Consider the following 57,671-nt stretch of genomic DNA (forward strand, 5'->3'; position numbering starts at 1 on the left):
CGTCAGGCCAGAGATTTACCGCCAGCTTCCTTCAGATTCGCAGTCACCCACGACACCCTTGCTTTTGGTTAACGCTTCCCACTATCAAGGCGCGTTCGGGACTCTCACCCTATAGCTTGCGCCCGTGCCGGGCGCACACAAAAAAAGCCACCGCTTACGCGATGGCTGCAGAATATATATTGAACTTTTGCAAAAGTAGTGCTTACAAGGCGGCTACATCTTCTTTAGCCAGGGTGTGCTTGTTGGTTGTTTTATCGGCTTTGTTTACTGCTACCAGGTTGGTTTGGTTTACGCTTGCGCTTTGGTCGTGGGTTAAGTTGTAATCAGTTACGTTACCGGTAAGGTCGGCTTTGGCGCGGTCGTTCACGGTGATGTTTGCTTTAAAGGCATCCAGGCTCAACTTTGCAGAAGCGTTGTTGTACAGATTAACGTCCAGATCGATCTTAGACAGGTTACCGAATGATTTTACTTCGGCGTTATCGTAAGCAGAGATGGTGCGCAGGTCGGCAGCGGTTACCCAAACTACCAGTGTTTTTGCGTTGTATGATGCAATGCGCAATACGCCGTTATCGTTTTGTACCAGGGCGCTTTCGGCATAGTAACGGTTGTAAACTTTCACCTGGTCGGCGCTGCCGTCTGATACGAATAGTTGCACGTTACCGCGTATTTCTATTTTGTTTATCTGGCTAACATTTGTTAAAACGGTGGCTACTTCTTCGTTGTTGTTGGTAGCGGCGAAGGTTGTTGTTGCGGTACCTAAGGCTAAAGTGACGATGGTTGCTATGGTTAAAAATTTCGCTTTCATAATTCCTAATATTTTGATAGTGAGTGCTTTTATGTTTTTTCGTTTTATTAAATACACCCATATGACGCACCCATTCAGGAAACGTTACAGCAAAATATGGCCAAATAGACGTACGGGGCAATTACATCGGTGAACGGTGGAAAAGGGTCGGCGAAAAAGATGCAGATGTGCAGATGTGCAGATGTGCAGATGTGCAGATGTGCAGATGTGCAGATGTGCAGATGTGCAGATGTGCAGATAAAGGAAAATGAGGATATGATTAGATTGTTTTGCTTTTAGAAAAAAATCCGAATGAAAATTGACGGATTTATCCTAAAGCCTATCCGCTATCCTGCTCGCAGCATTTTGCAGTTCGGTCATTGATACCTTTGAGGTGAGCTTGTTTATTTTTAAGCGTAGCAACGCATTACCCTTCCGTACGATGATGAGGGCGAAGTTGCTGCCGTCGGTATGCAGCCAGGCTTCATCGCCAACGCCTGATAGTTTCTTAACGCCAACCATGCCGCTGTTGCTTGCCAGCATATCTGCATATAATTTTTGTGCCTTGGCTACATAGGCATGCCTTTCTAACGAATAGTATAGGTAACATGGTCTGCTTCCGGGTACAACTTCCGGCCCGCCAATGTAGGTGCATTGGTATTGGGTTACGCCGTTTTTAATTGGAGTTGTACGCCCGGTAAGTTTAGTGGTTTGTCCGAGGATTTTTTGGGCATCTACTACGGATAACAGATAATGGGCAACGGTATCGACCTGATTAGGTATTGCAGCTTTCACATTGGAGAGGTAGCCCGCCCAAATGATAGTTAATAGAAGTAAAACACCCGCTACCTTCTTCATGATGATTTACTCAGGTTTACAAGCCGAGGGAAATTTTTGGCAATTAAAGATATAAGGTAAACGGCAGAAATGATAAATAAATATATTGCGCTATTCCTTTGTGCATCAAATTTATTCAAAAACACCTGTTTTTAATAAAATAAGTAACTCGTCCGTTGGGCAATCCCATTTATTTTTCATACTTTACCCATCTACTATGGCCTTACCTATCCGTAATAAAAAACTGCTTCGTGTGCTTGTGGTGTTCACAATGACCTTATGCGTTGTAGCATGTAAAAAAAACAAACCAAAACCTGCAGACGACGGGCCGAAACAGCCCTACACAGCAATCACCTCGCTCAGTACCTATAGCGGCCCTTACAATACCACTGTGGTGATAACAGGCCGGGGGTTTGACGATGTAACGAATAACAACAAGGTTTTTTTTAATGGTAAGCCTGCAACTATAAGTGCATCAAGCAATACCAGCATCACGGTAACGGTGCCACTAGCTGCCGGCACCGGCAAAGTAACCTTATCGGTAGATGGCACAACTGTTACCGGGCCCGTTTTTACCTATGAATTTCACATGATGGTTACCACCTATTTTGGGTACAATGCATATGGCATTTATAACTTCGGGCCTACGGCTAAATTATGGTCCTTGGAAGCAAGGGATATTATTGCCGATGCCGAAGGCAATTTACTTGTTACCGAGCCGGGTTACAACGTGATTGAAAGAATTGACACGCTGGGTAATATAACGGCTTTTGCGGGGGTTCACGGCTCGACAGCGCTGTCTTGGGATGGCATTGGCAATAAAGCTTTCCTGGCTGGGCCGAACCGTATTGCGGCCGATATTAACGGTAATTTTTATTTTACAGAAAATAGCACCAACCGCGGTGTGCGGAAATTAACCACAAACGCCGAAGTAACCACGCTTATGGCAACTTATGAGGGGAAGTTATGGCCGCTAAGCTTTTTTGTGGGCAACCCCAGCGGTATTGCTATTGATAAAGAAAACAACCTGTATGTATCCGACGGCTTTTACGCGATAAAAAAAATATCCCCTGCGGGTGAGGTAACAAACTTTGCGGGGGTGGATGCAGGCTTTGCCGATGGCCCTGCCAACGTGGCCAAATTTAAATATCCGGATGAATTAGTTTTAGATAGCAAGGGCAACCTATATGTGGCCGACCGCGATAACTTCCGCATTCGTAAAATTACCAAAGATGGTATGGTTAGCACTTTTGCGGGCAATGATCAACGGATTGCAAAGGATGGCACGGGTGTGGCGGCTGGCTTTATGTCTCCCCAGGGGCTTTACATAGATGCTGCTGATAATATCTACGTGGCCGATGCCGGGAGTCACCAAATTCGTAAGATAACGCCAGCGGGTGTGGTTTCTACCATTGCGGGCACGGGTAAAGAGGGTATCAAAGATGGCTTGGCAGAACAAGCCACTTTTATAGCACCGGTAGGTATAACAATGGATAAGGCCGGAAATTTGTATGTTACAGACCAGGGCAGCTTATTGGTTCGTAAAATAGGCATGCAATAAGCCTGCTCCGTCATTACAAATAATACTTCTCCCCGTCCGTTTTTATTTTCCCGGCATCCAGCAGCAGCCGCAGGGTTTCTATCTTTTCTTTTTCGGTGCCGCGCTTAAGGCCGGTTATCAGTTGACCGATATTGTGGGCTTCTACGCTTAATAGCTCAACTATTTCGTTGGTGATGTTCTCGAATATCTCCGACGCATTCTTTTGCCGCTTTTCGGTTAGGCAAACATCGCATACGCCGCATTTGGCCGCGTTGTTTTCGTCGAAATAGGCCAACAGCATTTGGCTGCGGCAGCGTTTGTGCTCGGCGTAGGCAAATACGGCCTCCATCTTTTTGCGGTAGGTGGCCTTGCGGGCCTCTATATCTGCCTTGTTGATAAATACATTATCGTTGTGTTGCCGTGGCATTAGCCAGGTTATCTGCGGTTTATCTGTTTGTGGCAGGTAGCTCAATAACTGGTAGCCGCCCAACTGGTTCAACCCCTCTACAACCTGCTGCACGCTCATGCCTGTGCGGCGCGCAAGATCAAATTCTTTCAGCCGCACGTAATTCTCGAAGGAACCGCCATACGAGCGCAGCAGCGTTTTGATGAATGGGTCCCAGCCGGGGTTCTGTATCTGGAAGTTGTAAAGTTCTTCGTTAGTCACCTCGAACCTGAAACGCGAGGGCAGGAAAACGCTCTCGGTAAAAGCTACATATTCGTTTTGCTCCAGAAACTTCAGCGCGTTAAGTGTTTTGATGGCATCGAGCTTATAGGTGCTGCAAAAATCGGCCAGATCCAAGTCGAAGCTCATGCCCTCGCCCGTTTCGTAAGCTATCTGACAGTAATTTGCCAGATAATGATAGGTTTGCTTGATTTCTGCAACGGAGGGAAAACTCTGCAGGAATACTTTCTCGCGACGCAGCCTGTCTATGCCATCGTAAAGCAATACCCCGTAGGCCTTTTGCTCATCGCGACCGGCGCGGCCGGCCTCCTGGTAGTAGGCTTCCAGGCTATCGGGTGCCTCCAGATGTACCACGAAACGCACATCAGACTTGTCTATCCCCATACCGAAAGCATTGGTGGCTACGATGATGCGGGTTCGGTTGTTTTTCCAGGCCTCTTGTTTTTCGCTGCGCTCATCGGCGCTGAGGCCGCCGTGGTAATAATCGGCCTTATAGTTGTGTTCGTTCAGGAATTTGGCCACATCGGCAGTGCCCTTGCGTGTACGCACGTAAACAATGCCGCTGCCTTTTACACCGCCAACAACATCCATCAAGGCGCGGCTTTTATTTTCGGCATGGCGCACCACATAGCTGATGTTTTTACGGGCGAAGCTCTGCTGGTAAAGCATGCTGCCTGGCTTAAATAAAAGCTTCTCTTGTATATCTACGCGCACATCGGCCGTGGCTGTTGCCGTAAGGGCCAGCACAGGTACATTGGGGTGCAGTTCGCGCAGTTCCGCAATGTGCAGGTATGGCGGGCGGAAATCATAACCCCATTGCGATATACAATGCGCCTCATCCACCGCAAAAAGGTTTACCTTCATGTACTTGATGCGCTCGCGCACCAGTTCAGATAATAGACGCTCGGGCGAGAGGTACAGAAATTTTGTATAGCCGTAGATGCAGTTATCCAGCGCGATATCCACCTCGCGGCGGCTCATGCCCGATACGATGGAAACCGCGTCGATGCCCTTTTCCCTCAGGTTCTCCACCTGGTCTTTCATCAGTGCGATAAGTGGCGATACCACAATGCATATGCCGTCTTTAGCCAAAGCCGGTATCTGGAAACATACGGATTTGCCGCCGCCCGTAGGCAGCAAGGCCAGCGTATCGTGCCCCTGCAATACCGACGTGATGATTTCCTCCTGCATCGGCCGGAAGTTATCGTGCCCCCAATATTGCTTAAGCAGTTCGCGTGTGGTCATTTGGCTGGTTATTAGTGCTAGTTAATAGAGTGATATGGCTGCCCACATAATAAACCAGTAAACTGCCGCGAAGACAATAAGAAGAACAGTCGTCCTAAATAAAATTCCGAGCCAATTTTTTATCATCTCCTACGCTTGAACAAGTTAAAACATTCGTTTTTTATAGAAAAAGCCCGGCAAATGGCGGGCTTTTGTTGTATTTATTGCTTTGCTCAGTCTGATAGAAACATAATCAGCCGTCAAGCAGAACTTGTTTCGGTACCCCATCATGTCGGTAACCACTTTGCTAAGCCGCTTTGCATGCTCGCGAACCTTGCAAGTGGGGTGCCGAAACAAGTTCGGCATGACGTGGTTGGGGATTTACACCATAGCGATGGGTTTGAAACCCATCGCTATGTATTAAGGTGCTTATCGTTCGTTAATATCGGTATATTCCCTATCCGTAGCGCCAACGTATATCTGGCGCGGGCGGCCAATAGGTTCCTTGTTGGCTTTCATCTCTTTCCACTGGGCTATCCATCCCGGCAGGCGCCCAAGGGCAAACAGCACGGTAAACATGTCCGTTGGGAAGCCTAAGGCGGTGTAGATAATGCCCGAGTAAAAATCTACGTTAGGGTAAAGTTTGCGCTCTACAAAGTATGGGTCGCTAAGGGCAACTTCTTCCAGTTTTTTGGCAATTTCCAGGGTTTCGTCCTGTATGTGCAGCTTTTCTAATATATCGTCGCAGGCCTTTTTGATGATTTTTGCCCTCGGGTCGAAGTTTTTGTAAACGCGGTGGCCAAAGCCCATCAAACGGAAAGGGTCGTTTTTATCTTTGGCTTTCTTTATCCACTTATCGGTATCGCCGCCGTCTTCTTTTATCTTCTGCAGCATCTCTATCACGGCCTGGTTTGCGCCGCCGTGCAGCGGCCCCCAAAGGGCAGAAATCCCTGCAGAAATAGAAGCATACAGGTTAGCGTCCGAAGAACCTACGATGCGCACGGTTGAAGCCGAACAATTCTGCTCATGATCTGCATGCAGTATCAGCAGCTTGTTCATGGCGCTTACCACCACAGGGTCTATCACCACATCCTCGGTACGTTGTCCAAAGGTCATGTACAAAAAGTTGGTAACGTAATCCAGCTTATTCTGCGGATACATCATGGGGTGGCCCAACGATTTTTTGTATATCCACGATACGATGGTGCTCATCTTGGCAATCAGCTTGATAATTTCCAGGTTCACCTCCTCGGCAGTAAGGCCCGGCTTAAGCGATGCCGGGTTGAAAGCCGCCAAAGCGCCAATCAACGACGATAACTGCCCCATAGGGTGCGAGCCGGAAGGGAAGCCATCGAAAAACTTCTTCATATCCTCGTGCACCAGGGTGTGGCGGCTAATCTCGCGCCCAAAACTTTCCAGCTGCCCGGCAGTTGGCAACTCTCCGTATATCAGCAGGTACGCAACCTCTATAAAGGTCGATTTTTCGGCCAGCTCCTCTATAGGGTAACCGCGGTATTTAAGTATGCCTACCTCGCCATCTAAAAAGGTAATGGCGCTTTTGGTAGCACCAGTATTTTTATACCCTATATCTAAAGTAACGTAGCCGCTTAAGTCGCGCAGTTTAGAAATATCTATCGCCTTTTCGCCCTCGGTGCCCTCAATTACAGGCAGTTCGTATGTTTTATCACCAATTTTTAGTTGTGCGGTATCAGACATGGAAAATATAGTATTTGCAACAAATGTAAGTAAATATGCGTATAAACAGGCTTCAAGATACAATTTACTAATTGTAAAATTCTTATGCCGGTACATGCATTTTTGCCGTATATTAGTTTGCTGATGTTAAAAAAACACCCCGTGCATGGCGTTTAAGGAAAAAACCCTGCTGAAGATAGATAACGACCATACGGTTTACCGCCTGCTTCTGCTGGGTTTGTTTATAGCAGGCCCATCGCTTCACTATTTGTGTTATTACAACTCTTACGACCCTATCTGGCTGCGCGCTATAAACTGCCTTTTTTGCGCCGTAGCGCTAAGCCTGTCGTTCGGCAGGTATAAAACGGCATACAAGTACTCGGTTTACGCAACCATCATCGCGTACCTTGCCATCAACAACGGCATCTTGCTGGGCAAAAACGGTTTTGAGCATGTGTACCTGTTCAGTTCCATCACCATATTTATCTCGCTTACCTTTTTTTGCAGCAAACGTTGGGAGTTTGTTACCATCAGCGTATTGAACCTGGCAGTTATCCTCTGCGCCTATTACACGGCGCCAAAGCTGTTTATCTCGGGCACCATACTCATCATATTGCTGGTGATATTCACGCTGATAGCCTATGTATCGTTCTTTGTGATGGGAAGCTACCAACAGCAGTTCAGGAAAGCCATAAACGATGTATTGCAACTGAACGAAAGCCTGGTAGCTAATGATCGCACACTACGCGAAAGCCGCCAGCAACTGCACGCGCTCATCAGCTCGATGAACGATACCATCTTCGAACTCGACGAAAACATCATCTGCCTCAACGTATGGTTCGGGCCGCAAAGCCCGTCTTACCTTACCCCGGAGCAGTTCCTCAACAAGCATTTGTTAGAGGGAATGGACCCAACCCAAGCTATCCCCTTTGCCAGGGCATATGATCATGTAATGAAATACCGCGAGCCTTACACTTTGGAGTTCGCCTCGCTATTTGGGCAACCCAAATGGTTCATGGCCAAGGCCGCGCCTGTGTTCGATATCAACGGCAATTATTTGCACCGCATATCGGTATCAGTTACGGATATTACCGAGCAAAAGAAACGTGCAGATGCTTTACAGGAGAGCGAATATTTGCTTCAGCAAGCACAAAGCATAGCCAAAACCGGCAACTGGTGGTTTGATGCCTTAACGCAAGAAGATTACTGGTCGGATAATTTATTTAAGATACTGGAACTTGATTCGATACTACAAGGCGTTGATAAATTCCAGTATTACATGAGCCTGGTGCATCCGGATGACTTGAAGAATACCGCAGCGTACTTCGAAAACATTACCACTATTACCAACCTCAACCACGAGCATAAACTGGTAACGCCTAAAGGGAATGTTAAATATATAAAGATATTGCGCGGCGATTTGCACACCGATGAAACCGGCAAGTTAAGCCGTATTGTTGGCATAATACAGGATATAACAGAGGCCCGGCTTGCCGAAAAAGCGGTGAAAGTAAGCCAGGCCGAGTTGCAGGAAGCGCAAACCATAGCCAAAATAGGCAACTGGAAATTTTATAATGCTACCAAAAAACTTACCTGGAGCGAAGAAGTAAGCGCCATATATGAACTGGATGAACACGAAGCATCGTTAACACACGCGGGCAGGGCATTAATAAAATATATACACCCCGACGATGTATATATTGTAAGAAACCTGTTTAAGGCCGCATCTGATGTAGCAGTAGAGTATCGCATTATAACGCCTAAGGGCAAATTAAAACATATCAGCGTTATTACCGGTAAACTGAAGTACCGCGAGGACGGCAGCCTGCGCAAGATAGTAGGCACCCTACAGGATATTACCCAGCGCAAGCAGGCCGAAATAGAACACAAAAGCACCGAAAATAAATTCCGCCAGGTGCTGGAAACCATTAACCTGGCCGCGCTTTCGCTGGATGAGAAAGGGAATGTAATATTCTGCAACAAGCACCTGGCCAACCTGCTTGGCTACCAGCAGGACGAGATACTGGGCATGAACTGGATGAATAATTTTATCCCCGAGGACCTGCGCGAGATGATGACGGGCTGGTTTATCACCAATACCGTAAAGGTGCATTACGTAAACCCGGTTATCTGCCGCAACGGCGAGCTGCGTACCGTCAGCTGGCAAAACACCATCAGCTACGATAACGAAGGCAACCTTAAAGGCACCACCAGCATAGGCGAAGATATTACCAGGCAGCAAATAGCCCGGCAGGAATTAATCACCGCCAAAGAACAGGCCGAGCGCGCCTCGCGCTTCAAATCGGAGTTCCTGTCCATCATGAGCCATGAGATACGCACGCCCATGAACGCGGTGATAGGCACTACCAACCTGCTGCTTGCCGAAGATCCAAGGCCCGAACAACTGGAGTACCTCAATACGCTTAAATTCAGCGGAGAGAACCTGCTGGCTATTATCAACGACATACTTGATTATAATAAGATAGAGGCCGGCAAACTGGTGCTCAATAACTCGCCATTCAACATTCATCACCTGGCGCAAAATATCAAGCAATCGTTCTACGCCCGGGCGGTGGAGAAAAACCTGGAAATAGAACTCATTGCCGACCAAAGCATCCCCGCATACCTCATAGGCGATCAAAACAGGCTTAGCCAGGTACTCATAAACCTGGTGAACAACGCCGTTAAGTTTACCAAACAAGGCAAGGTGGGCATTGTACTGCAGAAAGAGCGGGCCACAGATGGCGAAATACTCATTACCTTTAAGGTTACCGATACGGGCATTGGCATAGCTGCCGAGAACTTCGGGATAATATTCGATCCATTTATACAGGAAGAACAGGTTATCAATGCCGATTATGGCGGCACCGGCCTGGGGCTGGCGATAACCAAAAGGCTGGTGGAGCTTTACAAAAGCAGCATACACGTTACGAGCGAACTGGGCAAGGGCACCCAGTTTATTTTTTCGGTATGGTTCCAACTGGCAGAGGAGGCGCCGGCGCTGCCGGAAAAACCTGTCGCTACCCTATTGCCGCCCAATCTTTACGGCATGAATATTTTGGTGGTAGATGATAATAAGATGAATATTATGATAGCCGCCAAATTCCTCAAAAAATGGCAGGCTAATGTGGACGACGCCGCCAACGGGCTGATAGCCGTGAAAATGGCCGGCGAAAAGGCTTACGACTTAATCATTATGGACCTGCAGATGCCCGTGATGGATGGCTTCGAGGCTTCGGCCATCATCAAAGAACAACAACCCTTGCTGCCTATCATCGCCTTTACTGCAGATGCTATGCCCGAAACGCATACCAAAGCTTTTGAACATGGCATGAGAGATTTCCTCACCAAGCCTTTCGTGCCCGAGGTGCTTTTCGAGAAGGTATCCAGGCATTGTAAGCCTGTACTAACTCAGAATATTTAACCGGCTTTAGGCGGCCCTACGTTTGCCATGTACGATGCCAGAACTTTCCTGGCGAAACAGATTGCAGCCGCTATAATAAACGACATGGATAATCCGAAGGCTGCATGCTTCTGGAAAATGAAGATTTCCGGATAAGATGTACCGTTGTACACCACCGGCCCGGTAAATAGGCCGAACAGGCAGGGCCTTCCCAATACAAAAGCGGCGATAAGTTCTGATAGCAGGTACATCATTAAGCAATAGGCAGCGATATGCCTCAGCTTACTTCTGATAAAGTAATAGAATAGGAGAGAAAAGGTCAGCAACCCGAGGGCCATAAACACCGAGAACAGCAGGAACATGCCCATAGTTTCGCTGCCGTCCTGTATCCGCGGCAAAAAGCCGAAATCGAATACGAGCGCAAAACTTAGCACATAAGTAAAGTAGTCTGAAGCAGCAGGCGGCAGTAGTTTAAAATACTTGACCATTGCCCGCCTGATGCTAATTAGTTGGTACGTATAGCCTCAACAGGATCCATCCGGGATGCAAACCAGGCCGGTATAATGCCCGCAATGATGCCGATGATTACCGAGATACTTAAGCCTCTGATGATATTGGTTGCGTCTAAAACAATTTGGAGCCCCGAGGCTGCCTTAGCCCCCACGGTGCCCAGGTACACAAGCCCCAGCCCGATAAGCCCCCCCATCAGGCAAAGTACCACCGATTCGATGAGGAACTGCAGCAGGATAAAATAATTTTTGGCACCCAATGATTTCTGTATGCCGATGATATTGGTACGTTCTTTTACCGATACGAACATGATGTTGGCAATACCGAAACCGCCAACCAATACGCTGAAGCCGCCTATGATGGCGCCCGCGACGTTCACGAAGCCGAAAACGCTATCCAACTGGTTGGAGATGACGCTTGATTTGTTGAGGGCGAAGTTATCTTCATCGCCGGGGCGAATGCTGCGGATAGAGCGCATCAGCCCGCGTACTTCGCTTTCTACTTCATCTTCGGAAAGGTTGTCGTGCCCTCGGATTACTAACGAAGGCGAGTATTTTTCGTCCTCTATATCGATAACGTTTTTGGCGAAATTCAATGGCACAATCAATTGCTTATCGGTAGAAATACCCAGCATATCATCGCCCTGCTTGCTAAAAACACCTATAATGGTAACCTTGCGGCCCATTATCTTCATTTGCTTGCCCACAGCATCGCCGGAGGGGAACAGGTTGTCGGCTATATCATAACCAATGATGGCCACTGGCGAGCCCGTGCGCGATTCAATATCTGTAAAATATCGCCCATCCTGAAAATCGAAGCTAATTACCTTATCGTGCTCATGCGATACCGCGCCTATCTGTGCGCCATCTACCGTGTTGCTGCCATATTTTACGGTACGGTTAGCAATGCTTATCTCATAGGTAATAGCCTTGGCAGTTTGGCTGCGGCGGCGCATCTGCTCAAAATCGCGCAGCTTAGGCACGGGGCGTTGCATATACTTCCACCAGGGGAAGTTATCCTCGCCCACCCAGGGCCACTTCTCAACGTAAATACTATTGTTGCCCAGCTTATTTACGCTTGCCTGCAAATTGTTGCGCAGCGTATCAACCGCAGAGCGTACCGCGATGATGGTAAATATACCAATGGTTACGCCCAACAGGGAAAGCAGCGTGCGTAGCTTGTTTTGCCTAAGCGCATCGTATGCAAACAGGAAACTCTCGCGGATAAGTTTTAATATGATCATATCGGTATCGTTATCGTAACAGGCAAAGCGCCCCGTGCTTTTATAGCTGTGCAGGGCGATATGGGGTTTAGACTGCGGCTGCGGCTTTAAGTTACAGCGTTCGCCATAAAAGTATTTTTCTAATAATCAAAACGAAATGTTATAAAAATCGGTTAAACTAACAAAAAATCCGTACATTTGCGCCCTGAAAATTCATATATAAAGCATGAAATTATCCCAGTTTAAATTCAATTTACCCGAGTCACTTATCGCTCATTCGCCATCAGACATACGCGATCAATCGCGCTTAATGGTGCTCCACCGCGATTCGGGCAAAATTGAGCATAAAATATTTAAGGATATATTGGATTATTTTGATGACAAGGATGTAATGATCCTGAACAACACCAAAGTATTCCCTGCGCGCATGTATGGCAATAAAGAAAAAACCGGTGCCACCATCGAAGTTTTCCTGCTGCGCGAACTCAATAAAGAACTACGCCTTTGGGATGTTTTGGTTGACCCGGCCCGTAAGATACGCGTAGGCAACAAGTTATACTTTGGCGACGACGACCTGCTGATAGCCGAGGTTGTGGATAACACCACTTCGCGCGGCCGCACCATCCGCTTCTTGTTCGACGGTACCGACGAGGAATTCCGCCGCAACGTAGAGATACTGGGCGAAACACCGCTGCCAAAATATATCAAACGCAAAGCCACTGCCGACGATAAAGAACGCTACCAAACCATATTTGCCAAGCATGAAGGAGCAGTTGCTGCCCCTACCGCCGGCCTGCACTTTAGCCGCGAGCTGATGAAACGCCTGGAACTAAAAGGCGTTGAATTTGCCGAGGTTACCCTGCACGTGGGTTTAGGCACCTTCCGCCCGGTTGAGGTGGAGGACCTTACCAAGCACAAGATGGATTCTGAACAGTTTATCATCGAAGCAAAACAGGCTGACATCGTAAACAAAGGTATCGAGCGCAAGAGCCGTATCTGCGCCGTCGGTACCACTTCTATGCGCACTATCGAGTCGGCTGTATCGGCCAACAAAACGCTTAAAGCCGCAAACGATTGGACCAGCAAGTTCATCTTCCCGCCATACGAATTCAGCATAGCCAACAGCATGATAACCAATTTCCACACGCCCGAATCGACTTTATTGATGATGGTGAGTGCATTTGGCGGTTACGAGCACGTAATGAACGCCTACGAAATTGCCGTGAAAGAGAAATACCGCTTTTACAGCTACGGCGACGCGATGCTGATAATTTAAGATTAGATTTGAGATGTGAGATTTGAGACTAGCTCAATTTCATCAAGATACAAATGAGATATAAGCGAAAGTTTATATCTCATTTTTGTTTTATAGCTTTGCAGTACTAATAGCCCGGCATGCTGTCTCATATCTCATATCTCACATCTCATATCTAAAAAAGCATGCCCGGTCTCACATCTCATATCTCAAATCTAAAATCTAAAACCTACGCCGTCATCGTGGCCGGCGGTTCGGGTACGCGGATGCAGTCGGCCTTGCCTAAGCAGTTCATCGGGCTGAATGGCAAACCTGTTTTGATGCATACGCTGGAGGCTTTTGCGGCCAGCCCACTGCAACCGCAGCTGATTGTGGTACTGCATGCGAGCTATCATGCCCTGTGGAAAGAGCTGTGCGCTGTGCATAACTTTGTTATAAAACATGCATTAATTGCGGGCGGCGAAACGCGCTTCCATTCCGTAAAGAATGCCATTGACCAAATTATCGATAAAAATGTGCTAATTGCTGTACACGATGCCGTGAGGCCCCTCATAAGCCCTGCGGTGATAGATGAGGCATACAACTGCGCCGAGGCCCATGGCAGCGCCGTAGTAGCCGTTAAAAGCCGCGATTCGGTAAGGCAGTTAAAGGGCGACTCCTCGCAAAGCTTAAACCGCGAGGGCATATACCTGGTACAAACTCCACAAACCTTTCAATCAGAAATATTAAGAGAAGCTTATCAACAACCTTTCGACCCTAAATTCACCGATGATGCATCGGTAGTGGAACAGCTGGGCATTAAAATACAGCTAATTGAAGGCAATTACAGCAATATCAAGATAACCTTCCCCGATGATATTGCCATTGCCGAGGCCCTTATAAACAAAAAACCATCGGCCCAATGAGCCGATGGTTAATTATTTTGCTTGCGCGCGGATTTATCAGGCTCTCCTGATAACGCCAAGTAGTAAAGCGATAATAGCAATTACCAATAATACGTGAATAATATTGCCGCCAAATGGGCTTACGAATGCGCCGAATAACCAAATAACGACCAGGATAACTGCAATAATGTACAATAGGCTTCTCATGTTGTTGTGTTTTTATATGTTAATACTTCAGTAGATTGTACGTAGCTTAATACCAAAATCATTCCAAAAAGCGATGAATAAAAAAGAACGCTGTGTTGCAGCGTTCTTTTTTATGTGTAAGCATTCCACCGGGTTTTAGGCCGGCGCAACATTGCTTAAGCCCTCCTTATCACCCCCAAAAGCAATGCTATGATTGCAATAACCAATAAAACATGGATGATATTACCCTGACCGCCGTAGAAATATCCGAAAACCCACCCTATAACCAGGATAACTGCTATGATGTACAATAAACCTCTCATGACGTTGTGTTTTTAATATTTAAGTATATATGTATGTAAATACCGTTATGCCAAAACCGTTCCAGAAAGGAGTAAAACAAAAATAGCCCCCGCAAAATGCAGAGGCTATTGATACAATATCTTAGTTGTTCTATTTGGGTTGCCTTGCAATAGCAGCTAATTCCGCCATAAAAGTTTCGGCATCTTTTTTATTTCGGATTGCCATGCTCAAGCTGTCTGCGGTATTAGGCTGCGATGAAGCAATTGTAATTTGCTTGCCTCGCGATGCCTCCGCAATTTTTTTTAATTCTTTAAGTTGGTTTTCAATCCGTTGATTCATTTACAAATATAATAATTAACGACTTAAATTTAGTTGAAACATATAATAACGATATAAATCATCCCGTCGTCGATTATAATCAAATCGCTCTGGTCGTGGTTTAAAAAGCGGCGCGCCGTCCTTATTTCGCTCTATATCCATCTGATTGCGTAGCAATTTAACATACCAATCTACGCCGATACTAATAAAGAATTCGCTCAATCGCTGCTTGTTAGTTACAAACATACTGTGGTATAAATTCGCTCTTAAATCATCCGAACCATCTAAACCGATAATCAACTCGGGATACTCCTTCAAAAAAGCTAAGGAAAAAAATATCACAGTTGAAAACACTTTATTACTATCGATATGCTTCAATCTTATCCTGTCATTAATTTCATTTCGCTCATTCACCGACCCCATTGCAAGATTATAGACAGAAATTAAAAATTCATCCGGATAAGGTCTTATTTCGACGCGAATCAATTCGTCATACCCGCCGCGTTGCGGCGAATAAAACTCCATTACTGAAAGGTTCTGGCTAATGGTGGCTGAAATAGGTTGATAGCAATTCTCTAAATCAATTGTAATCATTAATAGTTAAGGCTGAATAATTTAAAAAGCACCAATATATATAAATAGTAAAACAAAAAAAGCCCCCACAAATGCGGAGGCTCTAAGTATTATACAAGTATAATTAATACTCGTCTTCGTTAAAAAAGAAATCGTCTTTAGTAGGATAATCCGGCCAAATCTCCTCTATGTTCTCATACGGTTCGCCATCATCTTCAAGCGCCTGCAGGTTTTCTATAACCTCCACCGGCGCGCCCGAACGGATTGCATAATCAATTAATTCATCTTTTGTTGCCGGCCATGGCGCATCTTCTAAATGCGATGCTAATTCAAGTGTCCAATACATGTTTTTATATTAGTTGGGTAAATTTCCTTTTTCGCAAAAGTATAATATTTTTAAATTGATTTTTACTATTTTTTTGTAATTTTTTTATAATCTTGGTAACCACTGATTTTCAGCAACTTTTGCATCAAATCCCACCATACGCCCCAGCGTGAACAGGTAGTCGCTCAGCCGGTTAAGGTAGATATTCACTAACTCGTCAACCGTACTTTCCTCCGCCAGGTGTACGCTCAAGCGTTCGGCGCGGCGGCAAACACAGCGGGCTATGTGGCAGTAAGATATAACATTATTTCCGCCCGGCAAAATAAAATGACGTAGTTCGGGCAAAGTTTCGTTCATGCGGTCCATTTCCTGCTCCAGCAACTCTACGTCGCCGGGTTTAAGGTCGGGCGTTACCATGCGCGATTTTTCGGGGTCGGCCGCCAACGATGAACCGATGGTGAAAAGTCGGTCCTGTATTTCTTTCAGTATGTCCTTATCGTGCGGGGCCAGCGGCTGGTCGCGTATGAGGCCAATCCAGCTGTTCAGCTCATCTACGGTGCCATAGCTTTCTATGCGCAGGTGGTGCTTGGGCACGCGGGTACCACCAATTAAAGAGGTGTAGCCTTTATCGCCTGTTTTGGTATATATCTTCATCTCATGTTTATGATTAACCACAAAGGCCGCTAAGATAAAAACACAAAGCTCACAAAGATTTTTTTGTTTGCTTATTATCGGTTTTAAAAAACTTTGTGCACTTTGTGATAATAAAGCAGCACATCTTTGTGTTCTTTGTGGTAAAATAATCCGAACTTAAATACCAGCGTGGTGTTTGTTCAAATATATATCATTGCTGCCATGAAACTCATCATATCATCTGCTACCCTTGCTTTAATTTGTTTGCTTGCTATCCCCCTGTTCAGCTTTAAATGCAATAGTGGCAAAATCACGGAGGTAGTATTACCCCCGCCGCCCCTCCCCTCTTTCAGTAAATTTCTGAGCGAGAAGCAATATAACGATCTTTTCCCCGAGCGCGATAAGTTTTATACTTACCAGGCCTTTATAAAAGCGGTTGACGAGATGGCGCAGGTAAAGGTGAAAGTAACCCGGCGTGCGGTTTCCGTTTACCAATTCGTCCGTACCGATAAACGCACCAGTAAAGACAGCATCGTTCGCCAGGATGGTGACTGGAACGAAGAATGGGCCAAAGAAAAACCCGACAGCACCTTTACCGTAGATTACGGCGGCTTTTGTACCGATAAAGATGCCATCACCAACAAACGCGAACTGGCCGCCTTCTTCGCCCAGATAGCCCACGAAACTCGCCACGGCATTAACGAGAGCTATACCGATGGCCTGATGCTAAAGCGCGAAGCCGATATTACCCGCACCTACGTAAGCGATAGCGACGAGTACCCGCCCGTTAAAGGCCAAAAATACTACGGCCGCGGCCCTATACAATTGAGCTATAACGGCAATTACGGCTACGCATCAGATTGCATCTTTGGCAACAAACATATACTGCTGGATAACCCCGCACTGGTAGAAACCGACCCAGTAGTGGCTTTTAAAACGGCTATCTATTTTTGGATGACACCCGAAACGCATAAACCAAGCGCACATGATGTGATGGTGGGCAGATGGCAACCCAACGCCAAGGACAAAGCCGCCGGCCGCACGCCCGGCTTCGGCATGACCATTGTCATCGTAAACGGCGAATTGGAATGCAACAAAGGCGAGGATAACTACAGCATGAACGACCGCATTGGCTTCTACCAGTTCTTTTTAAAAAAACTGGGCATAAGCGATGCTAATTGCGCCTGTAGCTGTGGCAAGATGGCGGCATATAAGTATTGATGTGATGAATATTTCACGCAAAGGCGCAAAGAACGCAAAGCTATAACGCAAGAACTTTGCGGCCTTAGCGTCTTTGCGCGAGAACATTTTCTTAACTACGAGGAAGAAGTAAAATAACATCGCTTAAAACGCACCTGGATGAATCTATATAAAGCACTTTTACTTATCCTCGTATTGGCAAGTGGCTCTATCGCTAAGGCTGCCCCCAAACCCGATACCACCAAAAAATACCCCAACCGCCCCGCTTCCCTCGGCATCATAGGCGATACCGCCGATGTAAAAGCGACAACCGAGCTGGGTGTCGTGATGATGGGTGGCGGTAAAGACGTAGATGCTGCCTTTAAATGGATGATTAGCCGCAGCGGTGGCGGAGATGTGGTCATCATCCGCGCCTCGGGTACGGCGGCTTATAACCCCTATATTTATGAGCTGGGCAAGGTAAACTCCGTAGAAACGCTCAAAATAGATTCGCGCGAGCTGGCTGATAACGATACCGTGGCGAATATCATCCGCAATGCCGAAATGCTGTTCATCGCCGGCGGCGACCAAAGTAATTACATGAAGTATTGGCGGGGCACCAAAACCATGGCCGCCATCAACTACCTGCTCAACAAAAAGCATGTGCCGGTAGGCGGTACCAGCGCAGGCTGCGCCATCCTGGGTGGCTTTTACTACAGCGGCGAAATTGCCAGCCTTACGGCCGATACGGCGTTGGCCAACCCCTACCACAATCTGGTAAAGCTCTACAATAACGATTTTGTCCACGCCCCCTACCTGCAGAACGTAATTACCGACCAGCACTACCTCACCCGCAGCCGCCAGGGCCGCCACGTAGTGTTCCTCGCTCGTATAGCTAAGGATTGGCATGCCGACATCAAAGGCATAGCCGCCGATGAACGTACCGCAGTTTGCATGGACGAGAACGGGCAGGCGGTTGTATTCGGTAGTAGCAAAGCCTATTTCTTGTTACCTGATGCTACGAAACTGCCAGAAACCCTCACCCCCGGCACACCGCTCACCTGGAACCAAAACCAACAAGCCCTGAAAGTGTATGAGATAAAAGGCTCAGACACTGGTGCCGGAAATTTCGATTTGGCAAAGTTTGATTTAAGCAAAGCAAGCGGCGGCAATTGGCTGTGGTGGTGGGTGCAGGATGGGGTGTTGCATAAAAACCAATAACAATGATAGTTTTCAAACTTAGCAAATGGGGAAAGATAGCTTTTAAGGTTTTAATATATAGCCTCTTAGCAATGGCCCTGTCAAGTATTACCGTTAATCTTTTATTGGATTTTGGCGGAAAAATAATAACGATAATATACGGGATATGCTATGTGGTTATTTTTGCATCAATTTACCTCGTCCTGATATCCTTGATTGTTTTGGTTTTTCAGCTTGTTAAATATCGCAACAAGTCAAGCAAGATATAATCATCGTTCATAAAAAGGCACTGCACACACCTGGTTGCCATTATTTGAAGTCATCAGAATTTATCGGATATTCGACAGCTTAACTTAAAACCATTATCCGTAAATGAAAGCCATAAGTACTTTATTACTACTCGCAGCCTGCCTGCTCTGTAAACCCCTGTTTGCCCAGGAAACGCCCGAAACGTACATCAATAAATTTTTTACCGAATACAAAACGGCACCTTTGTTGGCCATTGACCACCTTTACGGTACCAACCCCTGGATGGCGAAGGCGAAAGATGCTGTTGAAGGATTAAAGTCGAAACTGGCTGTGCTCACGCCGGATTATGTAGGCGATTATTATGGCGCAGAACTTATTACCACCAAACAGCTTAAAGACCGCCTGAAAGTTTACGTCTATATGGCAAAATACGAAAGGCAGCCCATTCGCTTTATTTTTAAGTTTTACAGAGCCAACGACAAGTGGATGCTCTACAGCTTTAAATTCGACGACCAACTGGACGACGAACTGGAACAATCGGCGAGGTTAGATAACGCCGGCCCGGTAAAACCGATGAAGAACTGACATCATAATTTCTACATCAAACAGAAAGCCCCCTGCAAATCTGCCGGGGGCTTTCTGTTATTATATTCATCAAATACTATTCGCTCTTGCCAACAAAAGTCCATTTATAAGCGGCACCATCTTTCACGATGCCGAAGTAATCGAACGTCCCGCTGGCGCGGTCGCCTGCTGCATCTAAGGCATCGGCGCCGGTAATGCCGGTATCTTTGTTAGCTTCTGCTACAAACAGCGTTTTTATCTTCGCAAAATCGGCAATGCTACCGCCTGTACTTTCTAAAGAATAAGCTATGGTCCAAAGCGCATCGTAAACAGCTAAGGCGTAAGCATCCGGGTCAACCCCGGTTTTAGCTTTTATCTTGTCGGCAATGGGCTGCCATTTGCTTTGCAGCGCGGTGGGCAAACCGAATGATGGCGCAAAAAAGCCGGTTTTAATGGCAAACTCCGCCGCAACGGCGTTACCGGTTAATGCAGTACTCAGCACAATACCGTCGCCACCGTACCATTTTATACTGTTTAGCGTAGGCTCGGCACTGGCGAGTTTGAATAGCTCTATTCCCTCATCAAACGATGCCAGGTAAACCGCAACTTTGCCCGCACCCTTAGATATGGTTAGGCGGGCAACCTCGGCTTTTATGCTGGCTATAACCGATGCATAATTTGCTGACGTAATTGGGTACGGTGCAATGGCACTAACTTCGCCGCCTTTGGCAGTGAATGCCGCACCGGTTGAGGTTTGCAGGCCTTTGTTGCCTGCATCGTCGCGGGCAACGGTAACCAAACCTGTGGCACCCTGCTTAAATATGGTTGCACCGCTCGCAGCACCTTCTATCTTATCCGAAGGGCAAAAACGGAACACGTTATCATCGGCAATGGCTAAGCTCCCAGCTGTGCTGCTTTGGCTCACCACCAATACATTGTGGGCATCGGCCTCTGGCTTTATAAGCGCGAGCTCGGCGCTCGATTGCGGCCCGATTACGAATTTTATGCCCCGGTCTTTAGCATCAACGAACAACAACCTGGCTGTTTCGGTTTCGAGTTTGGTATCAGATACCGCAACCGATAGCCTGAAGTTGGCATCCTTTGTGTCCAGGTATTTATTGATATCCTCCTGAGCAATTTCTAAAGCGGCTTTAGAAGTGATGCCCAGAGACGACCAGTTACCCGTTAAGGAAAAAAGCCCCTGCACCCTGATGGCCTGGGGTACGATAACCTTTTTTGATTTGGCGCAACTTTGCAATAGCAAGGCAACTACAGTTAAAGTAATAAGGGATAGGAATAATTTTCTCATTTACAGCGTTTTGTTTCAGCGGCAAAATACACAAAATTATCTCTTAGTAAACAAGGCTTTAATTTAATATCGGGCTAACCATTTACCTTAATCTTAATTTCTCCGTGTGGTGTCCCCCTCCATTCGGAGGCTTTCTTTATGGATGGCGTTCATCAACTCGGTAACGAATTCGGCAGAAAGGCCCTCCACGGCACCTGCTGCCACGGCCCTGTCAACCACTTCTTTAAAACGGGCAGGCTGCAATGGGGGTACGTTATTCTTCTTTTTATATGCGCCAATCTCCCGCACGATGCGTTGCCTGTTGCCCAAAACACTAATGAGGAGTTTATCAAGCGAATCGATCTTCTTGCGGCCGGCGCTTAAGTCCTGGTTTATTTGTTCGGCAGTTTTTGTTTGGGCAGATGCAGCAAAGCTAATGGCTATGCAGCAAGCCAGGCAAAGCGCCACTTTTTTGATATGTTTCATCAGGCTGAAGGTTTTAATTATTAGTGTAAAATACACAAAATAATTAATTCGGCTTGTTGCTATATTTAGGCTGTCATAAATTTAAGCAATGAGTAGTTTTTTATTCGATACTAAGGGGCTTTCGCAAGACACGATAGACAGTTTCCAGGCTACGTACGATGAGTTGCGGTCGCGTTTCAATATGCAGCTAACCGGGCATATCAACTTCCATCTGGAAGATTTCGATGCCTTTAACCAGTACCACGATTATAACCTGCTGGGCTCCTACGTTATCAAGAACGGCCATAGCGACTGCTATGTATTGTTTGTAGATACCCATTCCAAAAAAGCCCACGAAGGCCTCATTACCGACCATTTTGAATACCAAACCTGGGCGCTGGCCTACCTGAAACGCGATTTTGGTCGTGTAAAAATCCGCCCCGAAACTCTGCGCGATAAATTAGCCGAGCTGATACACCCGCTGGAGCTGGATTTTAAGGAAGACAAAGCCTTCAGCGATACCTTCTACGTGATGGTAAACGACCACGCCAAAGCCATCAGCTGCATGGACCGCCAGTTCCGCAACGCGGTAATGGATATCCGCGAAGATGATTTCGTGATAGAAATAGTAAACCACACCCTCATCGTAGGCAACAAAAAACCAATAACACCCACGCGGGCAATTTACATGGCCGAGTTTGTTTGTAAGCTGGCGGAGGTGTGTTAACGAAAAAAAGTTCCCCTCTTGAGAGGGGAACTTTTTTTCCTACTTCAGCACCGCCGGCAATATATACTGCTGCATCATTTTATCGGCTTGCGGATGCGCATAGCTTTCGTTATACGCGGTTGAAGTAATGATAACCACCAGCGGCTGGTCTTTAAAAATAAAGATCTTGTTGCCGCCGTTGCCGGTGCAGTACCAGGTTTCGTAAGCTTGATTGCCAATGGTGTAGGTTTTGTTCCAAAACAGATAGCCGTAATTCCCGGGGCCAACTACATCTGCGGGCAAAGTCATTTGTTTGGTGAATGATTTTTGTATCCACTCTTTGGGAATGATTTGCTTTCCGGCCCATACCCCGTTGTTTTTGTATAACTGCCCGAATTTGGCAAAATCCAATGCTCTTAGCCTAATGCCGCCTGCTGTGCTGGGCACATGCTGCGGGGTGTATGGCCATTTATAATTGGTGATGCCAAGGGGCTTGAACAGTTTAGCATCCGCATATTTATCCAAGCCGCCGGGGACTTTTTGATTGAGGATATCCCCTAATACCACAACGCCGGCGGTAAAATAGTTCCAGCTTTTGCAGGCCTGCTTGCTGCTATCCACCTTAAGGTCCAGCGCGAATTTCACCCAGTTATCCATGGGGTACATATTGTTTTCGTTGCCGGGCGAATCGTCGTCGTTGTCGTTCGCGTCGAAAACCGAGCTCATGGTGAGCAGGCTTTTGATGGTGATGCTGTCTTTTTTTGGCGAGTAGTTGCGGTAATTCTTCAGGTTATAAAAATCGCTTAGGGTCTGCTGTTCCGATTTGATGTAGCCATCCTTTATAGCGATGCCCATCACCGCTGATGCGAATGTTTTGCCAACGGAGCGCGGATCGTGCAGGGTGTCGCGACCTTCGCCGTTAAAATATTCTTCGATCAGCAGTTTGCCGTTTTTGATGACTACGATACTGCTGATGTTCTTGAACTTGTTCTGGGCAATCTTCTCGTTCATGGCCATAACGAGCTTTTTATCATATGGCTCTGCAGATACAGGCCATCCGCTGCCGGGCTTTATAGCTTGTATCTGCACATCCTTCACCTCGGCAGGTTCTACAATGATTTTCAAATCGCCTTTGGCTATGATATCGCCCACCTTAAGCGCAGGGATGGTAATGTAAGGTCGCAATTCTATCCGCAGGGTATGCGTACCAGTAGTTAAGGCATCTTCCCCGCCGCGCACCATCATGCGGGCAAACAGGTACCTGCTCCACATATCCTCGTGCTGCGTGCTGATGAGTTTGATGCGCAGGGCGGTACGGCCGTTTTTCAAATACGCATAGCCGGCGCCCTTGTTCAGGTTTTCCTGGTAAATGAGTTTATCGTCTATGTAAAAGGCAAACTGGAAGTTGCCCTGGTTCAGTTGCGTCACCGTAAGCTCCGGTGCCATCTGATGCTGGTAATTGGTAAGCGAATTACCCAAAAAAGCGCACATACTGAGGTTGTTCTTTGGGTTCAGCACCAGTTCTTTTACGATATCGGCATCCGTAATCTGCCCTACGGGGATAGTATCGTTCAAAAAAATGATATGTCCAATGTTGGCTTTGTGGATTGGCGCGGTAATGGGCGCAGGCTCTACAATGTTGGTGGTTTGTGCCGAAGCTTTATGAGCGATAAAGCAAAGCGCGGCAAATAGCAGGTGTTTTATTTTGATAGGCATGTTTTCTATTTTGATGTTGTACATGCAAATCTGCGTTAATTTAACGGCCCAAAATAGAACAGGATTAACATGCCCGCATTAAAAGTTTACGGTATGCGGTTGGGTTTGCCTGGTTAATGCTTTTAAAGCTACGCAGGAAATGGCTCTGATCGGCGAAGCCGCAACTGAGGGCAATATCCGTTAGGGACAAATTCATGTCCGGCAGCAAGCCGAAAGCTTTTTCAATGCGCAGCTTGCGGATATATTCGCCAAGGTTGCAATGAAAGTATTTTGAGAAATCGCGTGACAGGTGCACCGGGTGGATGTTCAATGTTGCAGATACCTCGGCAAGGGTAAATTTAGCGGCAAGGTTGTCGTTCAGGATTTCCTTTAGCCTGCCTACCCAAAGCGGTGTTTGTTTGGCGGCAGATTGGGTATCGCCCTGCATGCGGGCCAATGCCTGCAACAGCAGGGCTTCGGTAGAAAGCGCGGTGAGGCCATCCTGTACTTTTGTTTCGCGGAATATTTTGTAGAACAAGAATTTAATATCGGGGTTAGCCACCGCAAAGCTGCCTTGTAAATTATCGCGGTAAAGTTTGAAGCTATCAAACCAGGTTTGGTTCAGTTCGATGTGGAAGCCGCGCGTAAAGCCTTTGGGTTTGATGTTGTAGTGTGCATCCTGCCAGTTGTGGAACAGCAGGCTGCCGGCGGTGCAGTTATACACTTCTTTCTTATTGCCCTCGATAACTTTGCCATCTAAAATAAAGGTAAAGTAGGCGTTATCGTGGTAATGCCAGTCTACCTTATCGTGGGTGTATTCGGTATCGGTAATGGTGGCAAAATCCAGGTGGATGGTACTGTTGGTTTGCCCGTAAAAGCGGCCCGTTTTTAGATTTTCCAAGCTTATGTCTCTTTAGAAGCTGCTTCAAAATCAGCAATACCATTATTGAGTATTTTCCTGTCAGTATCGTTCAGTTCTGCAGTTGTATCCGACAACAACTCCACAACAATATAATATTCCTCTTCAGATTTAATTCGTTGCGCCTTAAGCACTTTTGCAATAGTGTTTTTTACTGAAGCCCGAAGTTGCAATAAAGATGGGAGTTGATTATCAGTAAGGTCTTTATCGATATCCTTTAGTATATTTTTGCCTCCATCGTCAATTCCAATAATGAGATCTGCCAATGCCTGCTTAAGACCTTTGATAGCATTTGGTAGACTTTGGACTTCTATACGGGCGAGTTGTTTTATCGGACAAGTCTCGTCTGTAATAAAGTCCGGAGGGAAAAGCTTTATCTTATGGTTCCAAATTATTTCAAACACCTTTTTATAGGCCTGATAATTTGTTTTATTGATTAATAAAGCCATCGCAAGAGCAAAAACGACTTACTTACCCAAATCAATCCCGGCAGCAGCGCTGTGCTGGCGTACGGTTTGGATGTTGGTGTTTTGGTAATCGTTCTCTACCAAACCATCGCGCATACGTACTATGCGGTGGGCATGCAGGGCAATATCTTCCTCGTGCGTTACCAATATAATGGTATTGCCTTTTGAGTGGATATCCTCTATCAGCCCCATAATTTCGATGGATGTTTTGGTGTCCAGGTTACCTGTAGGCTCATCGGCCAGTATGATGGACGGGTTGTTTATCAAAGCACGGGCCACAGCAACACGCTGGCGTTGTCCGCCCGAAAGCTCATTAGGGCGGTGATCGGTGCGATTGCCCAGGCCTACGTTTTCCAGGGCAGCTTTGGCACGGTCACGCCTTTTCTCTTTGCTGATGCCGGCATAAACCAGCGGCAAGGCAACATTATCTAAAGCGCTGTTACGCGGCAAAAGGTTAAAAGTTTGGAAAACGAAGCCGATTTCGGAGTTGCGCACTTCGGCCAGCTCGTTATCTGTCATGTGGCTTACGTCCAGTCCGTTCAGGATGTATTCGCCTTTGGTTGGCGTATCTAAACAGCCCAGGATGTTCATCAGCGTAGATTTACCAGAACCTGATGGACCCATCAGCGCAACGAATTCGCCTTTATTTATATTAAGCGTAACCGACTTGATAGCGTGTATAATCTCCGCGCCGATAACGTATTTACGCCCAATATCCTTTAAAATAATCAGTGGCTCTTCCTTGGCTTTAGCTAGTGGTATCATCCGTTTTTCTTTCTTTGACAATAAGGCAGGGTGAAATGTTACAGAGGAATTTGAAAAGATAATAGAATCAAGAGTCAAGAATCAAGAGATAAGAGTAACAGCACTTTAAGATGTTTAACTTCTTGTTTCTTATCTCTTGATTCTTGACTCTTGTTTCTTGACTCTTGTTTCTTGCGTCTACTTAATCACCTTCGCTACCAAAAAGTGGCTATTATCGTGACCGGGAGCGTTTTTCAATGCTTCCTCGGTAGTTATAACCTGCTTAACTACGTCTTCGCGCAGGATGTTGGGTTCATCGGTCATGTACACCAGGGGCTCAACGCCGGTGGTATCTACCTCATTCAGCTTATCCATAAAGCCGAGTATTTTGTTCATATCGGCAATCATTTCTGCTTTTTCGCCGGCGGCAAGTTCCAGGCGGGCAAGGTGGGCTATCTTATCAACTGTTTGTTCGTCTATGGTCATGCTTTGCTAATTTTTTGCTGATGATGGCGTGCACCTCGTCGCGCAGGGTATCGGCATCGTCAATGGTTAAGTGCGCCGTTTCTATCGGCTTATGTACAAATATATTACATATCCCCGGCCTCGAGCCGTATTTAAGCCCGTCGTCCCATAAAATTTCCCAGGTATTTAAGGATGTTACGGGTATTATAGGAATTTTAAGCTCAATGGCCATGCGGAAAGGTCCGTTCTTAAAATCTTTTAGCTGGGGAGGGTAATAGTCGGGTATGGTAGCTTCGGGGAAGATGATGGTGGTAACGCCGCTTTGTAAACGTTCCATTACCTTTTTAAACGCGCGGAAAGATGCGATTTTGCTTTGGCGGTCAACAGGCACGTCCACCGTTCGGAAGAAAAGGCTCGTCACGAAGAAATCCGCCAGTTCCTGCTTACCCATAAAGCAGCAATCGTTGGTCTTCACGAAGATACTCATGGCGGTGATATCCAGGTTGCTGGTATGGTTGGGGCAAATGATATAGGTTCGGCTCCAATCGATAGGTTGCTCTACCTCAAAGCTATACAGTATGCCTACTAACAACGAACTGATGTACCCCCAAAACCTCCGCAATGCATTCATGTACTTATAGCGGGAGGTTTTGCGCGAAAAATAATAAAAGAATGGGAACAATACCAGGTACGAAAACGCCACGCTAAAAGCGTAAAGGTACACGTGCACTTTCTTCAATATCATTTTCATCGCCCTCAAAAATATAAAAAATACTTACTTTCGCCCCCTATATGGAAACTGTTGTTAGTGGCATAAGATCTACCGGGAACCTGCATTTGGGCAATTATTACGGGGCTGTACAAAACTTCGTTAAAATGCAGGATGAATATAACTGCTATTTTTTTATTGCCGACCTGCATTCCTTAACCACGCACCCTACCCCTGCTAACCTGCACGGCAACGTAAAGCAGGTTTTGGTAGAGTACCTCGCCTCGGGCATCGACCCTGAAAAATCAACCATTTACGTACAAAGCGATGTGCCGGAAGTTACGGAATTATATCTGTATCTCAACATGAACGCCTACACAGGCGAGTTGGAACGCTCTACCTCATTTAAAGATAAGGTACGCGCCAACCCCGATAACGTGAACGCGGGCCTTTTAACCTACCCCGTTTTAATGGCTGCCGATATCATCATACACAAGGCTACCAAGGTACCGGTGGGTAAAGACCAGGAACAACACCTGGAGATGGCCCGCACCTTTGGCAACCGCTTCAACCGCCTCTACAACAACGATTACTTCCCCGAGCCTTATGCTTTCAGCTTTGGCGAAAGTTTGGTGAAGATACCCGGGTTGGACGGTAAAGGCAAAATGGGCAAAAGCGAAAGCGAAGGCAACGCCATTTTCTTATCAGACACGCCTGAAGCGATCCGCAAAAAGGTGATGCGCGCCGTTACCGATGGCGGCCCCACTGTAGAAAACCAGGAGAAACCGCAGGAGATACAAAACCTGTTCGATTTGCTGAAAGTAGTTTCTACCCCCGATACGCTGGCGCACTTCGATAACCTGTACAATACCATGGCTATCCGCTACGGCGACCTGAAGAAACAGCTTGCTGAAGATATGACCCTAGCCACCGCGCCCATACGCGAAAAGATAAACGATATAGCCAACGATGCCGCATACCTGAGGAAGGTTGCCAAAATGGGCGAAGAAAAAGCCCGCGAAAGCGCCTCCAAAACTATACGGGAGGTGAGGGAAATTATCGGTTTCAGGAAGTTTTAAGTTAGTTGATGGCTGATGGTTCATAGTTCATAGCAGCTACAGCCATTTCTTACACCAAATTCAAAACATCGTTTGATGGTTCATGGTTCATAGTGTATATTAGCGAGGTAGCTAGTGCTGGTTGGGCTATGCCTCCTACCATGAACTATAAACTATTAACTATCAACAAATAATCACAACACCATCTCATGCACATAGCTATTGTAGGAAATATTGGCGCGGGTAAAACTACCCTTACAGAAATGCTGGCGAAAAATTACGGCTGGGAGCCGCTTTACGAAGCGGTTGACAACAACCCCTACCTGGAAGATTTTTACAGCGAAATGAAACGCTGGAGCTTTAACCTGCAGATATACTTCCTCAACAGCCGCTACCGCCAGATACGCGAGATACAGAGCAGCGGGCGCAACATTATCCAGGATCGCACCATTTATGAAGATGCCTACATCTTCGCCGAGAACCTGCACGACATGGGGCTGATGACCACCCGCGATTACCAGAACTACGAAAGCATGTTTGATAACATCACCGAGTTTATCAAACCGCCCGATTTGCTGGTGTACCTCAAAGCATCGGTACCTACCCTGGTAAACAATATTCAACGCCGCGGCCGCGAATACGAAATAGGCATAAGGATAGATTACCTCTCTAAACTGAACGAAAAGTACGATAAGTGGATAAAAGGCTATAAACTAGGCAAACTGCTGGTATTGGATAAAGACAACCTCGATTTTGCCAACAACACCGAAGATATGGCCACCATTGTGGAGAAGATAGAGCGCGAGATAAACGGGCTGTTTTAGAAGAGACTAGAATATGAGATATATAGAGTTTATAATTAAAAACTTTAAAGGAATTGAGGATATAACATTTAATCTCGAAAAGTCACCGGAGGCGAATATCTATACACTCGTAGGGCTAAATGAAAGCGGAAAAACCACAATTTTAGAGGCTATTAATCATTTTAACTTATATGACGATGGCATTAATGCACTGCATTCGTCAAATGTAACTTCTGTCGATAAAAATTCGTTTATCCCAATCAGTAAACGCGATAATTTCAATGATACTATTTCCATTATCGCAACATTGAAATTAGATGAGGATGATCTAAAGAAAATAAATAATTACGCTAAAGAAAATACTGTTTTTAGGGAAATTCAGTCGAAAGAAACAGTAACCTACTTCCGACATTACAAATACAAGAATTCATTATTTGAGGAGCTTGATAAGAAATGGACAGGGTTCGATGGCATATTGAAATCCGACCATACAGATAATTACATACATGTAAGTGATAAACTTTATCAAAAAGATAACGCAGCCCTTGCAACATTTTGTAGAAAATTAATACCAAGTATATTATATTTTCCTAATTTCTTATTTGACTTTCCTTCCAGGATATATCTGGAAACGAAGAGTCCGCCAACCCCTAAGCAAAGTTTCTATATAGAGTTAATTCAAGACATACTTAACTCGTTGGAAAACAATACTAATATCAAAGAGCATTTAATTGATAGAATTAGAAGCGACGATCCCAGTCAAAAAAAAGCTCTTGACAGGCAATTACAGCTGATGCAGCGAAAAGTCTCAGAGGTGATTTTTGACGCTTGGAATAAAATTTTTAAAAGGCAAATTACCGACACCAGAATTGTTATTTCTCACAACATAGATGGTGAAAATCTCCCATTTTTGGAGTTTGAAATAGAAGCAGAAGACGGCATTTATCAATTAGACGAAAGGTCGTTGGGTTTTAAATGGTTTTTTATTTTTCTACTTTTCACTCAATTCAGACCTTTTAGGAAAGACACACCACAAAATCTTATATTTCTTTTTGACGAACCTGCATCTAATTTACATTCATCCGCACAGCAACATCTTTTAAAAAGTTTTGAAAACTTAACAGAGAATTCAAAGGTAATTTACACAACACATAGCCACCACCTTATAAATCCCAATTGGTTAGAAAGCACATTTGTGGTTAAGAACGAAGGATTTAATTTGGAAAATCCTGAAGTCTATAATATCAAAAAAACAAATATCACAATTGAATCCTATAGGGAGTTTGCAGCCAAACACCCATATAATACAGCATATTTTCAACCTGTACTAGATGTATTGGATTATGTTCCCAGCAACTTAGAAAATCTACCCAGTTGCATTTTCTTAGAAGGCAAAAATGATTATTACACATTAGCCTATTTTAAAGATATTATATTTAGCAATAAATATGAGCTGAATATGGCACCAAGCACCGGATCCGGCAATTTGGATACCTTAATTAGCCTATATATAGGTTGGGGTAAAGAATTTGTAATTTTATTAGATTCTGACAAAGCTGGGATTAAAGAAAAACAAAGATATATTGAGAAGTTTGGGATAATTGTCGAAAATAGAATATTCCTTTTATCAGATATAAATAAAGACTGGGAGAAAAAAGAATTGGAAAATCTATTTGAAAATAATGATGCGTTAAAATTTCAATTGCGTACCTATACCGCCACAACATCATTTAACAAAACGCATTTTAACAGATCAATTCAGGAAAGTCTAATTAATAAAAACGCATTTTCTTTCTCTCCAGGCACACTAAACAATTTTACCAGAATATTAGATTTTATGTCCACCAAAATCGGTGAGACAGGCTTATAGCCTTCAGCATTATAAACAAGTTACATTTGTACATAGTCGCCTAATTTCCCCTCTACCTCCTTTTTTCACAATTGCATTTTTAGTCGCCAATGCCAATAAGTCCCCCAATGGGTTGTAAACAGCTTGCTATTTATAATTGGCAATTTTATACTTTATCTGCAACGAGAACACAAACTCTACGGCGGGCTCTGTAACTATAGGGTTAATTACTTTATCAAGGCCGGAGTAATCCAAAGTATCATAGTAATAAGTTGTGGTAGGCGCCAGTTCTTTTCTTTTTTCATAATAGCCTGTATAAGTAGCGCTGTTCTTTGTGGGTGTATAGCTTTGGTATAACTCCGAGGGGTAATAGCTATGTAACGTTTCGTCGTAAATTTGCCCGGCCGGTTTTAACTGCATGCCGGTAGCCGCCACGTATCGGTCCTTCTTTTTCGCAATTATGCCAGCCGCCAATTTAAATAATTGATTGCTGATGGTATCCAGATCATTAACGATATAATCAACCTTTATCAGGTCATATATCCCAAATTTGGATGCCGCAACCAGCAACTCATCCAGGTTTTTTACACTATTAACTTTAATGATTACATTTTTCTTAATCTCAAAGCCTTTTTGGTATTGTTCAACTATAGGGCCACTTGTGTTGAAGTCGTAGAACTTAGTTTGGGTGGTCATATCTACAAATACATCGCTAGGTTTGATGTTGAACTTAGGCAATGAACTTTTAAACCCTGCTATACGTTTATTTATCCGATTATTGGCATCGGTAATTGTGGCCGCAGTATCGGCCACGCCGAAAGTAACCACATAGGCATCAGCAATTACATTCATTAAAACATCGGCTTTAATAACAAAAGTAGAATCGGTGAGGTAAAGCTTTGGAGCGTCCTGTTGTGCTTTTGTTTTAGTGTACGACTGCCTGTCATAAACAATATTGCCGCTGTGCTGCGCCTGCAGCGAAAGCGCGCCAAAAAGAAGTAGGCCTGTTAAGGTAAATTTCATGTGATAGCTGATTAAAGGTGTATTAGGATTTTGCTTTATGACCTTTTGCAAAACCGAAGGTTTAAGCACCTTGAAAAATAATTTATTGGCCATGCCAAGCTCCCTTAACTCTTCAAGCCTCTCCAGCCTTTCCAACATCCCCACAAAGCCTCCGCCGGATTTAATTTCCGGAAGAAGCCCCCTGCACATCATCATTACTGATACCTCTTTTGTTTTTCTTCATACTCTCTTTTAGTTTACCGAAACGGTAGTTTAAGCTGGCGGTAACACCCCTGAAATAATTGCGATTAATATTGGTCTGGGTAAAATCGGGGCCGAAGGAATCTTTGATGTTATTCCTGTATTTCGTGAAAGGGTTATTTGCCGATACAGCAAACGAAAGCTTACTCTTCACGATGTCTTTATTAACACTGATAGATGTACTGGCATATGGGTTCGAAGTACCCTGTATCGACAAATTGGGGCCGTTTAAAAACGCGTTTACGCTAACGCGCCAGCCCTTTTCAAAATTATAGCCGCTGTTAACCGATGCCCCGTACATAAAGCCCTGGTTCTTTACCAGTACGCCGTTTACTGTGCCCTGCACCCGCCCGTGCGCTATCCTGCCGTTAAAAGACGTGCTCCATTTTTTGGTGATAGGGTAACTGATATTAGCGTTGAAGGTAAACAGCCGTGCTTTCCCGGTATTATCGAAACTACTGCGGGTAATGTTAGTAGCAGGGTTAAAAACCACTACGGGCATAATGAGGTCGTTAAAATAATTATAGCCAAGCATCAGGTTCAAAGAAGCTTTTTTAGATACGCTATAGCCTAACTGCAAATTATTTGATACGGCAGGCCTCAAGTTGGGATTACCCGATGATTCGAAATTTGGGTTCGAGCGGTCGACAAAGGGGTTGAGCTGATAAATGCCCGGGCGTTGTATCCTTTGCGAGAACCCCAGGTTAAGGGCACTCATGTTCTTGAATTTCTTATTGATGCTGACAGAAGGGACGATATTGAAGAAATGTTTGCTTAACTGCGACGAGGTCGAAATGAAGTCGGCATCGATAATCGTCTCTTCAATGCGTGCCCCGGCCTTAAAGGCCCAGCTTTTCAACGTATAGGTATAGCTGTTATATGCTCCCAATACCTTTTGGTTGTTGTCGAATTTATTGCTCCGTGCCGGGTCGGTTTCAAAAGCACCATTCGCCGAATTGAACGACTGGTATTGAAAATCGCTGTTATTATCCCTGATAATGGCCTTAACACCCCCTTCTATATTCAGCTTTTTTACAGGATGCACATAATCGATCTGAAATGTTTGTTCCGCAGATTCCCCTTCGTTGTGCTGGCGGTAATCGGGCGTAGTATAGTTCACCCGGTTCGATGCTGTTAAGTCGGCATTTTGCGTGTTATTGAACGTAAAATATTGGTAAGAGAACGTGAGCAGCCTTTGCTTGCTGCTTTTAAAACCCAATTGATAATTCAAAGCGACGTTTATTCCCCTGCCGCCGGCCTGGTTATCATTAAACAAATCATACTGCTGGATAACGCCGCCTGATCCGTTCAGGATAGAGTTTTGCAGGTTGGTGCCATCCTGGTTGTTGCCGTTCAGGTTAAATTGCCCCGAAATTAGATTGAGGCTATCTATTTCATAACTGAGCCCTACTTCTGCATAGCCGTTTTTGCCACCCCATTCGGCAGAGTTATTCTGGCTCAGGTTGGTCGGGCTGCTACCGGTAGTCAGCCTACGGATTGAATTGCTTACCGCAGGCGAGTTTGCAATATTGGCACCGAAAAATGCCGATAGCTCGAACTTGCCCTGCTTAGAAGAAAATGACCCGCCTGCCCTTGGGCCACCTACCGGGAATACGTGGCTCACATTTACGGATCCGTTGTATCCGTTGTCAACTCTTTTATTGGTTACGATATTGATGATGCCGCCTATGCCTTCTGCATCGTATTTCGACGAAGGATTGGTAATTACCTCGATACTCTGGATGGTGGAGGCGGGCATGCTTTTCAGGATATTCTTGGGGTCCCGCTCCATCATGCTCGATGGCTTCCCGTTGACCAGTATCTTAAAACCGGTTTGTCCCTTTAAAAGGATATTATCTTCTGCGTCTACAGATAACAGCGGCACTTTCCGCATCATATCCAGCACGTTGCTGCTCTTGCTGTCGGGATCCGACTTAAGATCATAGGTAAGTTTGTCCACTTCCTGTCTTACAATTGGCTTATCTGCTGTAATGGCCACGGCTTTAAGCTGAGTTGTCTGCTCGCTGAGCACGATGCTTCCCAGGTCTCGCGCAGGGTTTGCATTGTCCGTAAGATCGATAGGAATCGTTTTTGGATTATACCCAACACTCACTATCGATATCAGGTATTTTCCCGCCGATAGTTTCTCAAAGTAGAATGCACCGTCTGTTTTTGTTGCTGCTGTGCGCAAAAGCTGCTTCCCTTCGTTACTCAGGTTAACGGTTACGTAGTTTAACGGCTTGTTTGTTGCCGAGTCCATAGTCACCCCCTTTAAAGAGAATAATGCCGGCGCGGTTTGTGCAAAGCATGGAATAATGGCAACAGAAAAGAGGATGATGATTAAAAGTTTTAGTTTCATAGTTATTGCGTTAGATGTTTACAGGAAAAATACGAGCCGTCTCAATAGACTAAAAAGCTATTAATTTATATAATACCATGCAATACATAGTACTATAGACATATGACAACCGCCTAATTGGATTTGTTACACCTGATTGAAATAAAACTTTGCGCTGCCTGGCAACATTGAAGAAACCCGGTAAGCTTTGTGGCTGCTTACCAATTCCTGGTTGCTAAAAAGTGATGGGAAAACCGGTTGGATAGAACAGTAAACATCCGGTTTTATTTTTAACGCGCCTACCGGGCGGTAAGCTATTGCGTTAGTTGTTGAGTACCCAGCGTAATATTTTAGCGATATTCTTCGCATCGTCTACACCGCGGTGGTGGGTACCTTCCAGCGGTAAGTTCAGCATTTCCAATGCGCTGGCCATGCCTACACTGCGGTTCATCCTGCGTTTTTGCGAAAACATGGTTTTCACATTGATGTGCGAGGGGCCGAACGGATAAGCTACCCGCATTTCGCTGCACTGGCGCTGAAACTGGTTGCGGTCGTAGTCGCCGTAGCTTGCCCAAACGCGATTTTGAGAATCGTACTCGCGCTCCAAAATATCGCAGGCATCGTCGAAATAAATGCCTTCATCTTCAATTAAACCCGGCGTAATGGAAGTTAATTGTGTGCAGAATTTGCTTATCTGCGAGCGTTCCGGTATTACCAAAATGCCCCGGTTGGCGCTGATTTCGCCGGTGTCGACATCCAGCAGGCAAACGCCTACTTCAATAATGTCGTTTTTTTGGCCGGGTGGCGTTATACCCTCCCAGCAAGTGGCCTCAATATCTACCACTAGAATTTTGTCTGATTTCATTTTACTTGTGTTTTTTACATATTAAAAATTTGTTTTAAAGCTTAAGCGACGGTACTTAAGCCCCTTACTGTTAATATACAAAAAAAACACGACAATAAAAAATGAAAAATCACCTACAATATCCTTTTTCAAAGAGGCTCCGCTGCCGCAGAAAAAGCCAGGAAGTGATGGCCAAGGCAAACAAAAGATAGGTTATCGGCGGTTTACGCTTCGCCTGTCGGGAAAAACAAAAGACTGGTTAACATGATCAAACTGCAAGCCTTCAATGGGTATATTCAATGCTTCGCTTAATGCCTGTACCGTTCCAAATAAAACAATGAGGCCGTTTGTATCTATGGGCATCCATTTTATATCAATCACTTTAACTCTTAAGCTCTCCATGCTAAACCTTTTAAAATAATCATAAAATAAAGTTATCCCCGCCCTGCACAACGGTTCCCATTGTGGGTCCGCCAGGTAGTCTACAGAGAGTCTTAACGAGTGCTGGCTCTCAACAATTGCCTCCAAATCTATAGCAACATAAAAGCCTTTATTATCAACTTGTTTTCTAAAGGTATACGTGCTCATTTAGTAAATATATTATTTTTAAAAGCTAAATGCTCTTAAGCAATATATCAAATTAACTATTTGATTGCTTTTCAATCATAAAGTGTTACTAATTGATTTGTTTTTCATCAAGAAGTAATACTATTTGATGAGTTTTCAATCGATAAGATCGCGTTTCCCCAAGAAATCTTGCGCGACAAATAAATTTGTTCTCGGCAATACAAGCTATGTATACCCTCTGTGCAAACCTCAGTGCCCTTCGTGGTTAAATAACAAAACTTGCGCAGCCTCGCTACAGTTCCAAACATTATAACCCTCTCCCCCAAACCTTTTCCACATTTGCATTTTTGATACCCCAAAGCCCGTAAATTTTCCTACTTTTGTACCCCGTACACAAACATTCGGCAACGACCATATTCCGCTGCCGGGATTTCAAAAAAATCTCATGACTAAATACATTTTTGTTACGGGTGGCGTTACCTCGTCGTTGGGCAAGGGCATCATTTCCGCCTCATTAGCTAAACTCCTCCAAGCCCGCGGCTACCGCGTTACCATCCAAAAGTTCGACCCGTATATTAATATCGACCCGGGAACTCTTAACCCCTACGAGCATGGCGAATGTTACGTTACCGAAGATGGCGCCGAAACCGACCTCGACCTTGGCCACTACGAGCGTTTCCTAAACACCCCAACCTCCAAAGCCAACAACATTACCACCGGCCGCATTTATCAAAATGTGATCAACCGCGAGCGCGAAGGCGCGTTCCTGGGTAAAACCGTGCAGGTGGTACCGCACATTACCGACGAGATAAAGCGCAACATGCGCATACTGGGCGAAACCGGCAATTACGACATTGTGATAACCGAGATTGGCGGCACCGTGGGTGATATTGAATCATTACCCTTCGTAGAGGCCGTACGCCAGTTTAAATGGGAAGCAGGCAGCGGCAACGCACTGGTAATACACCTTACGCTGATACCTTTCCTGGCCGCAGCAGGCGAACTCAAAACCAAGCCTACGCAACACTCGGTAAAAATGCTTTTAGAGTATGGCATCCAGCCCGATATTTTAGTTTGCCGTACCGAGCACCCTATTAACATCGATATCCGCAAAAAGATAGCCCTGTTTTGCAACGTAAACATCAACGCAGTTATCGAATCGATGGATGCATCTACCATTTACGATGTGCCCCTGCTGATGCTGCGCGAGCAGCTGGATAAGACCGTGTTGACCAAACTGAAGCTGAGCCACAAAAATGAGCCTAACCTTGACAATTGGAAAGCATTTTTGGGCCGTTTGAAAAATCCTACCTCCGAAGTGAAGATTGGCCTGGTTGGTAAGTACGTAGAACTGCCCGATGCCTATAAATCCATCATCGAAGCCTTTATACACGCAGGCGCGTCAAACGAATGCAAGGTAAAAGTGCAATACATCCCATCAGAACAATTGACTGTTGAGAACGCAGTAGATAAACTGAAAGGGCTGCATGGCGTGTTGGTTGCCCCCGGCTTTGGCGAGCGCGGTTTCGAGGGTAAGATAGAGGCCATACGCTACGTGCGTCAGAACAATATCCCGTTCTTCGGTATATGTTTGGGCATGCAGTGCGCCGTGGTAGAGTTTGGCCGCAACGTTTTGGGCCTGGCCAATGCCAGCAGTACCGAAATGAACGCCGATACGCCTTACCCGGTAATAGCGATGATGGAGGACCAGAAAAACATCACCAACATGGGCGGCACCATGCGCCTCGGCTCCTACCCATGCGACTTGAAAAAGAACAGCAAAGCAGCGCTTATTTACGGCACAAATCATATTACCGAACGCCACCGCCACCGTTACGAATTCAACAACGAGTACATTAAACAGTACGAAACTGCCGGCTTGCTGCCATCGGGCATTAACCCCGAAAACGGTTTGGTAGAGGTAGTTGAGCTTAAAAATCACCCGTTTTTTGTGGGTGCGCAGTTCCACCCCGAATTAAAATCAACTGTTGCAAATCCGCATCCACTTTTTATTAACTTTGTCGCCGCTTCGCTGGCTTACGCCCGCAAGAAATAACGCTTAAAAACAGTATGTTGATTAGCACACGGTTGTAACAAAACCCGCCGGCGGTAATCATACGATATATTAGATAATGGATAGAAATACGTTTACAGGATTATTCCTGATCATGGTGATCATGGGGGCTTCGATATACTTCATGAAGCCTTCGGATGCCGACATCAAAAAAGAACAACAACGGGTACACCTCGATTCGTTGAAAAAGGCCGGCGTAACAGCACCTGCAATCACCACCGTTAAACCCGATACCGCAAAAAAATCTGCCGTGGTAGATTCTGCTGTGCTTAAATCGCCTTTCGGCGCGGCAAGCGTGGGTAAAGAGGAATTTGTTACTATAGAAAACGACGAGCTTTCGCTTAAGCTTTCTACCAAAGGTGGCCGCGTGTATTCTGCCGAGTTAAAAAAGTATAAAACGGCATATAAAAAACCACTGGTACTATTCAGCGGCGATAAAAACACCTTCGGACTGACCTTTAGCGCGCAGGGCAAAACCATCAACACCAACGACCTGTTTTTTGCCCCAAGTACCAAAGAGTTGAAAGTTGCGGCCAAAGATTCTGCTTCGCTAACTATGCGTTTAAGCTACAGCCCTACCCAATATATCGATTACATCTACAGTTTAAAAGGTACCGGCTACAAATTAGGCCTTACCATTAAACCAGTTGGGCTCGATCAGGTAATCGCTAACAGCGGAACGCTTAATTTAAGCTGGGCTGCCAGCCTGCTTAAACAGGAGAAAGATATTGCGCAAGAACGCCAATACACCACCGTTTACTACAAAAATACCGACAACGAGGTTGATTACTTAGCCGAGGCTAAGGATGATACAAAATCTATTACCGATAAAAAACAGCAATGGGTTGCGTTTAAACAGCACTTTTTCTCAAATGCTTTGATAGCCACCGGTGGTATCAATAAAGCTACGTTGACCGTTAGCCACGACGTTGCCGACACTACCGATGTAAAGCAAATGAAGGCCGACTTGTCGCTGGGCCGCGATGCCCTGGGCGCAACACCGCTGATATTCTACTTCGGGCCAAACCGTTACTCAACCTTGAAAGACCAGGGTTACGATCTGCAGAAACTGGTTAACCTGGGTTGGGGCCCGTTGAAATACATCAACCAGTTTGCCACGTTGCCCATCTTCAACTTCCTGAATAAATTCAACTGGAACTACGGTATCATCATATTGGCTCTTACGTTTATCCTGAAATTGGTTTTATCACCACTTACCTATAAGTCGTACTTAAGTATGGCCAAAATGCGCGTGTTGAAGCCCGAGATGGACGAGATAAAGGCAAAAGTTGGCGAAGATAACCCTACCCTTTTGCAGCAGGAATACCTTAAGCTTTACAAAAAAGCAGGCGTAAACCCCTTAGGCGGTTGTTTGCCCCTGGTGATACAGATGCCAATCGTAATCGCATTCTTCCGCTTTTTCCCAAGCTTGTTCGAGCTTCGCGGCCAAAGCTTCCTGTGGATGCACGATTTATCTACCTACGATTCGGTTATCACGTTCGCCCCGATATTCGGCGTGAGCCACATCAGTTTGATGTGTTTATTGATGACCATCTCTACATTGATATACACTTACTTCAACAACCAGATATCGGGCGCAACTGGCCAGATGAAATACATCGGATACATTACGCCGGTTATCTTCCTGGTAACGCTGAACAGCTACCCATCTGGTTTGAACTACTATTACTTCCTGGCCAACATGCTTACTTTCGCGCAGCAATACCTGATCAAATTCATGGTTGATGACAAGAAGATACATGCCCAGATCCAGGAGAACAAAAAGAAACCCGAAGATCCCAAAAAGAAAAAATCAGGCTTCGGTGCCAAACTGGAAGAAATGATGCGCGAGCAACAGAAAGTTCAGCCGAAGAAATCGAAATAGAGAATAGAAACTAGTTGATTAGCGATTAGTTAACCGGCATAATATTAAACCCATAGCTGTAGAAGCTGTGGGTTTTTTGTTGGAGAAGATTTACATTGCAGCATGACAAGCTATAAAGAATTCGAAATAGAAGTGCTTAACGAGCCAGATTACGAACCGGAATCTGTAGAGGACAGTAATCGTTATGCTGCTGTCCATTCTGATCCGGAAGATACTTACCGGCCAAATTCCAAGCATGGGATAAGGGTTAGCCATGATGGCGCCGAAATAGCTTCGGCAATAGTATTAGGTTATGCGGGAGCTACGGGGATTGGGGAGAATTCCTACGTCGTCACTGATGACGTAATTTTGATATGCTGCAGCAACCAGGTATATGCCTTGGCATTGCCTGAACTTTCCTTAAGGTGGAGCAAACAACTGGATTTTGCTACCTGTTTCGGCGTTTACGAGTTTGAAGACGACTTTATAATCCATGGCGAAGTAGATATAAGCCGCATAACCATCAATGGCGATATCAAATGGCAATTCAGCGGTGCAGATATCTTTGTAAACCTCGATGGCGAACTCTCCTTCGATATTGTTGACAGGGAAATTAAGCTCATCGATTTTTTAGGAAACAAATACACATTGAACGGCGACGGCGAAATGATGGATTAGAACCACACTTCCTGACCCTTCCATCTTTTGTAACCTTTTTAACTTTTCTAACCTCTCCAACTTTTTTAACTTTTACAGACTAAATAAATTAGCAAAATAGTATTACATTTGATTTATGTACGCTATAGTGGATATCGAGACTACCGGGGGGCATGCCAGCGCAAATGGCATTACCGAAATTGCTATTTGCATACACGACGGTAAAAAGATAACCCGTCGTTTCGAAACGCTGGTGAACCCGCAGCGCGATATCCCGGTGTATATCCGTGCCTTAACCGGCATCACCAACGAAATGGTGAGCACCGCACCGCTGTTCGAGGATGTGGCGCACGAGATATTCCATATGCTAAAGGGGCAGATATTCGTGGCGCATAACGTCAATTTCGATTACTCTTTTTTGCGTTACCACCTCAACGCCGCCGGGTACGAGCTGAATGCTAATAAACTTTGCACCGTAAGGCTTGGGCGCAAGATAATGCCGGGACTGCTATCGTACAGCTTAGGCAAGCTTTGCAGCCACTTGGGCATTGGCAATAACAGCCGCCACCGCGCTATGGGCGATGCCGAGGCCACTGCGGAGCTATTCTCGCTTTACCTTAAAAACGATACGGCTAACCACATAGGCCAGGCCCTGAAACTCAACTCGAAGGAACAACGCCTGCCGGCCAACCTGCCAAAGGCCGATGTAGATGCCCTGCCCTGGTGCCCGGGCGTATATTACTTCCACGACGAAAAGGGCAAGGTGGTTTACGTAGGCAAGGCCAAGAACCTAAAAAAACGTGTTTGCAGCCACTTCACCGGCAATAACCCCGGCCAGCAGCGGCAGGAATTTTTGAAGAGCATCCACCGCATCAGCTACCAGGCCTGCGGTACCGAACTCATTGCCTTCGTGCTGGAAGCCGTAGAGATAAAACGCCTGTGGCCAAAATATAACCGCTCGCTCAAACGTTTCGAGAACACCTACGGGCTTTATGCCTTTGAGGACCAACGCGGCTACCTGCGCCTGGCGGTTGATAAGCACCGCAAGCACATGCCGGCGGTATATGCCTGCAACTCGTTGCTGGAGGGCTATAACCTGCTCAATACGTTGATAGAAACCTTTAGCCTGTGCCCCAAGATGTGCTTCATCCAAAAGAACGACCAGCCCTGCAGCGGCAACAACGTAAACGCCTGCGCCTGCGAGGGCCACGAAACACCCGAAGAGTACAACCTGAAAGTTACCGCGGCTATGGATGAGTTGAAGAAAGCCCTGCCGACTTTCGCCATACGCGATGAGGGCCGAACCGGCGACGAGCACAGCTGCATCCTGATAGAAGAGGGCCGCTTTTACGGCATGGGCTATATTTCGCACTACTTCGAAGCGGACAATGTACAGCAGCTTAAAAACCACCTCACCCCCTACCCGGGCAACGATTACATCAAGAACATCGTTACAGGCTACGCCAGCCGGCACCCGGAACGGAAAGTGAGTTTTGCGTAGGGTGTAGCTTGAAAAACCACCAAACTAATCCCATCGTCATTGCGAGCGAAGCGCGGCAACCATCGGTGAGCAGAGCCACGCTGCAAATCCGCTCTGCATGCCGATGATTGCCACGCCGCCCTTTCGCGCTCTCCGCCCGCTGCGGCTCGCAAAGACGAGGTGGTGAGGCATGGGTCCCAATTACGGAAGCCCGGTTTTGCAGGCTAAACCACAATATTCCTCGCCGATTTGTCATTGCTGGAGATTAGATAATTAGAGATTGGAGGTTAGTTAAGAATGTAAATAGCCGATAGTGAATAGGTAGAAATCCAGAGTTGAATCAACGAAGCTCTGCACAACTGACCTCTGTTCAACTAACCTCTAGCAAACAACCCAACCATAGGCCACACAACCTGCTTAATAAACTGCTCGTGAAAGAGCAGGGGCATCGGCACGATGAGCCAAAAGAAAACCCATATCCTGGCTACCAGTTTGTTCCTCAAAAAGAATATGCCACGGGCTGCCAATAGTTTTTCAACCAACACCAATATCCCCTGTATTAAAAAATAAAGCGTAGGCAAGCCATAACCGCTGTTTACCGGCAAGCTTAAAGCCAGTTCGTGCAGCAAGCCCGAGAAGATGAACGATACCATCAACGCCACGGGTGCTCCTACCCTATTCTTTAAGGGCCGGAATATGGCAACGGAGGTCATCTCGCTGAAAGCGATGTTCCAGCGTTTGCTCCAAAGTTCAGTAAGGCTAAGGGCTTTCGCCGGCTGGCGGAACAGGTAGTAAGTATTCACGCCCGAAAAACGCCACATGCCTGCGCTGATGCTCAACAAGCCAAAATGCAGTATCAAACTCAAGGCTACCAAAAGTACGGGGCTTACTAAAATGTACGTAAGCCTTGCATCTAAATGTAAAGCGACAATACCGTGCGCCAGTAAAATAAGCAACACACCGCCTATTACCCTGCTGATACCAAAGCGCACCATCTCCCCACCGCCGGACACTGCCTTTTCCCCCAGCGTTTCGAAAGGCTGCGCGCGCATCCCCACCCAGCCGATGGCATAGATGCACCACTGCTTAAAAGTTAAAGTAAGCGGCCGGTTCTTATAGCCCTCCGTAACGGCTATCACCTTCATAGCGCTGAAGGTGGTAGCAATAATGGCGAGCATCTTCAGGATGGGATGCTCATTGATGAATAGGTAATAAACGCCGGCGATGCTCAGCGCCAGCATGAGCCAACCCGCAAAAACCAGCTTCTGTTTAATAAAAACATATCCAACCAGTACTACCGCCAAATTGATGAGCGCAAAACATAGCAGGTGAACTATTAACCGCGTATCCATCCCATTTAAAAATTTAAGTAAAACACCCAACTGTAAATTAGGCTGAGCGCTATAAACAGCGTAGTTAAAACTACCTCGGCCAACAAGTTAAACCCTCCTTTAGGGAAAGCACTTCTGTCGAAGTAAAAGAATTGGGTAAGCACTCTTGATATCCAGTAAACTGCAATAAAACCGGTGAGCAGTGCCGCCAGCCGTGAGCCGTTAAGCAGGTCACCGGCCGCAAAAAACGACACAAGCCCCAGGCAAAGGTTTATTACTAAAATGTAAGCTCCGTGAACCCAAACCATTTGTTTGACAACGGTTTTTAACTTCGCCAGTTCAGGTTTCCAACCCAATACTTTTGGTATGGCTACGCTGACAACGGCCAGCACTATTTGCGCCAAACCCGCCAATTGCAGTAATTGATGTGCTAATACTTTATCCATCGCGTTAGTTATTTTAATGCGACAAATGTAAATATAATTCTGAACTTTCAAAATGTATTGAAAGTTAATTCAATAAATAATGCCGGTATCTTTTTGATACCGGCATTAACTTTTTCAAAAGCCCCCCTTCAGGGGGCCGGGGAGCTACTACTTCAAATACTTATCGTACCATTTAATATACCGCTCCACCCTATCCACCTGGTAGCTCGGGATGCTGATACCGTGGTTTTGGTTAGGATAAAGTATCAGCTCCGCAGGCACGCCAAGCGATTTCAAAGCCTGGTACATCTGTTCGCTGCCGGCAGTTGGTACGTTAAAATCCTTCAAGCCCGACATAAACAGCACCGGAGTCTTTATCCTGTCGGCATGTAAAAAGGGGTACGATATTTTGTTGTACACATCAATATTGTTCCAGGGCTGGCCCAGTTCGTTGTCATACTGTAATATATATTGGTCTATACCGTAATTGGCAATCTGCAGCGCGCTGCCCGCGCCGCTTGCCGCGGCTTTGAAGCGGGTATCGCTGGCTATCAAAAAGTCGGTAGTGATGCCGCCGTAGCTCCAGCCGCCTACGCCAAGCTTATCAGGGTCGGCAATACCTTCTTTTACCAGGTAATCTACTGCCCCGTGCAGGTCAATTACTTCCTTGTTGCCCCAATCGGCAGCAATGGCGCGGGTGTACTCTATCCCCCTGCCCGAACTGCCACGATAATTCACCGCAGCCACCGCGTAGCCCGCGCTGGCCAAAACCTGGCAGGTACCGTCGAAACCGTAATCATCCTGCCCAACGGGGCCGCCGTGAACAAATAAGATGAAAGGCATCTTTTTGGTACTGGTGCTATCCGGCCGGTATAATATGCCGGACACCTTCGTGCCATCTTTGCTTATCGAGCGGAAACCTGTAACCTGCGCCAGCGTTACCTTGCTCAGCCAATCCTGATGTTGGAATGTAAGGCGGCGCAGCTTGCCCGCTTCCAGGGCGTAGATTTCGTATGGCATGTAGGGGTCGCTCAGGGTTATCACCCAACTGCCGGGACCTTGCGCTGTAATATCGCCCAGGTTTACCTTACCACGGGTGGCCGGTATAATGCTTGTCTTTTTGCTTGCCAGCGTGTAGGTGGCGGCGTAGTGTTCGCGGTCGTCCTCCACCAAAAAGGCTATGCTTTTGCCGTCTTTGCTCCAGTCGGGGCTATCTACGGGGCGGTCCAGGTCTTTTGTAAGCAACTGGTTACCGCTGCCGTCGGCGTTCATCAGGCAAAGCACGTTCTGGCTATACATGTTATAGCCCTCGCTGTTTTGGCGCAGGTAGGCGATGTATTTGCCATCGGGGCTGTATTTGGGGCCCACATCGTGCCCTTTCCAGGTGGTGAATTGTTTTACCGCGCCATTGGCTTTAGCCTCTACCACGAAAATATCAGCGTTTTCGCTCCTGTCGGGGTCGCTATCGCGGTTGCTTACGAAAGCGATGCTTTTACCATCGGGAGCCCATGTTGGCGAGCCCTCGTCGAAGTTGCCTTTGGTTAAGGTATCCAGCTTTTTAGTGCCGATATCGAATAGGTACAGATGGTTGTGGTCGTGCTCCAGGTAGCCCTGGTAATCTTGCTTAAAGTGGTAACGGTCTACCACTATCGGCTTGGGTGTTTTTGGCGCTTCTTTGCCGGCGTTGTCAGGATCGCCAATAACCATTACTAACCTGCTACCGTCAGGGCTCCATTCGTAATCGCCCAGGTCGCCTTTTATATCGGTTACCTTTTGGGCCTCGCCTCCGCGGCAATCCAGCAGCCAAAGCTGGGAGCCGTTCTTAGAATCGCGCGAGGACAAAAAAGCCAGGTATTTGCCATCGGGGCTCCAGCGTGCGCGGGAAGCGGGCTGGTCGCCAAAGGTAAGTTGTATGGAGGTTTTGCCATCCCAGCTTTGCATCCACAGGTGCGATACGCGTTTATCCTTAGCGGTATCTACCATAGAAACGCCATAGGCCACCCATTTACCATCGGGCGAAACCTGGGCATCGCTTACGCTGGGTATCTTATAAAAATCGGCGGGTTTAAAGGGTTTCTTGTCGGTTTGGGCAAATACGGAGGATGCCAGCGAGGCGGCGAAGAGCAGCGTAAAGTATTTTTTCATATGAAAGCATTAGATTGGGAGGTAATTTAAGGAAAAGAGGTTAGAGATTGGAGGATGGGGGTTAGTTTTTGCAGCTTTTTAAGCAAAACACAAAAATGTTACACATGTCTCCTATCCAGATGTCCCCAAATAAGGAGGATTGAAAATACCGGTAGTTAGGAAGATATAAAATTGGGGAATTATAAATCGAAGTCCGAAACATTGAATCTATCGCCAATATGGCCACGGATGCTCGTTTTCATTATCATCTTAACGATGTTTGGCTCTAAATCGGATAAGTTCAAAGGAATAACCGGTGAGGCAACCAAATGATAATTGAGTTCGGAAAAATTACTTAAAACGGTTTTATCGAAAGAGAAAAACCCTTTTTGCGCCATATCTTTAAAATCAACCAAATACCTTTCATCAAAATCGGGCACTATTTGATTTAGATTGGGATTAATTACGATGGGTGAAATAGAGTTCAACAGCCTGCAGTAAGCCGCCAAAAAGGATGTCTCAACGTTTGTTGATACCGATAACGGCAATTTACCACCGCCCGATGCAACAAATGCGATGTGTTCTCCATTGGTGAAAAACCAATCTATGTCAGAGGTTTGCTGCTCAAGTTCGGTAATCATATGTGTATTTAGGTAATAGTTATTGAGAACTGGAGGTTGGCAGCTACCTAGTCTCTAACGTGCAAAAAAGGCTTTATTTTTGTTTTACCGCCAAGCGCCGTTCCTTGAAAGGAACGGCAATGAAGGTGGGAAACTGAAAAACATAAACGGCCAACCCACCTTCATTGCCGTTCGGCTTTAGCCAACGGGAAACTTGAAAGGAACGGCAATGAAGGTGGGAAACTGAAAAACATAAACGGCCAATCCACCTTCATTGCCGTTCGGCTTTAGCCAACGGGAAGCTTGAAAGGAACGGCAACGAAACCCGGAGCCTGAAAATAATAACCGCCAATCCCCTTTAATTGCCGTTCGGCTTTAGCCAGCGGGAAACTATATCACCCCCGCCTTCTCCAACTCTACCTGCATCTGCTGCTGCAAGCTCAAGGCCTCTGCACGGGCTGCTTCGGCAAAGTCTTCACCGTTGCTGGCGTAGATGATGGAGCGCGATGCGTTTACGATGAGGCCGCAGTCCGCAGTCATGCCGTATTTGCAAACGTCTTCTAAACTTCCACCTTGTGCGCCAACGCCGGGTACCAACAGGAAGTTATCGGGTGCGTATTGGCGTATATTGGTAAACTCGGTGCTTTTGGTAGCACCTACTACAAACATCAACCTATCGGCCCCTGCCCAGGTATTGGCCTTCTGTATTACGGTTTCGTAAAGGAAGCCATCGCCGGTGTTGAGGTACTGGAAATCCTTACTCCCTACCGATGAGGTGAGCGCCAGGATAATCACCCATTTACCGTCATATTTTAAGTAAGGCGTAACGCTGTCGTTCCCCATATAGGGCGTAACTGTAATGGCATCGAAGCCCATACCGGTTACATCCTCGTTAAAAAACGCTTTGGCGTAGTTGTCGGATGTGTTGCCTATATCGCCGCGTTTGGCATCTATAATAGATAAACAATCTTTTGGCAGGTACCCATAAGTAGAGATAAGGCTCTGCAAACCGGCCATGCCGCGGCTTTCGTAAAAGGCCGCGTTGGGTTTGTAGGCTATGCACAAATCTTTAGTGGCATCGATGATGCGTTTGTTGAATTCAAAGGCCGGATCGGGGTATCCTTTCAGGAATTCGGGAATTTTTTCTACATCTGTATCTAACCCCACGCATAAAAAAGTTTTCTTTTGTTTTATCTGGGCTATAAGTTGCTGGCGGGATATCATCTCAGTGTTTTATTTCGATGCCAAAAATCTAAAAAAAACTACACAACCTGTTATTTTTTTATTAAATTTGCATTTTAAGAATATTTCATTAAAATTGCATCGTTTTCCTCTGCATTTCTTGCTTACAAGAAACAATTTTTATCACCACGTCATTATTGTTGATACTTACCTGGCTTAAATATTGCATATACAGGGTTTGCAAAACAATCTTTCAACTAAAAAATCCTTTTGAACTATAATTCATATCATGTCTGATACAATAGAATTGAACGACAAACTCGTTTCTGAGTTGCGCGATATTGCTAGGAGTTTGGGTATTGCCACTGCTGATGAGCTTAGGAAAGCCCAGCTTGTTGCCGCAATAGTTGAACAAAGGCAATTAATAGAAGCAGCCAGGATCCAGCAAAGCATCACCGAGAACAATTACGCGCCAAAACCTGCAGGCGAAGATACCGAAGCACCGGCCGAAGCCGAGCCAGCCGAAAAAACACGCAAAAGAACCCGCGTAGTAAAAGCCAAAAACGAGCCAAGGGTAGAAGTGCCCTTAAACGATACAAACCTTTTTGAGCAGGAAGAAGACGAGTTGGAAAACAATAACCGTGGCAACTTTACGCCTGCGGTTTCGGCTACCACCGTAGAAACCGATGAGGAACAGGCTATAAGGGCTGAGCAACTGCCCGCCGAGGCCCGCCCCCAGAAATTCGAACGCCGCGTAAACAACACCGGCAACGGCCCTGCGCAAAAAAATCAGGAGCCCGCTATCAACCTCGATTTTGATAACGTAATTGTAAACGAGGGCGTGCTGGAAATTATGCCTGATGGCTACGGTTTCCTCCGCTCTTCTGATTATAACTACCTAACATCCCCGGATGATATATACGTATCGCAATCGCAGATAAAACTGTTCGGCTTAAAAACCGGCGATACCGTGCGCGGCAGCATACGCCCGCCAAAAGAAGGTGAAAAATATTTCCCGCTGGTACGCGTGGAAGCCATCAATGGCCGCATACCTGCCGAAGTGCGCGACCGCGTACCTTTCGACCACCTTACACCGCTTTTCCCATCGGAGAAACTGAGCTTGTTTACTGATGCCGGTAATTATTCTACCCGCATTATGGACCTGTTCTCCCCTATCGGTAAAGGTCAGCGTGGTTTGATCGTGGCGCAGCCAAAAACAGGTAAAACCATGTTGCTGAAGGATGTTGCTAACGCGATAGCCAAAAACCACCCCGAAGTTTACCTGATCATCTTACTGATTGACGAACGCCCCGAGGAGGTTACCGATATGGCCCGCAGCGTACGTGCCGAAGTGGTATCATCTACCTTTGATGAGCCTGCAGAGCGCCACGTAAAAATTGCCAATATCGTATTAGAGAAAGCAAAACGCATGGTAGAGTGCGGCCACGATGTGGTTATCCTGCTGGATTCTATCACCCGTTTGGCACGTGCTTATAACACGGTTGCGCCAGCATCGGGTAAAATATTATCGGGTGGTGTGGATGCCAACGCATTGCATAAACCAAAACGCTTTTTTGGTGCGGCCCGTAATATAGAAGATGGCGGCTCGCTCACCATCATCGCTACCGCTCTTACAGAAACCGGCTCTAAAATGGATGAGGTTATCTTTGAAGAATTTAAAGGTACCGGCAACATGGAGCTTCAACTGGATCGTAAACTTTCTAACAAACGTATCTTCCCGGCTATCGATATCACAGCATCGAGCACCCGCCGCGACGATCTGTTACTGGATCGCGATACGTTACAGCGTATATGGATACTACGTAACCACCTTGCCGATATGAATTCGCAGGAAAGCATGGAGTTTTTACAGGCCCAGATAAGGGGCACAAAAACTAACGAAGAGTTCCTGATTTCGATGAATTCATAATATATTTATGTATATGGAGTTATAATTTAGCACAAGCTTAACTTATAACTCCATGTTATTAATAAAAATAGTTATACCTTCATAACCGATTATGAGGAGGCAAGTAAAAAAACATCTTCCAAATGCCATTACCTGCGCAAACCTGTTTAGTGGCTGCGTAGGTATCGTATTTGCGTTTCAGGATAACCTGGTAATAGCGGCTTATGCCATTTTTTTGGCGGCAATCTTCGATTTTTTCGATGGGTTTGCCTCGCGGGTACTAAACTCCACATCGTGCATAGGCAAGGATCTGGATTCGCTTTCTGATATGGTGAGCTTCGGCGTATTGCCATCGGCCATTGTTTACGAGTTGCTTTCGCGCTCGCCGCAGATACCCGGCATTGGCGAGTATGTTAATTACGCAGCCTTTTTGCTAGCGGTATTCTCTATGCTGAGGCTGGCCAAATTCAACAGCGACACCCGCCAGGCCGATAGCTTTATAGGCCTGCCTACGCCGGCCAACGCTATCCTCATCGCATCTATACCGCCTATTATGCAGCAGTACGATGCCCTTAGCCGTTACATCCTCAACCCTTACGCCATTTTGGTTTTCATTGCTTTGATGTGTACACTGCTGGTGGCCGAGATTCCGCTGATGTCACTCAAATTCAAGAACAGCGATTTCAACAAAAACTTTTACCGTTATTTATTGCTGCTGTTTTCGGCAATACTGATACTATTTTTTAAATTTGCGGCAGTTCCGGTGGTTATTGTAATGTATATCACCCTATCGTTAATCCAACTAAAATTTGCCGACGATACTATCCTAAGCAGAAACAAACACGCTTAGCGTAGTATTTTCCTAAAAACAAGTACACAGATGAAAAAATTCCTGGCCGAAATTGATGTAATGCCGAAAAAAGAAATCCTGGACCCTCAAGGCAAAGCCGTAACCGGCAGCATGAAAAACCTGGGCTTATCAGAAATACAGAACGTACGCATTGGCAAGCACATCTCCCTGGAAATTGAGGCCGACAGCACCGAAACCGCTAGCGCCAAAGTAGACCAGGCCTGCAAAAACCTGCTGGCCAACCTGATTATGGAAAGCTACAGCTTTAAGCTGGAAGAAGTAGCTTAAGGAAGAAGCAAGAATTTTAGATTCAAGAATCAAGATAGAAGACAGGCTACCTACGGGTAGTTTGTCGTAAATAAAAAAGAGGCGATCATTTAAATGATCGCCTCTTTCGTTATATCAGGAATTCTTTTGTCTTGATTCTTGACTCTTAATTCTTGACTCTTGACGTTTAAAGATTCGCTTCCTTTTGTATCTTAATCTTATTAAGCTCTATCAGGTTTTTGTTTACCATGGTTTTTACCATGTTAAATGTCGCGAGGATTTCCGGCGGGTTGGCGGCGCCTTGCTTGCAGGCTATCTCCACTTCCTGTATGGTAGCCTGGCACCATGGCATGCCAAAAAAGCCCAGGTTTGGTTTTAGCTTGTGCGAAGCTTGTGCGGCAACTACCCAATCTTGCGCATCTATCGCAGCGGTTATGCTGGCAAGCAATTGCGGGGTTTGATCTAAAAACATGCCGATAGAATCTACTATAAATTCATCGCTGCCATCGGCAATTTCGTATAAAAAATCAAGATCGAGGTCTTGTGCTGGTATGTTATCGGCCATCGTTCGGGTTTATATTTCAAAAGTATAACTTTTTTACAATCAAGCTGTCTTTTAAGTCTTTTTTGAGTGCTAAAATGTTTTTACCCAGCACGGGATGAATCATCTGTGGGGAAAGTTCGGCCAGGGGTTCCAGCGTGAAACGGCGGTTGTGCAGTTGTGGATGGGGCACCACCAGGCCCGGCTCGTCAATCACCTCATCTCCATAAAATAAGATATCGATATCGATAATACGCGAACCCCATTTTACCTCGCGCGTGCGGCCCATCTGCAATTCTATAGCCAATATCTTTTCCAGCAGCTTTCGGGCCGGCAGGCTCGTTTGTAGCTGTATCACCTGGTTAAGGTAATCGGGTTCATCGGTTTTGCCCCATGATTGCGTTTCGTAAATGGCAGAAACCCTTGTTACCTCCGAAATTTGTTGCCGGAGGTGCTCAATGGCCTGTTGCAAATGCAATTGCCTGTTGCCCAGGTTGGTGCCCAATAGTAAAAAAACGTCAATCATGTTGTAACAAATATCACATACCCGGCTCTTAATAAAGGTTAAGCAGGGCTATTTTAGTAAGTTTGCATATATAAATGATTTATAACAGTTAATGAAAGAATTCTTCAAATTTGTGTTCGCCACCGTTGTGGGTATCATCATTTCTACCGTAATTTTTGGGGTGCTGTTCGTCCTGCTCATCGTGGGCCTTATTACAGCGGCCAGTTCAGACAAAGTAGCTGATGTTGACTCAAACTCTATCCTGCACATCAAAATAGATTACCAGATAAACGAACGCACCGCAAATAACCCTCTTGCCGCCATCGGTTTCCTGGGTTTCGACGGCGAAAAATCATTAGGGTTGAACGATATCCTCGCCAGCATTAAAAAAGCAAAAGACGACAGTAATATAAAAGGCATCTTTTTAGACGAAAGCTATATGATGCAGGGCCAGGCTACTACCGAGGAACTGCGCAACGCACTTCTCGACTTTAAAAAGTCGGGCAAATTCGTGGTAGCCTACTCCGAAATTTACACCCAGGGTTTTTATTACCTGGCTTCAGTTGCCGATAAAGTGTACCTGAACCCTAAAGGCATCATCGAATTCAAGGGCTTCAGCTCTGAGGTTACCTTTTTAAAAGGTGCGCTGGATAAGCTGGGCATAGAGGCGCAGATTATTAAAGTGGGCACTTACAAAAGCGCCGTAGAGCCCTTTTTCCTCACTAAAATGAGCGATGCCAACCGCGAGCAGGTTACCTCGTACCTGGGTTCTATGTATGATCATTTCCTTACCGGCATTGGCAAGAGCCGCCATATCAACAAAGATTCGCTATTCAACTATGCCAACACCGGCCGCATACAGGAGCCGGAGGACGCTTTGAAATACAAGCTTGTTGACGGGCTGAAATACAAAGACGAAATTTTAAGCGAACTGAAGCACCGTACCGATATAAACGAGAAAGATGACCTGCACAGCGTTGAACTTGGCGAATATGTAAAAAGCAGCGCTAAAGACGACGGCAAGGACGACGACGATAAAAAGAGCTACTCTAAAAACCGCATTGCGGTAATATACGCCTCGGGCGAGATCAGCGGCGGCGATGGCGACGATAACAGCATTGGCTCCGAAAAAATATCAAGGGCCATACGCAAAGCCCGTACCGACGATAAAATAAAAGCGATTGTTTTGAGGGTGAACTCCCCGGGTGGCAGTTCGTTGGCATCTGACGTTATCTGGCGCGAAGTGATGCTCACCAAAAAGGTAAAACCCATCATCGTTTCCATGGGCGATGTGGCTGCATCCGGCGGGTATTATATTGCCTGCGCGGCAGATTCTATCTTCGCCGAGCCGAATACCATCACGGGTTCGATTGGCATCTTCGCGGTGCTGCCCAACATGCAGAAATTCTTTAACGATAAGCTGGGTGTTACCTTCGATGGCGTAAAAACCGGCAAGTATGCTGATTTGGGCGATGTAAGCCGCCCCCTCACCCCCGAAGAGCGCGCCATGCTGCAAAAAAGCGTGAACCGCGGTTACGATACCTTTACCAAAGCCGTAGCCGACGGCCGCAAGAAAACGCAGGCCTATATCAACTCCATAGGCCAGGGCCGTGTATGGACAGGTCAGCAAGCTTTAAAAATAGGATTGGTTGACCGTCTGGGCAACATCAGCGATGCCGTGGCATCAGCCGCAAGAAAGGCGAACCTGAAAGACTACCAATTGGTAAGCTATCCCGAGCAAAAGAGCGTACTAAGCAAATTGGGCCAGGGTTTCTCTGCCCAAATGAGTGCGCACTTCGTAAAAGCCGAGCTTGGCGAGAACTACAAATACTACCAGCAGATAAAAGGCGTAACCCAAATGATGCGCACCCCACAGGCACGCATGCCTTACGAAGTGGTGATAAGATAATTTTGTGTTTAAATATTTTGATGGAAAAGCTGCCTGTGAAGGTGGCTTTTCCTTTTTGGCCGCAATCCCTGAAAGGGTTTCAGGGACTGCGTCTTTATTTTTTATGCTGTTTCATGCCTGAGGATGTATAGGTCATACTCCATTTGCATAGTCAACCAATACTGGGCACTAATCTCAAAAAGCTTTTCGAGCTTGAGTGCCAATTTTGCGGATATATTTCTCTTACCGGCAAAGATTTCACTTAAATGGTGTGGTAAAATTTCCAATTTCTCGGCCACATCCTTTTTTAATAAGCCTCTTTCTTCTATTTCTTCTAATAGAAATTCACCTGGGTGAAAGGCTTCAATGTCAATCTCTTTACCAGTATAATCTAATACTTGATTGATCATAAGTTAAACGCTTCTCGCGTAGTTATGAATAATGATTTGAAATTTCCTCTATAAGGATAATCTCAATATTATTCTGTTTGTCAATTCCGAATATGAGACGGTATGCTTTATTCAATCGAATTGAATACTTACCCTCATAACGTTTTTCTTTTAATTTTTCAAAATGAAAGCTTTTGTTATTGCGCAATTCCGAAGAGCTTCTCGCACTCTTGATTTCGAACAATCGCCTTTTAAACGCCTTAATTACTTCAACAGGGAATTCTTGCTTGCCTGTCAATGCTTGATCTTTAGCTAATTCGCTTAAATACTGATTTAAGATTTTTACAATCATTTGTTAATTAATTTAAGCCCCTTTCCTTGAAAGAAGCAGTTAATTTAGCACCTATGTTAAATAGGATGCTTTTGTGAGATTTTCTTTCATTTGTTTCATTCCAATGTGATGCTTGTATGATTGTGTATTGCCCCTAATAAAACATTTAAGTTTATACAAAAGAAATAAAAATTAATCATATAACCAAATTTTGGTTATATGATTAATTTTTTTCTCGCATTAACATAATCGCAGTGTTTTAAACAGTTAATTACCACCACACTTGTATTTTTACCGCAAAACCGGTTACGGGTTGGCTTGCAGCAGTAATTAAATTCAAAATATGAAGTTTGTTTTCACAGTTATTTTGGCGGTTATTATTTCTTTCGCAACTAAAGCGCAAGTCAAGAGAGATTCTCTACCAAAAATAAAGTCCATCGTCGATGTGTCCTTGGCCATAACGCGGTTTTATAAGCCGGATGGCGATTCATTAAAGAATGCATGTTCGGAGGATGGCTTTTTTATTGAGGCGTAGTATCGAACCATCTTAAACAGTCCGTTGCGTTGACCGCCACAGCTATATTTATTTGCTCCTCAAATTTCTCAGGTATCCAGCAATACATCAGCCTACTATAATCATTGTCCGTTAAATAAAACCAGGTATCTATCGGCGGACAATCAAAAATATCAATTAGCCCATCAGAGTGAGCTTCGGAACATCCATCTACAACAGTGCAATCGACCTCTGCTATCAGTATTCTACCTTTAAAACTAGTCTGCCGTTTATCCAACTTCACCACATGCTTTTTATTAGCTAATTGTTGGTCAAACAATTCTTTATAAATGACCATATCGTTGTCTCTCCATGGATCGACAGACCAATCCGCTTCAAAATAAGTCTTGATTTCCCCGTCATATTCTCCCGGTTTAAAGGAAAATACCTTTTGACCATTATAATCCGGGTTAAAACTCCTCAATATTTCGGCTGCTGATTTATCCGTATTAGCTAACTGCATTTCGCAATAAGATTGCGTTAGCAATAGGTTTTGAGCGAATACTTCATTGTCGACGTTGTGCATATCAGGCTTCGGCGTATCAACCACAAAGTACGCAAAATTTGAGTTAACACGAATTTGAACGAATGGAATCGAATTTCACTAATTTTTAGCTGCGGTAGTTGGCCATAATTACGAGCCGGTTTTGTGTTAATTGAGCTTAATTCGTGGCATTCGTGTTCACTCAATAAACTCTCTGTGCCACCTCGAATTTGAGTTACCACGAATTTGAACGAATTGAATCGAATTACACTAATTTCTAGCTGCGGCAGGTGGCAATATTCACCCACCGGTTTTGTGCTAATTGAGCTCAATTCGTGGAATTAGTGTTCACTCAATAAAAACCTCTGCGCCCCTTTGCGCCTACCTCCGCGTTCTCTGCGGTTAAAAACAGATGTCCAATAATGTTGTTCAATAATAAAAGGCATTTTTGCCCCTGCCTTTTGTATTTTTACCGCAAACCAATTTATGGAAAATAAGCCCGTAGCCCGTACGCTCCGCCTGCTGTCGCAATTGATGGAATTGCACGAGGCCAACCCCTTCAAAATAAAATCGATAGCCAACGCGGCTTTTAAGGTTGATAAGCTCCCCTTCCCTATTGCCGGTAAAACCGTTGCCGAGCTGGAGAAGATAGACGGCATAGGCAAAAGCCTCGCGGCCAAAATTGCCGAACTGCTGGAGACCGGCACCATGGCCGAACTGCAGGAAATACTGGATAAAACCCCCGAAGGCATCGTAGAGATGATGGCCATCAAGGGCATAGGCGCAAAAAAAGTGGCCACCATTTGGAAGGACCTGGGTATAGAAAACGTAGGTGAACTTTACTACGCCTGCAATGAAAACCGACTGATAGAGGCCAAAGGCTTCGGACTGAAAACGCAGGACGAGATACGCAGGCTCATCGAGTTCCGGATGGCGGGGAACGGCAAATTCCTGTACGCACAAGTAGAGGAAGAAGCCAAACTGCTGATGGATGAGGTAAAAAGCATCTTCCCGGAGGCTCTGAAACATTTTGCCGGGGAGTACCGCCGGTTGAACGAAATCGTAACCGAGCTGGTAATCGTGGTGGGCAGCCAAAACCAGCAAGTTGCATTTGATGCCCTTGCAAAATCGGAAATTTTACAGAATGTGAGCTTGAATGGAGACCACATTGGCGGCGAACTGAAAAACGGGCTGCTGGTTGATATTATTTGCGTGGATAAAGCAGAATATTATAAAGAATTATTTATCAATACCGGCTCTGACGACCACGTGGAGGCCGTATTAGCCCTGATGACCGAAGAACTGGAGGAACCATCGAGCGAGGAATTTATCTATCAAAAAGCCGGGCTCGCCTGGATGCAGCCCGAACTGCGCGAAGGCGATACGTTTATCGAACGGGCAGCTGCAAACAAGCTACCCAAGCTGATTACCTACCACGACCTCAAAGGCACCCTGCACAACCACAGCACCTGGAGCGACGGCGTAAACACCGTAGAAGAGATGGCCCTTTACTGTCGCGATCAGTTGAAGCTGCAATACCTGGGCATGTGCGACCATAGCAAGAGCGCTTTTTACGCCAAGGGCCTCAGCATAGAGCGTGTGCTGCAACAGCACGAGGAAATAGACCATCTCAACAAAAAACTGGAGGGATTCCGTATATTCAAGGGGATCGAATCGGATATATTGAACGATGGCTCGCTTGATTACCCCGACGAGATATTGCAACGCTTCGATTTCATCGTCGCATCGGTACACAGCAACCTAAAAATGGCCGAAGATAAAGCCACCGCACGACTGATAAAAGCTATCGAAAACCCGTACACCACGATATTGGGGCACCCCACTGGCAGGCTGCTTTTGAGCCGGAAAGGCTATGATATCGACTGTAAAAAAGTGATAGATGCCTGCGCTGCCAATAAGGTAATTATCGAAATAAATGCCAACCCCGTACGTTTAGACCTCGACTGGCGCTGGCACCAATACGCTTTGGAAAAGGGTGTTATGCTATCCATCAACCCGGATGCACACCGCAACAGCGGTTTCCTGGATATGGAGTACGGCGTAAATGTGGCCCGCAAAGGCGGCCTCAACAAAGAAATGTGCCTGAATGCCTTATCTTTGGAAGAAATTAAAAAGGTTTTTGAAGCGAAGAAACCGAAATAAACATACAATCCTGAATCTTGTCTCGCGCAAAGACGCAAAGGCGCCAAGATTAAAAAAACACTTTGCGTCTTTGCGCCTTTGCGAGAAATTACTCAGGCGATAACAGTATATACCCCATGCGCCACAACCTCGAACAAACCCTCTTAGATAAAATAACCGATACCCCTACCCTTGCGGCCCGTATACAGGCCTGGAAAGCAGAGGGTAAAAAGATAGTATTCACCAACGGCGTGTTCGATCTGCTGCATTTGGGCCATATTACCTATATGGCTAAAGCGGCCGAAC

General features: G+C 45.8%; 55 protein-coding genes (1 of these 55 running past the window's edge). 21 read left to right on the top strand and 34 right to left on the bottom strand.

All coding sequences use genetic code 11. From position 1 onward, the window contains the following. Window positions 1-202: 202 nt before the first annotated feature. On the bottom strand, window positions 203-805 hold the full coding sequence (locus AC1DYT_RS24850) for a GIN domain-containing protein (RefSeq protein ID WP_477472194.1): 603 nt from the start codon (window positions 803-805) through the stop codon (window positions 203-205). Window positions 806-1,117: 312 nt separating this feature from the next. Continuing rightward, entirely contained in the window at window positions 1,118-1,642 is a 525-nt protein-coding gene (locus AC1DYT_RS24855; RefSeq protein ID WP_477472195.1) for a hypothetical protein, read from the bottom strand. Window positions 1,643-1,838: 196 nt separating this feature from the next. Here AC1DYT_RS24855 and AC1DYT_RS24860 point away from each other — a divergent pair, with 196 nt between their 5' ends. Continuing rightward, window positions 1,839-3,182: an IPT/TIG domain-containing protein gene (locus AC1DYT_RS24860; RefSeq protein ID WP_477472196.1), complete on the top strand. Its 1,344-nt coding sequence runs from the start codon at window positions 1,839-1,841 to the stop codon at window positions 3,180-3,182. A gap of 13 nt (window positions 3,183-3,195) precedes the next feature. On the opposite strand, the gene AC1DYT_RS24865 is transcribed toward AC1DYT_RS24860, so the two are convergent. Together AC1DYT_RS24865 and AC1DYT_RS24870 are read right to left on the bottom strand one after the other, a co-directional pair. Next, a complete protein-coding gene (locus AC1DYT_RS24865; RefSeq protein WP_477472197.1) occupies window positions 3,196-5,091 on the bottom strand; it encodes a RecQ family ATP-dependent DNA helicase in 1,896 nt (631 codons plus the stop codon). Window positions 5,092-5,499: 408 nt separating this feature from the next. Next, window positions 5,500-6,786 carry a citrate synthase gene (locus AC1DYT_RS24870; protein ID WP_477472198.1) on the bottom strand — a complete coding sequence of 429 codons (1,287 nt, stop codon included), beginning with the start codon at window positions 6,784-6,786 and terminating at the stop codon, window positions 5,500-5,502. A gap of 145 nt (window positions 6,787-6,931) precedes the next feature. Here AC1DYT_RS24870 and AC1DYT_RS24875 point away from each other — a divergent pair, with 145 nt between their 5' ends. After that, a complete protein-coding gene (locus AC1DYT_RS24875; protein WP_477472199.1) occupies window positions 6,932-10,189 on the top strand; it encodes a PAS domain-containing hybrid sensor histidine kinase/response regulator in 3,258 nt (1,085 codons plus the stop codon). On the opposite strand, the gene AC1DYT_RS24880 is transcribed toward AC1DYT_RS24875, so the two are convergent. Further along, complete coding sequence (locus tag AC1DYT_RS24880) at window positions 10,186-10,656, bottom strand: hypothetical protein (protein WP_477472200.1); 471 nt, start codon at window positions 10,654-10,656, stop codon at window positions 10,186-10,188. The genes AC1DYT_RS24875 and AC1DYT_RS24880 overlap by 4 nt on opposite strands. A 17-nt stretch (window positions 10,657-10,673) precedes the next feature. Beyond that, a complete protein-coding gene (locus AC1DYT_RS24885) occupies window positions 10,674-11,921 on the bottom strand; it encodes an ABC transporter permease (protein ID WP_477472201.1) in 1,248 nt (415 codons plus the stop codon). 205 nt (window positions 11,922-12,126) lie between these two features. Between AC1DYT_RS24885 and queA the strand changes: the two genes are divergently transcribed. Both queA and AC1DYT_RS24895 read left to right on the top strand, forming a co-directional pair. Beyond that, window positions 12,127-13,176: a tRNA preQ1(34) S-adenosylmethionine ribosyltransferase-isomerase QueA gene (gene queA, locus AC1DYT_RS24890; protein ID WP_477459241.1), complete on the top strand. Its 1,050-nt coding sequence runs from the start codon at window positions 12,127-12,129 to the stop codon at window positions 13,174-13,176. Between the two features lie 164 nt (window positions 13,177-13,340). Next, window positions 13,341-14,060, top strand: coding sequence for a 2-C-methyl-D-erythritol 4-phosphate cytidylyltransferase (locus AC1DYT_RS24895; RefSeq protein ID WP_477472202.1), 720 nt, complete (start codon window positions 13,341-13,343; stop codon window positions 14,058-14,060). 36 nt (window positions 14,061-14,096) lie between these two features. Here the strand turns inward: AC1DYT_RS24895 and AC1DYT_RS24900 are convergent, their stop codons facing one another. The 6 genes from AC1DYT_RS24900 to AC1DYT_RS24925 all read right to left on the bottom strand — a co-directional run bounded on the left by AC1DYT_RS24900 (window position 14,097) and on the right by AC1DYT_RS24925 (window position 16,398). Next, window positions 14,097-14,246 (bottom strand): lmo0937 family membrane protein, encoded by a 150-nt coding sequence (locus AC1DYT_RS24900; RefSeq protein WP_477472203.1) that lies wholly within the window; start codon window positions 14,244-14,246, stop codon window positions 14,097-14,099. 155 nt (window positions 14,247-14,401) lie between these two features. After that, on the bottom strand, window positions 14,402-14,548 hold the full coding sequence (locus tag AC1DYT_RS24905; RefSeq protein WP_477472204.1) for a lmo0937 family membrane protein: 147 nt from the start codon (window positions 14,546-14,548) through the stop codon (window positions 14,402-14,404). Window positions 14,549-14,678: 130 nt separating this feature from the next. Then, window positions 14,679-14,867, bottom strand: coding sequence for a hypothetical protein (locus AC1DYT_RS24910; RefSeq protein WP_477472205.1), 189 nt, complete (start codon window positions 14,865-14,867; stop codon window positions 14,679-14,681). A gap of 15 nt (window positions 14,868-14,882) precedes the next feature. Further along, window positions 14,883-15,440 carry a DUF6934 family protein gene (locus AC1DYT_RS24915; RefSeq protein ID WP_477472206.1) on the bottom strand — a complete coding sequence of 186 codons (558 nt, stop codon included), beginning with the start codon at window positions 15,438-15,440 and terminating at the stop codon, window positions 14,883-14,885. A 103-nt stretch (window positions 15,441-15,543) separates the two neighbouring features. Continuing rightward, complete coding sequence (locus AC1DYT_RS24920; RefSeq protein ID WP_002996718.1) at window positions 15,544-15,765, bottom strand: DUF2795 domain-containing protein; 222 nt, start codon at window positions 15,763-15,765, stop codon at window positions 15,544-15,546. An 84-nt stretch (window positions 15,766-15,849) separates the two neighbouring features. Further along, a complete protein-coding gene (locus tag AC1DYT_RS24925; RefSeq protein WP_477472207.1) occupies window positions 15,850-16,398 on the bottom strand; it encodes a cob(I)yrinic acid a,c-diamide adenosyltransferase in 549 nt (182 codons plus the stop codon). Between the two features lie 201 nt (window positions 16,399-16,599). Between AC1DYT_RS24925 and AC1DYT_RS24930 the strand changes: the two genes are divergently transcribed. The 3 genes from AC1DYT_RS24930 (at window position 16,600) to AC1DYT_RS24940 (ending at window position 19,590) form a co-directional block, all read left to right on the top strand. After that, the gene (locus tag AC1DYT_RS24930; RefSeq protein ID WP_477472208.1) at window positions 16,600-17,598 is read left to right on the top strand and encodes a chitinase; all 999 of its coding nucleotides are present in this window, start codon (window positions 16,600-16,602) and stop codon (window positions 17,596-17,598) included. A gap of 138 nt (window positions 17,599-17,736) precedes the next feature. After that, on the top strand, window positions 17,737-18,777 hold the full coding sequence (locus AC1DYT_RS24935) for a cyanophycinase (protein ID WP_477472209.1): 1,041 nt from the start codon (window positions 17,737-17,739) through the stop codon (window positions 18,775-18,777). Window positions 18,778-19,128: 351 nt separating this feature from the next. Continuing rightward, on the top strand, window positions 19,129-19,590 hold the full coding sequence (locus tag AC1DYT_RS24940) for a hypothetical protein (RefSeq protein WP_477472210.1): 462 nt from the start codon (window positions 19,129-19,131) through the stop codon (window positions 19,588-19,590). Between the two features lie 76 nt (window positions 19,591-19,666). On the opposite strand, the gene AC1DYT_RS24945 is transcribed toward AC1DYT_RS24940, so the two are convergent. Then, the gene (locus AC1DYT_RS24945; RefSeq protein ID WP_477472211.1) at window positions 19,667-20,878 is read right to left on the bottom strand and encodes an ABC transporter substrate-binding protein; all 1,212 of its coding nucleotides are present in this window, start codon (window positions 20,876-20,878) and stop codon (window positions 19,667-19,669) included. Window positions 20,879-20,971: 93 nt separating this feature from the next. Further along, window positions 20,972-21,343: a chorismate mutase gene (locus AC1DYT_RS24950; protein ID WP_477472212.1), complete on the bottom strand. Its 372-nt coding sequence runs from the start codon at window positions 21,341-21,343 to the stop codon at window positions 20,972-20,974. 88 nt (window positions 21,344-21,431) lie between these two features. Between AC1DYT_RS24950 and AC1DYT_RS24955 the strand changes: the two genes are divergently transcribed. Continuing rightward, a complete protein-coding gene (locus AC1DYT_RS24955; RefSeq protein WP_477472213.1) occupies window positions 21,432-22,049 on the top strand; it encodes a hypothetical protein in 618 nt (205 codons plus the stop codon). 39 nt (window positions 22,050-22,088) lie between these two features. Here AC1DYT_RS24955 and AC1DYT_RS24960 read toward each other — a convergent pair whose 3' ends face one another. The 6 genes from AC1DYT_RS24960 to AC1DYT_RS24985 form a co-directional block, all read right to left on the bottom strand. Then, a complete protein-coding gene (locus AC1DYT_RS24960; RefSeq protein WP_477472214.1) occupies window positions 22,089-23,768 on the bottom strand; it encodes a serine hydrolase domain-containing protein in 1,680 nt (559 codons plus the stop codon). A gap of 40 nt (window positions 23,769-23,808) precedes the next feature. Continuing rightward, complete coding sequence (locus AC1DYT_RS24965) at window positions 23,809-24,624, bottom strand: helix-turn-helix domain-containing protein (RefSeq protein WP_477472215.1); 816 nt, start codon at window positions 24,622-24,624, stop codon at window positions 23,809-23,811. A 2-nt stretch (window positions 24,625-24,626) separates the two neighbouring features. Beyond that, window positions 24,627-25,091: a hypothetical protein gene (locus AC1DYT_RS24970; protein ID WP_477472216.1), complete on the bottom strand. Its 465-nt coding sequence runs from the start codon at window positions 25,089-25,091 to the stop codon at window positions 24,627-24,629. An 18-nt stretch (window positions 25,092-25,109) separates the two neighbouring features. Further along, window positions 25,110-25,874 (bottom strand): ABC transporter ATP-binding protein, encoded by a 765-nt coding sequence (locus AC1DYT_RS24975; RefSeq protein WP_477472217.1) that lies wholly within the window; start codon window positions 25,872-25,874, stop codon window positions 25,110-25,112. Between the two features lie 177 nt (window positions 25,875-26,051). Then, window positions 26,052-26,339: an Asp-tRNA(Asn)/Glu-tRNA(Gln) amidotransferase subunit GatC gene (gene gatC / locus AC1DYT_RS24980; RefSeq protein WP_477472218.1), complete on the bottom strand. Its 288-nt coding sequence runs from the start codon at window positions 26,337-26,339 to the stop codon at window positions 26,052-26,054. Further along, window positions 26,314-27,069: a lysophospholipid acyltransferase family protein gene (locus AC1DYT_RS24985; RefSeq protein ID WP_477472219.1), complete on the bottom strand. Its 756-nt coding sequence runs from the start codon at window positions 27,067-27,069 to the stop codon at window positions 26,314-26,316. The genes gatC and AC1DYT_RS24985 overlap by 26 nt, the downstream gene beginning before the upstream one ends. A 41-nt stretch (window positions 27,070-27,110) precedes the next feature. On the opposite strand from AC1DYT_RS24985, the gene trpS reads away from it, so the two are divergent. The 3 genes from trpS (at window position 27,111) to AC1DYT_RS25000 (ending at window position 30,758) form a co-directional block, all read left to right on the top strand. Next, window positions 27,111-28,106, top strand: a complete 996-nt coding sequence (gene trpS / locus AC1DYT_RS24990; protein WP_477472220.1) for a tryptophan--tRNA ligase — start codon at window positions 27,111-27,113, stop codon at window positions 28,104-28,106. 188 nt (window positions 28,107-28,294) lie between these two features. Then, entirely contained in the window at window positions 28,295-28,909 is a 615-nt protein-coding gene (locus AC1DYT_RS24995; RefSeq protein WP_133232732.1) for a deoxynucleoside kinase, read from the top strand. A 13-nt stretch (window positions 28,910-28,922) separates the two neighbouring features. Further along, a complete protein-coding gene (locus AC1DYT_RS25000; protein ID WP_477472221.1) occupies window positions 28,923-30,758 on the top strand; it encodes an ATP-dependent nuclease in 1,836 nt (611 codons plus the stop codon). A gap of 126 nt (window positions 30,759-30,884) precedes the next feature. Here AC1DYT_RS25000 and AC1DYT_RS25005 read toward each other — a convergent pair whose 3' ends face one another. From AC1DYT_RS25005 to AC1DYT_RS25020, 4 genes are all read right to left on the bottom strand, one after another. Further along, on the bottom strand, window positions 30,885-31,760 hold the full coding sequence (locus AC1DYT_RS25005) for an SIMPL domain-containing protein (protein ID WP_477472222.1): 876 nt from the start codon (window positions 31,758-31,760) through the stop codon (window positions 30,885-30,887). A 160-nt stretch (window positions 31,761-31,920) separates the two neighbouring features. After that, window positions 31,921-34,359, bottom strand: coding sequence for a TonB-dependent receptor domain-containing protein (locus tag AC1DYT_RS25010; protein ID WP_477472223.1), 2,439 nt, complete (start codon window positions 34,357-34,359; stop codon window positions 31,921-31,923). 301 nt (window positions 34,360-34,660) lie between these two features. Further along, window positions 34,661-35,203 (bottom strand): 3'-5' exonuclease, encoded by a 543-nt coding sequence (locus tag AC1DYT_RS25015; protein WP_477472224.1) that lies wholly within the window; start codon window positions 35,201-35,203, stop codon window positions 34,661-34,663. Window positions 35,204-35,395: 192 nt separating this feature from the next. Further along, window positions 35,396-35,770 carry a hypothetical protein gene (locus AC1DYT_RS25020; RefSeq protein ID WP_477472225.1) on the bottom strand — a complete coding sequence of 125 codons (375 nt, stop codon included), beginning with the start codon at window positions 35,768-35,770 and terminating at the stop codon, window positions 35,396-35,398. 424 nt (window positions 35,771-36,194) lie between these two features. Between AC1DYT_RS25020 and AC1DYT_RS25025 the strand changes: the two genes are divergently transcribed. The 4 genes from AC1DYT_RS25025 to AC1DYT_RS25040 all read left to right on the top strand — a co-directional run bounded on the left by AC1DYT_RS25025 (window position 36,195) and on the right by AC1DYT_RS25040 (window position 41,845). Further along, a complete protein-coding gene (locus tag AC1DYT_RS25025; RefSeq protein ID WP_477472226.1) occupies window positions 36,195-37,805 on the top strand; it encodes a CTP synthase in 1,611 nt (536 codons plus the stop codon). A gap of 76 nt (window positions 37,806-37,881) precedes the next feature. Then, the gene (gene yidC, locus AC1DYT_RS25030) at window positions 37,882-39,708 is read left to right on the top strand and encodes a membrane protein insertase YidC (RefSeq protein ID WP_477472227.1); all 1,827 of its coding nucleotides are present in this window, start codon (window positions 37,882-37,884) and stop codon (window positions 39,706-39,708) included. Between the two features lie 102 nt (window positions 39,709-39,810). Then, window positions 39,811-40,365 carry a hypothetical protein gene (locus tag AC1DYT_RS25035; protein ID WP_477472228.1) on the top strand — a complete coding sequence of 185 codons (555 nt, stop codon included), beginning with the start codon at window positions 39,811-39,813 and terminating at the stop codon, window positions 40,363-40,365. A 115-nt stretch (window positions 40,366-40,480) separates the two neighbouring features. After that, window positions 40,481-41,845 (top strand): exonuclease domain-containing protein, encoded by a 1,365-nt coding sequence (locus AC1DYT_RS25040; protein ID WP_477472229.1) that lies wholly within the window; start codon window positions 40,481-40,483, stop codon window positions 41,843-41,845. Between the two features lie 353 nt (window positions 41,846-42,198). Here the strand turns inward: AC1DYT_RS25040 and AC1DYT_RS25045 are convergent, their stop codons facing one another. From AC1DYT_RS25045 to pyrF, 5 genes are all read right to left on the bottom strand, one after another. Further along, window positions 42,199-43,176, bottom strand: a complete 978-nt coding sequence (locus tag AC1DYT_RS25045) for an MBOAT family protein (protein ID WP_477472230.1) — start codon at window positions 43,174-43,176, stop codon at window positions 42,199-42,201. A gap of 5 nt (window positions 43,177-43,181) precedes the next feature. Then, window positions 43,182-43,601 (bottom strand): hypothetical protein, encoded by a 420-nt coding sequence (locus AC1DYT_RS25050; RefSeq protein WP_477472231.1) that lies wholly within the window; start codon window positions 43,599-43,601, stop codon window positions 43,182-43,184. Between the two features lie 147 nt (window positions 43,602-43,748). Further along, window positions 43,749-45,725: an alpha/beta fold hydrolase gene (locus AC1DYT_RS25055; protein ID WP_477472232.1), complete on the bottom strand. Its 1,977-nt coding sequence runs from the start codon at window positions 45,723-45,725 to the stop codon at window positions 43,749-43,751. Between the two features lie 179 nt (window positions 45,726-45,904). Then, window positions 45,905-46,345, bottom strand: coding sequence for a hypothetical protein (locus AC1DYT_RS25060; RefSeq protein ID WP_477472233.1), 441 nt, complete (start codon window positions 46,343-46,345; stop codon window positions 45,905-45,907). 369 nt (window positions 46,346-46,714) lie between these two features. After that, window positions 46,715-47,545, bottom strand: coding sequence for an orotidine-5'-phosphate decarboxylase (gene pyrF / locus AC1DYT_RS25065; RefSeq protein WP_477472261.1), 831 nt, complete (start codon window positions 47,543-47,545; stop codon window positions 46,715-46,717). A 250-nt stretch (window positions 47,546-47,795) separates the two neighbouring features. Between pyrF and rho the strand changes: the two genes are divergently transcribed. The 3 genes from rho to purS all read left to right on the top strand — a co-directional run bounded on the left by rho (window position 47,796) and on the right by purS (window position 50,553). Beyond that, window positions 47,796-49,436 carry a transcription termination factor Rho gene (gene rho, locus AC1DYT_RS25070; RefSeq protein ID WP_477459273.1) on the top strand — a complete coding sequence of 547 codons (1,641 nt, stop codon included), beginning with the start codon at window positions 47,796-47,798 and terminating at the stop codon, window positions 49,434-49,436. Between the two features lie 91 nt (window positions 49,437-49,527). Continuing rightward, a complete protein-coding gene (pssA, locus tag AC1DYT_RS25075; protein ID WP_477472234.1) occupies window positions 49,528-50,265 on the top strand; it encodes a CDP-diacylglycerol--serine O-phosphatidyltransferase in 738 nt (245 codons plus the stop codon). A gap of 30 nt (window positions 50,266-50,295) precedes the next feature. After that, the gene (gene purS / locus AC1DYT_RS25080; protein WP_477472235.1) at window positions 50,296-50,553 is read left to right on the top strand and encodes a phosphoribosylformylglycinamidine synthase subunit PurS; all 258 of its coding nucleotides are present in this window, start codon (window positions 50,296-50,298) and stop codon (window positions 50,551-50,553) included. 166 nt (window positions 50,554-50,719) lie between these two features. On the opposite strand, the gene AC1DYT_RS25085 is transcribed toward purS, so the two are convergent. Then, entirely contained in the window at window positions 50,720-51,097 is a 378-nt protein-coding gene (locus AC1DYT_RS25085) for an Hpt domain-containing protein (RefSeq protein ID WP_477472236.1), read from the bottom strand. A gap of 16 nt (window positions 51,098-51,113) precedes the next feature. Further along, complete coding sequence (gene folK / locus AC1DYT_RS25090; RefSeq protein WP_477459277.1) at window positions 51,114-51,599, bottom strand: 2-amino-4-hydroxy-6-hydroxymethyldihydropteridine diphosphokinase; 486 nt, start codon at window positions 51,597-51,599, stop codon at window positions 51,114-51,116. Between the two features lie 91 nt (window positions 51,600-51,690). Between folK and sppA the strand changes: the two genes are divergently transcribed. Next, entirely contained in the window at window positions 51,691-53,487 is a 1,797-nt protein-coding gene (sppA, locus tag AC1DYT_RS25095; protein ID WP_477472237.1) for a signal peptide peptidase SppA, read from the top strand. A 101-nt stretch (window positions 53,488-53,588) separates the two neighbouring features. Here sppA and AC1DYT_RS25100 read toward each other — a convergent pair whose 3' ends face one another. The 3 genes from AC1DYT_RS25100 to AC1DYT_RS25110 form a co-directional block, all read right to left on the bottom strand. Further along, window positions 53,589-53,876, bottom strand: a complete 288-nt coding sequence (locus tag AC1DYT_RS25100; protein WP_477472238.1) for a HigA family addiction module antitoxin — start codon at window positions 53,874-53,876, stop codon at window positions 53,589-53,591. A 22-nt stretch (window positions 53,877-53,898) separates the two neighbouring features. Next, complete coding sequence (locus tag AC1DYT_RS25105) at window positions 53,899-54,207, bottom strand: type II toxin-antitoxin system RelE/ParE family toxin (protein ID WP_477472239.1); 309 nt, start codon at window positions 54,205-54,207, stop codon at window positions 53,899-53,901. Window positions 54,208-54,707: 500 nt separating this feature from the next. Continuing rightward, complete coding sequence (locus tag AC1DYT_RS25110) at window positions 54,708-55,202, bottom strand: hypothetical protein (protein WP_477472240.1); 495 nt, start codon at window positions 55,200-55,202, stop codon at window positions 54,708-54,710. A gap of 507 nt (window positions 55,203-55,709) precedes the next feature. Here AC1DYT_RS25110 and AC1DYT_RS25115 point away from each other — a divergent pair. Both AC1DYT_RS25115 and rfaE2 read left to right on the top strand, forming a co-directional pair. Further along, window positions 55,710-57,386: a helix-hairpin-helix domain-containing protein gene (locus AC1DYT_RS25115; protein WP_477472241.1), complete on the top strand. Its 1,677-nt coding sequence runs from the start codon at window positions 55,710-55,712 to the stop codon at window positions 57,384-57,386. A gap of 116 nt (window positions 57,387-57,502) precedes the next feature. Then, window positions 57,503-57,671, top strand: partial view of a D-glycero-beta-D-manno-heptose 1-phosphate adenylyltransferase gene (gene rfaE2, locus AC1DYT_RS25120; RefSeq protein WP_477472242.1) — the beginning only. It continues 341 nt past the right edge of the window; the window shows 169 of its 510 coding nt (coding positions 1-169); its start codon is at window positions 57,503-57,505; the stop codon falls past the right edge of the window.

The sequence above is a fragment of the Mucilaginibacter sp. P1_D10 genome, from assembly GCF_056406215.1.

Coding starts and splice junctions, on each gene's coding strand:
- AC1DYT_RS24900 (WP_477472203.1), bottom strand. CDS start 14,246: ATGAGAAGCCTATTGTACATTATTGCAGTTATCCTGGTCGTTATTTGG.
- AC1DYT_RS24880 (WP_477472200.1), bottom strand. CDS start 10,656: ATGGTCAAGTATTTTAAACTACTGCCGCCTGCTGCTTCAGACTACTTT.
- gatC (WP_477472218.1), bottom strand. CDS start 26,339: ATGACCATAGACGAACAAACAGTTGATAAGATAGCCCACCTTGCCCGC.
- AC1DYT_RS24875 (WP_477472199.1), top strand. CDS start 6,932: ATGGCGTTTAAGGAAAAAACCCTGCTGAAGATAGATAACGACCATACG.
- folK (WP_477459277.1), bottom strand. CDS start 51,599: ATGATTGACGTTTTTTTACTATTGGGCACCAACCTGGGCAACAGGCAA.
- AC1DYT_RS24920 (WP_002996718.1), bottom strand. CDS start 15,765: ATGTATTGGACACTTGAATTAGCATCGCATTTAGAAGATGCGCCATGG.
- trpS (WP_477472220.1), top strand. CDS start 27,111: ATGGAAACTGTTGTTAGTGGCATAAGATCTACCGGGAACCTGCATTTG.
- sppA (WP_477472237.1), top strand. CDS start 51,691: ATGAAAGAATTCTTCAAATTTGTGTTCGCCACCGTTGTGGGTATCATC.
- AC1DYT_RS24945 (WP_477472211.1), bottom strand. CDS start 20,878: ATGAGAAAATTATTCCTATCCCTTATTACTTTAACTGTAGTTGCCTTG.
- AC1DYT_RS25015 (WP_477472224.1), bottom strand. CDS start 35,203: ATGAAATCAGACAAAATTCTAGTGGTAGATATTGAGGCCACTTGCTGG.
- AC1DYT_RS24930 (WP_477472208.1), top strand. CDS start 16,600: ATGAAACTCATCATATCATCTGCTACCCTTGCTTTAATTTGTTTGCTT.
- AC1DYT_RS24995 (WP_133232732.1), top strand. CDS start 28,295: ATGCACATAGCTATTGTAGGAAATATTGGCGCGGGTAAAACTACCCTT.
- AC1DYT_RS25115 (WP_477472241.1), top strand. CDS start 55,710: ATGGAAAATAAGCCCGTAGCCCGTACGCTCCGCCTGCTGTCGCAATTG.
- AC1DYT_RS25060 (WP_477472233.1), bottom strand. CDS start 46,345: ATGATTACCGAACTTGAGCAGCAAACCTCTGACATAGATTGGTTTTTC.
- AC1DYT_RS24905 (WP_477472204.1), bottom strand. CDS start 14,548: ATGAGAGGTTTATTGTACATCATAGCAGTTATCCTGGTTATAGGGTGG.
- AC1DYT_RS25035 (WP_477472228.1), top strand. CDS start 39,811: ATGACAAGCTATAAAGAATTCGAAATAGAAGTGCTTAACGAGCCAGAT.
- AC1DYT_RS24895 (WP_477472202.1), top strand. CDS start 13,341: ATGCCCGGTCTCACATCTCATATCTCAAATCTAAAATCTAAAACCTAC.
- AC1DYT_RS25010 (WP_477472223.1), bottom strand. CDS start 34,359: ATGAAACTAAAACTTTTAATCATCATCCTCTTTTCTGTTGCCATTATT.
- AC1DYT_RS24950 (WP_477472212.1), bottom strand. CDS start 21,343: ATGAAACATATCAAAAAAGTGGCGCTTTGCCTGGCTTGCTGCATAGCC.
- AC1DYT_RS25040 (WP_477472229.1), top strand. CDS start 40,481: ATGTACGCTATAGTGGATATCGAGACTACCGGGGGGCATGCCAGCGCA.
- purS (WP_477472235.1), top strand. CDS start 50,296: ATGAAAAAATTCCTGGCCGAAATTGATGTAATGCCGAAAAAAGAAATC.
- AC1DYT_RS24870 (WP_477472198.1), bottom strand. CDS start 6,786: ATGTCTGATACCGCACAACTAAAAATTGGTGATAAAACATACGAACTG.
- AC1DYT_RS24960 (WP_477472214.1), bottom strand. CDS start 23,768: ATGTACAACATCAAAATAGAAAACATGCCTATCAAAATAAAACACCTG.
- AC1DYT_RS24915 (WP_477472206.1), bottom strand. CDS start 15,440: ATGATTACAATTGATTTAGAGAATTGCTATCAACCTATTTCAGCCACC.
- AC1DYT_RS24975 (WP_477472217.1), bottom strand. CDS start 25,874: ATGATACCACTAGCTAAAGCCAAGGAAGAGCCACTGATTATTTTAAAG.
- AC1DYT_RS25085 (WP_477472236.1), bottom strand. CDS start 51,097: ATGGCCGATAACATACCAGCACAAGACCTCGATCTTGATTTTTTATAC.
- AC1DYT_RS25025 (WP_477472226.1), top strand. CDS start 36,195: ATGACTAAATACATTTTTGTTACGGGTGGCGTTACCTCGTCGTTGGGC.
- AC1DYT_RS25005 (WP_477472222.1), bottom strand. CDS start 31,760: ATGAAATTTACCTTAACAGGCCTACTTCTTTTTGGCGCGCTTTCGCTG.
- AC1DYT_RS24970 (WP_477472216.1), bottom strand. CDS start 25,091: ATGGCTTTATTAATCAATAAAACAAATTATCAGGCCTATAAAAAGGTG.
- AC1DYT_RS24955 (WP_477472213.1), top strand. CDS start 21,432: ATGAGTAGTTTTTTATTCGATACTAAGGGGCTTTCGCAAGACACGATA.
- AC1DYT_RS24885 (WP_477472201.1), bottom strand. CDS start 11,921: ATGATCATATTAAAACTTATCCGCGAGAGTTTCCTGTTTGCATACGAT.
- AC1DYT_RS25110 (WP_477472240.1), bottom strand. CDS start 55,202: ATGCAGTTAGCTAATACGGATAAATCAGCAGCCGAAATATTGAGGAGT.
- AC1DYT_RS25000 (WP_477472221.1), top strand. CDS start 28,923: ATGAGATATATAGAGTTTATAATTAAAAACTTTAAAGGAATTGAGGAT.
- queA (WP_477459241.1), top strand. CDS start 12,127: ATGAAATTATCCCAGTTTAAATTCAATTTACCCGAGTCACTTATCGCT.
- AC1DYT_RS24865 (WP_477472197.1), bottom strand. CDS start 5,091: ATGACCACACGCGAACTGCTTAAGCAATATTGGGGGCACGATAACTTC.
- AC1DYT_RS24855 (WP_477472195.1), bottom strand. CDS start 1,642: ATGAAGAAGGTAGCGGGTGTTTTACTTCTATTAACTATCATTTGGGCG.
- yidC (WP_477472227.1), top strand. CDS start 37,882: ATGGATAGAAATACGTTTACAGGATTATTCCTGATCATGGTGATCATG.
- AC1DYT_RS25100 (WP_477472238.1), bottom strand. CDS start 53,876: ATGATCAATCAAGTATTAGATTATACTGGTAAAGAGATTGACATTGAA.
- AC1DYT_RS24925 (WP_477472207.1), bottom strand. CDS start 16,398: ATGAAGATATATACCAAAACAGGCGATAAAGGCTACACCTCTTTAATT.
- AC1DYT_RS24860 (WP_477472196.1), top strand. CDS start 1,839: ATGGCCTTACCTATCCGTAATAAAAAACTGCTTCGTGTGCTTGTGGTG.
- AC1DYT_RS25050 (WP_477472231.1), bottom strand. CDS start 43,601: ATGGATAAAGTATTAGCACATCAATTACTGCAATTGGCGGGTTTGGCG.
- pssA (WP_477472234.1), top strand. CDS start 49,528: ATGAGGAGGCAAGTAAAAAAACATCTTCCAAATGCCATTACCTGCGCA.
- AC1DYT_RS24910 (WP_477472205.1), bottom strand. CDS start 14,867: ATGAATCAACGGATTGAAAACCAACTTAAAGAATTAAAAAAAATTGCG.
- AC1DYT_RS24850 (WP_477472194.1), bottom strand. CDS start 805: ATGAAAGCGAAATTTTTAACCATAGCAACCATCGTCACTTTAGCCTTA.
- AC1DYT_RS24940 (WP_477472210.1), top strand. CDS start 19,129: ATGAAAGCCATAAGTACTTTATTACTACTCGCAGCCTGCCTGCTCTGT.
- rho (WP_477459273.1), top strand. CDS start 47,796: ATGTCTGATACAATAGAATTGAACGACAAACTCGTTTCTGAGTTGCGC.
- AC1DYT_RS25055 (WP_477472232.1), bottom strand. CDS start 45,725: ATGAAAAAATACTTTACGCTGCTCTTCGCCGCCTCGCTGGCATCCTCC.
- AC1DYT_RS24985 (WP_477472219.1), bottom strand. CDS start 27,069: ATGAAAATGATATTGAAGAAAGTGCACGTGTACCTTTACGCTTTTAGC.
- AC1DYT_RS25045 (WP_477472230.1), bottom strand. CDS start 43,176: ATGGATACGCGGTTAATAGTTCACCTGCTATGTTTTGCGCTCATCAAT.
- AC1DYT_RS25020 (WP_477472225.1), bottom strand. CDS start 35,770: ATGAGCACGTATACCTTTAGAAAACAAGTTGATAATAAAGGCTTTTAT.
- AC1DYT_RS24935 (WP_477472209.1), top strand. CDS start 17,737: ATGAATCTATATAAAGCACTTTTACTTATCCTCGTATTGGCAAGTGGC.
- AC1DYT_RS25105 (WP_477472239.1), bottom strand. CDS start 54,207: ATGATTGTAAAAATCTTAAATCAGTATTTAAGCGAATTAGCTAAAGAT.